Here is a 57,671-nt window from a genome sequence, read left to right as displayed (position 1 = left end):
CTTTGCCCCTGGTTACAGCAACGCTGGTACTGAGCCTATTTGTAACATAGTTCATAACTTAAGGGGAATTTTAAATTAAGAGATCATTAAGCTGGGTAAAGAAATAATGAAGAATGGAACTATTGTCAACAGAACAGTTGATAGGACTACAGCTTATCAGTTACCTTGATGAAGAAGGTAACATTACTCATTTCCATCCAGTATTTCCAGAATAGTTATTTAGTATAGAAAAAGGTAATTTTTACTCCGCAAGTGCTCCTACAAGTGATGCAGGTGGTGAAGCAACAATGATATCAGAGATCGTGATTGAAAAAGTATATCTTGCACAATGGGCAACAGATTTACGTAAATCAATTGATGACTAGCGGCTATTGTAAAAGGAATTTGGATAATTTTATTGAATGGATTTATCTATGAAAACAACATTCGCACATTCAAACCAACCCACAATTGAATCACTTCAAGCTCATTTACAGGTAGGTGGATATAGTGGTTATTATCAAGTACTGGATGTTACTATTGTGGGAAGTTAGGCGCATGCCAGACGTAAACTTGATGAAGCCTTGAAGGCTTTACCGTCTAGATGCAGAATACCGAAAAAAATGAAGCAGACAAATAGTAACTCTAAAATATATGGAAAAAGTTATTTGTTTTGGAATTGTTTTACGTTTACAAAAATACTATACGAGGAGATGTAATACGTGAAAAAGTTAATCGAATTCAAAAAAGTAACGAAAGAATACAAAATAGGAGAAGTGTCAATCAAGGCCCTTGATGGTGTTGATTTTTCCATATTTGAGGGAGAATTCGTCGTTATTTTGGGTGCAAGCGGTGCCGGTAAAAGTACGATTTTGAATATACTTGGCGGAATGGATACGGCTACCTCAGGTCAAGTGTTTGTTGGTGATCAAGAAATAACAAGATTCAACGAAAAAAAGTTAACAGAATATCGTGGTGAGAAAGTTGGCTTTGTATTTCAATTCTATAACTTAATTCCAAATTTAAACGCTCTAGAAAATGTTGAATTTGCCACTGAAGTATGTAAAAACCATCTAGATGCTAAAGATATTTTACATAAAGTCGGATTAAAGAATCGTATCAAGAACTTCCCTTCCCAACTCTCTGGGGGAGAACAACAAAGAGTTGCTATAGCTAGAGCTGTTGCAAAAAATCCTTTACTTTTACTTTGTGATGAACCAACCGGAGCTTTGGATTATGTTACAGGTAAGTCTGTATTAAAACTTCTTCAAGATTTGAACAAGGAAACGAAAAAATGTGTCGTTTTGGTCACACATAATTCTGCAATTGCTCCTATGGCTGATAAAATTATTAAGGTTAAAAGCGGAATGATAGAAAGCGTTACGATTAATGATGAAAAACAAAGTGTTGAAGGGATTGAGTGGTAAACATGAAATTATTTTTAAAATTATTAAGGGATATTAAACAATCTATAGGGCAATTTATAACCTTAGTTTTGGTTATCGCAGTAGGTTCTTTTTTCTATGCGGGTCTAGTAACTTATAGCAATAATTTGAGTGCGTATACTAAGGCTTACTTTAAAGAACATAATTTAAGTGACCTAAATGTGTATTACAGTCAACTTTCCAAATATGATGTAGCTAGTTTAAGCGGAATTGAAGGCATAAATAAAATAGAAGGACGTTATACCTTTGATGCCAAGCAAGCCTTTGAAAATTACAAAACTTCCTTAAAAATTCATTCGATCCCTGTAAAGAATGGAATAAATACGCCTACTATGATTGAGGGGAGTATCCCGTCAAAGAAAGATGAAATCTTATTAGATTCTCGTTATGCAAAAGAACATCATTATCGTGTCGGTGATCAAATCAGTATAAGTACGAATGAAAGAAATTTTGAGTTTACAATTAGCGGATTGGGTGAGAATGTTGAATATACAAAAAAGAACGAAATACAAGATCATAAAACCTATGGAGTAGCTTATATTGCCGAAGAGACAATACCTGAAATTGTAGACGGCTTTTACTATAATGAAATCATTATTGATGCTAAAGAAGGGTACGACATTGACAAATTAGGTAAATCAATTGAAATACAATCCAAACAACTAACTTATTTGGACCAAGTAAGTAAAGAACGGACTTTCAATTATTCTAAAATAAGTCAAACGATATATAATAATGATTTAATGAGTAAAGTTATACCTTTAATTCTTTTTTTGATTGAAGCCACTATATTATTTCTTACAATGTCGAGAATTATAGATTCTCAAAGAAATCAAGTAGGAATTATGAAGGCTTTAGGTATAAAAAACAGAAATATCATGCTTCATTATATGGGGTATCCTGTGCTGGTAGCCATAATAGGCTCAATTATAGGATGTGTTATTGCTGCTGTCGTATTTGTTCCATTAATAACTGAGTCTAGTGCAAGGGCCTATTCTCTTCCTAACATTAAATACCCACTTTCTCTTTATTCCATCATTCCTCCCATTATTTTCTCTAGTGCTTTCGGACTCCTGTCATGTTATTTAAGTGGTAGAACCATATTAAAAGAACGTGCGGCTCAGGCTATGCGCCCTAAACCGCCAAAGAAGATGAAAAAGCTATTTATAGAAAGAGTTCCGGGTCTATGGGGTCGTATTTCCTACAGTTATAAACTTATTTTGAGAAATATATTTTTAAATAAACAAAAAGCTTTGGCGAGCTCAATTGGTGTTGTTGTAAGCACTGTTTTATTGATAACTGCTTTTGGCACTCAAGCAGCCTTGCTAAAAGTAGCTAACCAAATTGAAGATGTTTATACCTATGATTTAAGAGTCGATTATACGATGGGGACATCTTCTGATACGATAAAACTACCCTCCGGTATTAAAAATAGTTATTTTTTATCCACTTTTCCTGTTGAATTCATAAAAGATGATGAAAAAGAAAATGCCACTTTAGTTATTACTGAAAAAGAAAACAATCTCATCCATTTCTTTGACGAACATAACAATAAGATATCTTTAGAAAATAATGGTGTGCTGGTACCAAAATCTTATGCTGACAAATATCATATTTCAGAAGGGGATATAATCAAAATAAAGTTCACAGCACCAGAGCTTAAAAATAAATCTGTAGATATGAAGGTTTTAAATATATCTACACAGTATTCGAATCCGTCGTTTTATAGCACACCAGCTTATTTAAAGAACTTTGGCATAGACTACATCCCAACCTCACTTTTAGTTGAAGCTAATAACTCTACAGATCTTACAAACGTTCGTAACTTCTTTGAACAAGATCATCATGTAAATACAATTGCAGATAAGAATGATCTAAAGAAATCAGCTCAATATATTTTGAAACAAAACAGTTTTGTATTCATATTGTTTATCACTTGTGCCGTCATACTCTCCTTTGGCGCCATATATACAATATCTTCCATAAACATTTATGAAAGGAATCGTGAGCTTGCAACACTTAAAGTATTAGGCTATCAAAAAAATAAAATAAACAGATTAATATTTTTTGAAAACATTATACTAACCACATTTGCGGTAATTGTAGCTTTACCGATAAGTGGCTATGTTTATACAATTGTTGTAAAGGCTCTGTCTAGTACCCATCAACAAATACCAGATAAATTAAATATTTTTATCATGTTAGTTTCTATTATTCTTGCGTTCTTACTTACCATTGTATCTAACTTACTACTTAAGAGAAAAGTTACCAAAATAAATATGATCGAATCATTAAAAAGTATAGAATAAATTCCTTAAGGAAATGGACAAAAATGGGCGGTTTCACCCTAGCGCGAAAATAACCCGCTCCGAAATGATGACCATAATTGTCAAATGGAAAAAGCTTAGTAACACGTTGTAATCAGCTCGTTTCTCTGCTACGGTTGAACATTGAGCAGAAGGAAGAAGCGCAACTGTGAGCGAGAAGGGATACATGAAATGATATGCGGATAGAGCGTTCTGTTCGAATCAGCCGCTGACGCGAGTAGAAGCTGTAATTCTATTCAACTGATTGAGAGGCACAGGCCTAATTGCAGGAACGCTGCAGCAAATTCTGTTTACACATCTAGATGGGGTAGCACCACACATCTATCAACTTAAGCCTTTAGGCTATTTTTAAAGTTAGAAGCACGTTACTATTCTCTTATATTAATAAGAGGGAGTGACGTGCTTTTTATGAATACTAACAAAATAACCGAGCATGAAAAACAGCTAAGTATGGCAAATGACATGAGCTTATGAATAGCTGTAAAAGAAACCGTAAGTATCATGTAGATTTTAGCCGGTTACAAGAGGATAATAGGAAATGAAATACAAGGCACCTTAATTGATGAAATTGCAAATAGGGTTGTTGATACGCGAAATCAAGACAAGGTTCCAGCAAGAAGAAAATGAGACCTGAAGGATTAGCTCCAATAGAGAAAAAGGGGTATGGGAATATGTGGTTAAATTATTATTACGATGAAAAATAAATGATGAGCTTAAGGAGCTTAAGGCTTCACTTGCGGTGCGGAAAGGGAATAGTGGTTCAGGTAAGTGAGATCGCGAGGCTAGTAAGATAATTGAAGCAAAAGGGGGAATTTGATTTTTAATGAATGTATTAGCTAATATGAGCAGCATGTATAGGATTGATGCTAGTAGAGCTCCATCTACAGAAGAAGAAATGAAAGCACTTCAAGAATTTTCAACAATAGATATACCTATGGAATATATAGATATAATCCGTGTAGGTTCAGACATAGAAATTAATATAGGTAATGAAATGTATATTCGTATTTGGGGAGCTTCGGGTTGTGTAGAATTGAATGAAGCTTATTTTATTCAAAAGTATATTCCGAACTCTCTTGCAATTGGTGATGATGAAGGTGGTAGAACGTTAATATATTTTAATGGAAAAAATGAGTTTGGATTATATATAGTTGACTTTAATGATTTAGATGTTGACGAGACTGTATTTGTAGCACCATCAATTAATGATTTATTGACTAAGAATGTAGGAGTAGAGAAGATATTACCTTATTAAGGAGATATGTAAGCTATAAAGAATGATGAAAAATCTTAATGTCAAGCAGAAGAGTTGGAATAATTACAGTTCGAAAGCGTAGTCTCATTGAAAAGGGAGACCCTCTTTGGTAAACTACACAGAAGTGTGCCCGTAAGGTGAAATTTCTCTTTGAGGTATTTAAGAGGGTGGAGGGTTTGTTCAATTAGGAAACAGCTTTTATCATCCTTTTTTGGTGTCTTTAACTGCTCGTTCTCATCCCTCCATTGACATGGATTATTTGACCAGTGACATAACTTGAATCATTACTGGCTAAGTACACATATGCTGGGGCAAGTTCATACGGCTGACCGGCTCGCCTCATTGGTGTCCCATATCCAAAACTCATCATTTGTTCAGCTGGAAAACTGGAAGGTATGATTGGTGTCCAAATTGGCCCTGGTGAAACACCATTTACACGAATTCCATCATTAATTAAGTCAAGGGCTAGTGATCGAGTAAATGTAATAACGGCCCCCTTTGATGTAGCGTAATCAAGATTTCCCTGCTGTCCTTCATATGCGGATGCTGACCCCGTATTTATAATCGAACTCCCTTGTTTTAAATAAGGTAAAGCGGCCTTCGTTAAATAAAAAAAAGAAAAAACATTGGACTGAAAAACTCGTAGAAGTTGCTCACCGGTAATTTCCGTTATTCGTTCTTTCGGGAAAGATTCTGCACAGTTATTTACAATAATATCTACTTTACCAAACGCATATAAGGTTTGCTGGACCACTTGATGACTTGTTTTTTCTTGTCCTAAATCTCCAGCAATAACAAGACAACGTTGTCCTAGTTGCTCAACACGCTGTTTCGTTTCTAATGCATCAATATGCTCATTTAAATATGCAATAACAATATTTGCTCCTTCCTTAGCAAATGCATATGCAACTGCTCTTCCAATCCCACTATCTCCGCCTGAAATAATTGCTACTTTTCCCTGCAATTTGCCTGCTGCTCTATAGGTGCTGCTTTCTGAAATAGGTCTTGGTACCATTAAGTATTCAAACCCTGGATGAAATGGCTGATGTTGAGGAGGGAACTGAACAGGTATCTTTTCTGTTCTTATTACGTATTGTTGTTGTTTCATTTTTCTTCTCCTCTCAAGGTCTTCTTTGTTAACTTATGCCTAGAAAGGGAGTTTAGTTCATCCCTCTTAATTTAATCATTTAGTAATGCGTACAGCCTAATACCTGTTAAAAGTGAAGGATAAATGTACAACATCGTTATTATACTAATTTGTCTTTTAGTTTAAGTACAATTTTTCACAAACTATCTATACTAATGTTAATATCCAATAATGAAACAATTAGATTAACGCTATAACTTTTTATATACCTCTGCGTATGTTATTTTCAATTGCTTCCGTAACTGTTTGTTTTTTCCTTCCAGTTTTTTGTATTATTGATATTATCAAATTCCATTTTATTCAATTTATTAGAGCTACTTCGAGTAAAAGAAATAATAGGGAAGCAAAAAATAAAAACTTTAAAATAAATGAACATAGTGTAACCATAATAAAGAAACTTGGCACCACTTTTGCTAGTTAGGTCAAGTTTGCCATTAGAGATGGTAAATATATTGAGTAAGTGGAGGGAATTATGAATTTAAAACAATTTAATGCTTTAAATGAGAATAAGAAAGTAATATTTTTTCTAGGTTTATCAGAAAAAGTTATTCCAATTTTTTCTCAAAATGAAGACAAAGTTATCAGTAGAAATAGTATTAATATTTGTTGGGAGTGGTTAGTGAATAAACACAGTATTGGAGAAGAATTATATGATGTTTTAGATGATGAAGAAAAAGGAATAACAATTATCCAAGAAATGTCTGGAAATGATAGAGATATAGAAGCGTGGAATTGTATTATTGATGCAGTTGCTTATACTTGCCGTAAAGCTTTTGAAAATCAGAATGTTAAATACTTTCCAGAGCCAATAGAGTTAGTTGATGATAATTTAGTAATTCATTTTCTTAATTGCTTTAAGCAATGTGTTTTAGACGCAGTTAATGAGATTGAACGAGTAGAGAAATTATTACGGAGTGATAACATTATTAGTGTTAATGATTTTAAATGCATAAATAAAGAAGTTTAGAAGTAGTTTATCCCGCATTAACGGGAGATAAAAAAACTCTCCACTGATGGAAGTTTCACTTTATAAATTGGTATTAAGTAAAAAGAAGGTAGAATATGTTTCAAATTCGATATAAAATTTCAAGGAATATCTTGGATATAATTGATGATTTAAAGGGAGACGCAACTATTATAGGTGGGGATAAATCTTCTAGCAAGGACTGTTGCGAATTCTCTTAACACAATTGTTTTATCTATATGCGTAATAGATAGCAACAGTTCTTGGGTTTACGGATTAACAAACACAAATGATCAACTAATTCCAACATAGATGGTACTAAGTTGTTATAATTAATCTTCTAATGTATAAGCAAATTCCTTTTTAAAATTTTAGTACTGAATAGTTATCAACGGTAAGTAGAATGAAGTAAGCATTAAGAGAGTAAGACAATGAGTCAGTGGATGACCCGCCCCCCTGAAAGGTATTTTTGTTGTTTATATAATTTTTATTGGTAATCAGTAAATAGTCTAATCATTTTCCATACAATATGAATATTTTAGTAGTGGAAAAGACAATTAAGAGGTCTCGCCACACATCTATCAACTTAAGAAATTAATTGTTTCTTAAAACGAAAAAATGAGCAGAATTCTCATGAATAGCTGTAAAAAGGTGAAATTTAGTTATAGGGAATGTATCAAAATATTAGCTTGATGGGTATACGGCAGGACCCTATTTTTTCTTGAAACAGAACAAATTTATATAATGAGGAAATCTCCACCATACTATATATATCTAAGTATGGTGGAGATTTGGTTTTAAAGCGTTTTTGATAAATTCATATTAAGTTATTTTACTTGCTAAGCTCTCTTTGAGCTCCCCTATAGCTTCCGATGATATTTTGATAACTAGGAAGATATTTAGCAAGTAAGGCTCCAAAGCCTTCAACGTCATTTCGCCAGTCACGCTGTAATTCTGCTGCAACGCTAAACCAATTCATTAATTGGACCCCTCCATGAGCCATACGCATAAGGGCAGCATCTGCAACTTGTTTACTAAAAGTTCCTGATGCATCGGTTACAACGAACACCTCATACCCCGCGTTTACAGCAGATAGTGCTGGGAACGCAACACAAACATCAGTAACAACTCCTGCAATAATTAGTTGTTTTTTACCTGTTGCTTCAATGGCTTTAACAAATTCTTCATTATCCCATGCGTTAATTTGTCCAGGCCGAGCTATTTTTGGCGCACCAGGAAGGAGTTCAACCAATTCTTGCATTAGTGGGCCATTAGGTCCGTCTTCAAAGCTTGTTGTTAAAATAACTGGTAAATCAAAAAACTTAGCGGTATTAGCAAGAGCCAAAACATTGTTCTTGAATTCATCAACACCATAGTCACGCACTAGGCCGGAAATAAGACCAGTTTGATGATCCACTAGAAGAACGGCGGCATCATTTTTGGAAAGACGAGAATAGAGATCAGACATTTTATAATCCTCCTTTAATTCATGTAATAGAAGAAAGTTCATATAGCGGGAGATTTATGTTAAACTCCTTTGTTTGTTACAATTCGTTTATGATTAAATGGATTGTTGACATTGGTTTATCTATAAAGTGTCAACGGTATTTTTAACAATGAAAAATCATCATAAAAAAATACTTAATGCGGTATTCTTTAGTTAATCTAGAACAGGAGTGTGGTCGATCCAATGAATAAATTGTTGTAAATAACGCTGAAGATATTGTTTTGTTTTTTCGTCAGTAAGCACTTTCTGATCGGAGTCAATCTTTTCATGTACTTGCGAAATCAATACTTTTTGAAATGGGAGGACATGAGCTTGCATGGCTTCTAGTATTTGTCTGATTTGCATTTGAGCAAAGACAGTCCCTAATCCCCCAGGAGTTGCTCCGATTAAGCCAACCGGTTTTCCACTAAGAACGGAGGACTCCCGAGGTCTTGATGCCCAGTCCAGTGCATTTTTTAGTGCGCCTGGAATTCCAGAATTGTACTCTGGACTTACGATAATGATACCGTCAACGCCCTGAATAGCGGATTTAAATGATGTTATTGTTTCTAGAGCACCGCCAATTTCTAAATCTTCGTTAAACAAGGGAAGATTGTTTATTTCGATCCAGCGAAATTGAGCAGTATTACTCATATCTGTCAATGATTGGGCAATGATTCGATTATAAGAATTTTCTCGTAAACTTCCACAAATAAGGCCAATGGTTTTGGGCATACAGATTTCCTCCTTGTTTGCACTCACCTTTCAAGATACTATGTCCTATTTCATCACTCCTATAATAGAATACGTACAAGTCCATTGTACAATTATTTTCCTTTTATTAGTAAGTGATGAATTTATTTCTCAACAAAGATAATTAGTTTCTCCTTTTTTGCGGGAGCAACCTTCAACCTTGCAAAATATACAGTTGGGTATTTTTCACCCTCAACTACAGATAAAGTGCATACGACCTTTTTTTGAAGAAGTGACCTGTCCATTTTCTGAGCTTTTCGCTTGGCAAGCTGTACCAAATGTATGTGTACATTGCCACAATTTTTAACAAAAAATGTGGCAAACTGTTGGTGGATTTTACCTTATACCTTTTATATATTTAAACGTATAAGGAGATGAAAAACATGATTGGTATGAATATTCGTATTTTGCGTAAAAAGAATAAAATGAGTCAGGAACAATTGGCTGAGAAGGTAAATGTATCGCGACAGACCGTAGCAAAGTGGGAAAACGAGGAAGCCTTGCCCGATATTTTTAAATGCAAGATACTCTCTGATATTTTTCAAGTAACCTTAGATCAATTATCCCGTGATATGAGTGAAAAAGAGGCAAATCAGCTCGGTCCCAAGGGGAAGCAGTTCTTTGGTGTTGTGAAGGTAGGAGATCGGGGGCAAATTGTGATTCCAAAAGAAGCACGCAAAATGTATCAGATTCAAGCTGGTGATAAGCTGGTTGTTTTGGGAGAAGATGCGACAAAAGGAATTGCTTTCTTAAAAAGTGAGAATTTCATAGAATTTGTAGAGATGATCCGAAAAGCTGAACCGATGGAAGATGAGGCAGAATGAGAAAAATCATATTTTTTTCGATGCCCGCACATGGTCATACCAATCCGACCATTCCGGTGGTAACTGAGTTAGTAAATAGAGGGCATCAAGTTTGGTATTATTCCTTTCTAGAATTTCAAGAGAAAATAGAAGGCGCTGGTGCTACATTTATTGCTTGTGATGAATTCTTGCCCCAGCTGTCACAAAAAGAATTGGATCGTAAGAGTGGCAAAGATTTTGCGGCATTGATTGAAATGGTTGCTGATACGACCATTTCTTTGGACGAAAAGGTATGTAAGGAATTAAAGGAAATTCAGCCGGATTGCATTGTATTCGATTCTTTATGCTTTTGGGGAAAATTATTTGCCAAGAAACTAGGAATCCCATATATTTGTTCGACTACTTCCTTTGCTTTTAATCAGTATACGGCAAAACTGTTGAAGCGGAGTTTCACGGAACTATGGAGAATGATCGTGGGCTTGCCACGAATAAACAAAAAAATTCAGTTGTTAAGGGAACATGGATATGAAATAGAGAATTTTGTATCGATGGTTCAAAATGATAATGAAACAGACACCATTGTTTACACTTCGAAAGAATTCCAGCCGATGGCGGATACCTTTTCTGAGCGTTATGCTTTTGTCGGACCATCCATCAGGCACTCTTTGCCGGTACAGAATAATAAAAAAGATAGAAAAGTAATCTACATTTCCCTTGGAACTATACTTAATCAAAACCAGGATTTTTACCAAAAACTTATCCAAGCATTTGCAAATACGGACTATAATGTTGTAATGTCAGTTGGTGAAAAAACTGAAATTTCTTCTCTTGGTAACATACCAGGAAATTTCACAGTGAAAAACTTCGTGGATCAGATATCGGTACTACAGACAGCAGATGTATTTATTACCCATTGCGGCATGAATAGTGCGAGTGAAAGCCTGTATTTTGGAGTTCCAATGGTTTTATTTCCGCAACATAGCGAACAAAAATTAGTGGCTGATCGGGTTTCCAAACTGGGTGCAGGATTAAAACTGAAAGGGAAGAAGCCAAAACATTTGGCAACAGCGGTAGCTGAGGTGTTGGCGAATCGGACATATCAGGAAAATGCGCAGAAGCTGTCAGAAATCTTTCGGAATGCTGGTGGTGCAGTAGAAGCATCTAATGTGATTGTGACTAAAATTGGGGAGAAATCTTAATGGCCTGATAATTCTTTATGAAAACAGACTATCGTATTGGAATAAAACAACAACAATCGGGTGCTTTAATTGAATAAGGATTACAGAAATGATAAAACTTTTTTATAATAAAGAAAAGGTACCCCTGCTACAAGGTACCTTTTCCATGAGTTATATACATATTTATGCATAGATGATATCAAAAATATTATCTATGGTAAAACCAAAAGCTATTAATATAATTATAAAAGGGTGGTCTACTTGAATATTTTATGGGATTTTGATGGAACATTGTTTGATACGTATCCTGCATATACAAACATACTCTCTTTGGTGTTGGGAGAAGCAGTAGATAAACTGGAAATCTATGAAAAGCTAAAAATCTCGTATTCGCATGCAATTAATTACTATAACATTTCCAGCAATCAAGAAGAAGAGATAAAAAGATTAAAGAAAACATTATCTCCAAAAGATATGAAACCATTTGATGGTGTAGAAGAAATCTTAAAATTTGCAAATAAAAATGTAATTATGACACACAAGCATAGGGACGGAGTTTTAGCCATCTTAAAATACTATGGATGGGATAAATACTTTGTGGATATGGTTACGATTGACGATGGTTTCCCTCGTAAACCTAATTCATTAGCATACATTCATTTGCACATAAAACACGGAATCGATCTGGTTATTGGAGACAGAGAATTAGATTTATTACCTGCAAAAGAATTAGGAATTGCAACGTGCATGTTTCAAAGTCAATGTGATGTAGCTGATTATCATTTACAAGACTACTCGGAATTTTTTAATACGGATATTCCATTAGTGAAATGAGTGTTCAGTTAATAATAACTACTGTAAAAGGATTGAATCTCGCCTTTCTTATTTTTTGATTATCAACATAATTTTTAAGGATTTTTAAATTAGGGGTCACCTTACATGCCTATCAACTTAAGAGACTTTAATACCCTTAAATACAAAAAACGTTATCCTTTCTAAACAAACTAGATTAGAAAGGATAACGTTTTTTATGAATTTCTCGACTTAAGATCATTTACATCTGTTGTATCAAGTTATACAGCAAAAACCAAAGAAATAACAAGATTCTAATCTGCCTGTTCCACCTCCTACAGAAGAATGGGCGGAAATCTCATCAATATGAGAAAAACCGTATTGAAAAAAGTTTAAACGGAATTACTTATACTTCATTTTTCTTATTGAATCAACGACGCAGATTAGTTAAACATTAATAATCAAAATATCAGAACTTTAGGAAGAAGGGTGGGGGTTATGATGAATAAAGAGATTCAAGAATTGTTTGACGATCTCAATTTATTTGCCAGACAAATTGCAAACGTAAGATTGTCAAATTTATTATTTGATGTGTATGAATTTAAAGATGAATATGCAATGCAAGTAGACTTAATATTCGCTAGAAAAGGTCAATTTAATAATATTCAAGAGGCATTTTCTGCACTATTTAAAAAGGAGTTGTTCGATGGAGAGGAATGGGATATTAGTGATGAGCCAGATCCTTCAGATGAACAATGGATAACAGCACTAAAAGATATCTGGATTAATGCATATTATACAAGAGTATGTGCTTGCATAGAGTTAGTAAACAAAGATGATTTTGTAAGTAGATTTAAAAGGGATCTAGCTGATGTGAATGCACCAGAATCAGTTGTTAAAGAACTTTTAATTAGATTAAATCATATTGAAACAATACAAGTACAAAAAGGGTATATTTATGATTACATATTTGGACAATCTGATAACCATTACTTTTTGTTTGAATGGGGAATATATGATTAGAATTATTACGACTATTAAGATTGTGAAGAAACGTACTTAACGTAACGGGGACGTTAGTGAAATAACGGATAACAAAACAATCGAACTTTTTTATAAAATTTTTATACCAATTAGCAAGAAAAGACTTCATTTTAATCAATCTTTTTTCAAAATGGAGTAAAGAACGGAAGGATTACTAAAAACACCAATTTATGAATGGAGAGAATGTGAACTAAAAAAGTATTTGATTCATAAAACTGGGATTTGATGTAAAAGTGTTGGAACTAAAGTAAAATATAGAGGAATTTATATAGTGTAACAAAGTTAATTTTATACTTAAGGAAGTTAGTTGTTAAGTCATTTGGGGGATATTAAATCCTCAGAAAGTGCAGCGATAATTGGAAAATTGTATGAGAATAAAAGTTGATTCTTATGAATGGGCTTTTTCTTAAGAATTTTGATATATGTGGGAGGATGGTACTAATGAGTAAAGAGGAAGTTATCGAAATAATAAAGAATGCTCCAAAAAAGTTTTTTGTTGGGGCTTTAAAAGATAGTCAAATCAAAAATATTGAGAAGGGGCTTAATGTAGATTTACCAGAAAGTTATAAATGGTTTTTGCGGGAATATGGAACTGGAGGAGTTGCTGGGATGGAGATTTTCGGAGGTGGACTCCATGAGGTTCCAACTTGTGTAAGAGAAACTGAAGAATGGAGGAAATACGGCTTACCAATGGGGTTCGTTGTAATACAGAACTATGGGGCTAATGTGTATTGTCTTGATACTTCACGATTAGAGGAAAATGAGTGTCCGGTTATTGACTGGGAGCAAGATGAAGAAGAGGGAATAAGAGAATATAAAAACTTTTATACATTTTTAGTAGAAAAATTTTCAGAGAGTTTTTAAATAAATTAAGATAGCGAAAATAAAAGGGCTGTGTCACAAGTCGGTATCACTGTGACACATTAGCTGCCAAATTTACTGATTGTTTTAAAGAGTATGTGCTATATGTCAAGGCTTGTATTAAAAATATAGAAACAAATCAGACTTGAATAAGATTAATGGTAAAATTGAGAAGTATGGAAGACTTGATAAAGAGTATAAACTAGTTGGTTATAATTAAAAGGGTCTTAATATTAAGGAAGGAAGTGCAAAACTATGGATTTCGAAACAGTTATGCAGGAGCTTGAAGCCCTCAGTAAGGAACGAACTAAAAAAATGTACATATCCAATGGTGCGCACGAGCCGCTTTTTGGCGTCGCTACAGGTGCTATGAAACCAATCGCAAAGAAAATAAAAATAAATCAACGTTTAGCTGAAGAGCTTTATTCCACAGGTAACTACGATGCAATGTACTTTGCAGGCATTATTGCAAACCCAAAAGCTATGAGTGAGTCGGATTTTGATCGTTGGATGGATGGGGCGTATTTTTATATGCTGTCTGATTTTGTGGTGGCAGTAACTTTATCAGAGTCAGATTTTGCACAAGACGTTGCTGATAAATGGATTGCAAGCGGTGACGAGCTGAGAATGTCAGCGGGCTGGAGTTGCTACTGTTGGCTTTTAGGTAATCGCCTAGACAATGAATTTTCCGAAAGTAAGATTTCCAATATGCTTGAAATTGTGAAAAATACGATTCATGATTCGCCAGAACGAACGAAATCTGCTATGAATAATTTTCTATACACTGTGGGGATTTCATATTTGCCGCTACATGAAAAGGCAGTCGAGACTGCAAAGGAAGTAGGTACAGTAGAAGTAAAACGGGACAAGAAAAAAAGTAGTTTCCTAAATGCTTACGAAAGTATTCATAAAGAAATTGATAGAGGGAGGATTGGTTTCAAACGTAAATATGTAAGGTGTTAAAAATTAGCTACTTTCAAGTACTAAAGTCAATATTACATAAATAAAAGGGGTACAGACGAAATGAACGGTATAGGGAACTTAATTGAAAATCATGTCGAAACTTTGTTTCTTATCTTTGTAAATATAATTGTACTGGTATTTCAAAGTATTGTCTTTGTAAGAATAGCAAGAGACTGGTTTAAAAGTAAAGATATAGAGAAGTTAAAAGAAGATAAACAGTATATTAAGAAGTTAACTATAGTATACATAGGAATTATGGTAATAGGTACTATAACAAACTTACCTTTATTCGGATTTATATTGTTAGGTTTTATGTCTAACACTATTATATTAACGTCTTTAAAGATAGAATTGTCTGATACAAAGTCAAATCAGTTGAAGACTGTAAAGAACTCAAATTTCATGTTATGGTTTGTAATAAACGCTATGCACTTAGTATTATTCTTTATTGAGGAAATAAAACTTATTAAAAGTATTTAGGGGGTGGACTTATGGATAACGATATGACTTCGTATGCTTCACTGATGAACTATATAATAATTGCATTACAACTAGCTATTTTTCTAATGGTGGTTCTTTACTTTATTAAGAAAGACTTATTAATAGCTATAATTAAGAAGATGATAAAGAAAGACATTAAGATAGAAGATATAGGTCTTTTAAATGCAGTAAGATACTTATTATTTAAAGGTATTATTATTCAAGTAACAGTTACATTGATTTTAAGCTTTATGTACGGATTATCTCAAGTAACACCTATGTATGTGAGTTTTGTAACAAACATCGTTCTTTTAGTATTTTTCTCATTTGAGTTAAACTATAAAGTGGATAAGAATACTTTTAATAAAACAAAAAGAAATGTATTCTTAATACTGTCATTCCTTGTCACAGTGGGGTACTTTTCAGTAGTTTTAGACTTCTTTAGTCAACTATATTGACAAATCTATAAAAATATACACTAGTTAAGTAGTATATTTTTAGATTCTATATTACTTAGTTATTTTTTATTCTAACAATCCACTTAGCTGCGCATATATTTTTGTGGTTTCACTCTTTTCATGATTAACAACGGATTACTTCAAGAAGTGCTCCGTTGTTAATCATGTGAGTCGCATAACTATGCCGTAATTGATGTGGATGAATACTCTTTTTAAGTCCTGCGCGACTTGATATACGTTTAATGGTATATCTCATAAGGTCAATACTCATGCGTCTTTTGGGTCTTCTTTCGGTGATAAACAAGCAGCAATCCTCATCGTCCCGTTCGTCTAAGTATCTTTTCGGCCACAAGGAGCAGCGAGTATTGAAGTACACTTCTCTTTCCTTATCGCCTTTTCCATGTGAAGTATGCAATGCATTCGGTATAAGAGATATTAAACTAAGAGTCTTATAAATAAGAAAAGATGTAGAATAATCTACATCTTTTTTCGTCTTACATATTCAAAAATTTTTGTATAAGCTCGACGATGATGGGAATGGACTTTACTTATTAGGAGCATCCGGTGCAATGTATACGAATGAAGGCTGGGTTCAGTATGAGGGAGAATGGTATTACGTTTACGATTCAAACGCATAGGTTGCGTTTTTATTATGATTAAGCTCAACTATAGTTGAGTTGTTATGACTCTGATGAATTGTAGCCCTGAAATAAATAGAAAACTAGCAAAATGAAATGTGCTAGTTTTCTGTTTGCCCTTATAAATGTGAAGAACAAATCTTGTGTAACTTCTCAGCAAATTCTTTATAATGACTTGTATTATAGCCTCCATGATGTCCGGGAAACTCCACGATCTCTGTTCCAATTTGTTCTGTTAATGCGACTGCGCAGTGATAAGCGAAAAAATCCCGTGAGGCACTTCCACCAGCTGGAAGTACCTGCATTGATGAAGATTTTAATGCAGTCTTCAAAGCATTGATATCAAGCGAATGATTAAGAATTCCTGGGATTTCATACTCGACGAAATACATTGAATTACTGAAAATACGCTTTGTTTGCACATCCTTTGAGTACTCGGGATTATTAGTGTCCACTCCTAAATTTGATAATAACTTTACGACCTCACTTCGATGATTCTTCTTAAGGTCTTCCATAAATTTTCTAGCCTGCATCTGCTCCTCGCCGAATAAAAGTTGCAATAAGACTGGTTCATGAGGGATCAGTAGCTTTACTTGCTCCGGATGGTGTATACATAGATTAAGTCCGATGACAGCACCGGAACTGCTTCCGAATACGTACGCCGGTTCATCGGTCAATTTGGCTATGAGGCGATGAGCGTCGTCACTGTGTGTTTCCACGGAGTAATCTTCAGTTCGATTGGCGAGATTACTGCGGGAATGGCCCCGGCGATCGTAAGTAACAACGGTATACCGATCAGCAAGATGGTCAGCAACACTAAGGAATTTGTCAGCGTCACCACCACCGCCATGAATGAAAAGAAGTACAGGGCCATTTCCACGTACTTCATAGTAGATGCTTGCTCCAGGTACTTGCAATGTTCCATTCTTTACTACAATCATTGATAAACTTACTCCTTTCTTCTTATTCATTGTGAAATTTTTAATAAGGTTTTCCAATTTTTATTACTTTTAACTATGGCTATATTCATAAATCGCTAGACTTCTTTACTTTATATGATTGACGAATTATATAAAATGCAGAAATTAACTAAGAAACAAACTCACCATATCTCAATGCAACAATGAAATTGCTACTGTGGGATTCATTATAATTTTTGAATGATATAGGCGATACATATTATATGAGAAAAGATTGTACTTAAACTAAAGGGGGCGTTAGTGAAATAAAGCTTATTCTCCCTTTTCGGAAGGATGGGTAAAAACACCCAAATTATAGTTTCAATTCTTTTTATTATTCATATATACTAATTATATGCAAAAAGGGAAAGATGATTTATCTCTCCATAATATCCATTACTATATCAAGTTAACGAGTAACTCCACCGCCAAGTTGTTGTTCAGCTAATGATACTAGACGTTTTGTAATTTCTCCACCAACAGATCCATTTGCACGAGCTGTTGCGTCTGCACCAAGTTGCACACCAAATTCTTGTGCGATTTCATATTTCATTTGATCAAGAGTTTGTTCAGCCCCACGTACTAACAATTGATTGCTGCTTCCACTGTTATTGTTTAACATGTTATGTCACCTCCTTCACTCTTTAATATGTAAAAAAGCATTCGGAAATATATAGTCCTTTTTGGGTATTGATTTTTATTGTTTTAACACATAATTCATACTTATATTTCACAAAATAGTATTGTGTAGGAGAGCAAAAATTTTTTTGCCATATGGGTATCATGTAGTGAGTAAACCTCCTGAACATGATGAAACGGGTTGTGCTTTATGAAAGTGCAACCTGTTTTTATTGAAAAGTACTATTTCTACATGAAAATTAAAAGATAGGAGAATCATTTATGAAACATATTGTGGCATTATTAATTAAATATACCGCTATCAGTGCCGTATTATTGATGATATTAGGTATATTCCAGAACATCTCGATCCCTAGAATATTACTGATTTCATTACTAATTACAGGATCGGCCTACTTAATAGGAGATTTATTTGTTCTACCTAAGTATGGGAATATGGTTGCTACAATTGCAGATTTTGGGTTAAGTTTCTTAGGAATTTGGGTGTTAACTTATCTTCTTACAGACAACAATTTCGCTCGTAATATTGTTGCATCTTCATTTTGGTCGGCGCTTCTTATCGGTGTGATAGAAGTATTTTTTCACATTTATATGAAAAAAGCGGTTTTATATGAAAACAATGATTCACGAGAATCAACTAACATACATCATGATAGATATGCTATGGAGATCTCACATGAATATTTAAACCGTTCTGAAATAGAAAAAGTAAGATCCATGCAAAAGGAAAACGAGATAAAGAATAAAACGAAATAAAAAAGTGGCTTTTAGCCACTTTTTTATTAAGCTTGTTCAGTATTTTTAACATGTAATGGCGGAGGAACTACCCAGCCTTTTTTCTTACTTAGACGTAGTAAAGTTACCCCAGCTTGTGCTTTTTTCATATGGAATTGTCCAAAAAGCATTCCTACATCTTCTCGAAGACATTTTCCCATTACTTGACTACAAGTTACTAATCCTGCCGCTAGACCTGCAGAAACTGCTGCTGCAATTTCAGCATCATTGATGCGTGCCCCAGGAGGAATATCTTCAATAGACGCAACTGGTCTTTCTGGAGGTGCTGGCGGTAAAGCCACTCCATTTACCTTTAAAAGAGTTTTTAGTTCCTCTATTTCAGAAGTCATATCATTCTCAATTAGGTTTTCTAAGAACTTTTTTAAATCTTCATCACCCGTGTGATTCATAAATACTTGATGTCCAGCAACAGCCCCTTGTGTTGCAAGAAGATAACTCCAAATATCAAATACTTCTCCATAATGCAAAGGCTCATTTTGAGGATTTCCACTTAATACACCCATTTTAAGATGCCTCCCTTTTGTAAATATCATAGTTAGTATGCTTTTCAATATTGAAAATAAATTTTTAAGTATATTTGTTCCTGTAAAAGACTTTTTAATATTCATGGGAAACACCTTCCCCACAAGATATGTGTTTGTAATCTAGAAAGGAAATTTTTTGATAAAATACTCAAAGATTATTATTTAAAATAATCAACAATCTGTGAATACAAATGTATTCATTATGAGAGATTATTTTAAACCACATGGGAAAAATAGATATGTTAACTACTGTAACTTGCTATGTTTCCAATAATCAACCATATCGCTCACCCTAAGCTTTTCCACTTTTAGGTGAAGTTAACGAGTAAATCCACCACCAAGTTGTTGTTCAGCCATTGCTACTAAACGTTTAGTGATTTCACCACCAACAGAACCGTTTGCACGAGCTGTTGTATCTGCACCAAGTTGTACACCAAACTCTTGCGCGATTTCATATTTCATTTGATCAAGTGCACTTTCAGCTCCTTGAACCAATAATTCATTACGATTTCCGCTTTTATTGTTTGCCATATTGTATCACCTCCTATGTTTTTAATATGCTACGAACCACAGAAAAACAAGTATTCCTTTTTATGGTATTTTGTTGCATCTGAATTTGAGTATAAGTTTTATTGTTCTACTTAAAATATGGATGGAGGAGCCAAAAAGGGGAACTGTTTTAACATCTTTTCATAACAAGGTTTGTTTGAAATGATTGTGTTATTCTTCCTTTTCTCTTGCTTGAATTCATATGGAAAAGGAGTGATAAGTAAATAGGATCTAATACAAAAGGTGTTCATGAAGTGAGTTGCATGAAATGTTAACCTTTAAAAATGTATGTATGACAAAATCAGCTGTTATGGCTGGCGTAGCACAAGATCCAGCTCTACAAAGTTTATTACAACAAGATGTGAACATGTCTATGAAACATTGCCAAGACTTAAAGAATTTACTATCTCAAAAACTAATATACAAGAACAGTTACAAGTAGATTTAATGACTACACAAACAAATCAACAACGCCCTCTTTAAGAACTAAAAAATATACGGAGTACATAAGAACATCCCCTGCTTGCTACAGAAAGCAGGGGATGTTCTTTGTTAATTATCTTTTTTAAATACAGTACTAGAATATAAAAAATATACGGGCATAAATCCCCCTAAATTTGGGGAATTTAAAAATTGTTGCTTATCTAAAAAAGAGAGGTATGTTCTATGTATTATTACAAAGAGGAATTGATTAATATTATTAAGCCAGACAAACCAGATCCCGCCGCTGCGAAGGTTTTACAAGAAATACTTGGCGGACATTTTGGTGAAATGCGTACGATGATGCAATATTTCTTTCAAAGTTCAAATTTTAGAGGAAAAGCGAAGCAATATCGGGATTTACTTCGAGGTGTTTTTCTTGAGGAAATTAGTCATGTAGAGCTCGTTCAGAATACAATTAATCAATTATTAAATGGATCTGGTGAACCTACGCCAGGTAATGCTGGTATAGATAAAGCACCGCTTGATGAGGCGGTTAAACATGCAAATCCTCACCATTTTATTGTGGGTGCTCAAAGCTCATTACCAGTAGATGCAGCCGGTAACCCATGGAACGGATCTTGGGTATACAGTCATGGAAATCTAATTAGTGATTTAATGGATAACCTAGTTCTTGAATCAACGGGTGTGCTTCAAAAGACAAGGATTTATGAAATGAGCTCAAATCAAACTTTTCGTGAAACACTTGCCTTTTTAATTGTTCGTGATAATGCACATCAAAATGCATTTGCGAAAGCATTAGAAACTTTAGGCGTTGAATGGGGAAAACTTTTTCCAATACCAAACTATGATATCAATAAGTATCCCGAGTGTAGAAAGTACGTAGAAATGGGATTTCATAATGCTCAATTTAATTTTAGGTTAGATGAAACAAGAATCGGAGAGATTTTTCAAGGTGAATCACCAAGTAGAAACAAAGAGATGTTAAGCGTAACGGAGCCGCCAAAAGGTTTTCCTGTGCCAGAACTTCCTGAAATGCCAAATGAACATAGTCCGGGATTAAAAGATATGGAGCTTTGAGATTATTATGACCAACCTTTTACAAATGGTTGGTCATAAATCTAAATTAGAAAATCTCTATATGGATTCAAATAAGCTTGGATGTTTTCAAAAAGGAGGATATTCATTTTGAGTACAGTAAAAAATACACTATCCATTTTTGCTTTAGGTGGAGTTAATGAAATAGAAAAAAATATGTATGCAATACAATACTCAGATGATATTGTGATTATTGATTGCGGTTCTAAGTTTCCAGATGAAAGTATCGCAAGAGCTTTCTTGTATCGCAACATTTTTTAGTCCAGCGTTAATTCTACAAACGGATTCAGTTTTAGGTATTTATTGTACTCTTGTTTTGATGAGGATAGATACAAAATACTTACCACTTGGTTACGTCGAGTCGTTGCATGCAAGATACGTCCTTTTACTTCACGACTTTTGGAAAAGCGAACCAGGACAAGTTTAGGTACTTTCACTTTGTTGTCTACAATAGCAATATTTCCGTTCGCTTTCTTGGTTGTTTAGGATTAAACTTTATTCTTTTTAGACTTGAATCGTGGAATAGCATCTGCGAGATTTTTCAATGTTGATTGAAGAACAATACTATCGACTTCTTTTAACCAAATTGTATCCGGTGGATTCTTTAATTAGGTTAGCGCAGCAGGACATGTATGAATGATTTAAACTATATATATTTATATTCAAAATTCATTCAGTATTTATTTTTCAAAGTAAAAAAGATAAGATCTTGGAATCTTATCTTTAGTATAAAGAATAATTAAAAAGGATTAATGAGAAAGAAGAGATTTTTAAGGTTTCAGAATAACTTTTATACAATTATCTTCACGATTATTAAAAATTTGATAACCATAACTTGCTTCTTCAAGGGGGAGTTTGTGTGTAATGATCTCCTTTGGATCAAATTCACTTTTTGTTATTTTTTCAAACAATTCGGGCATAAAATGAATGACCGGGGCTTGTCCCATTCTAAGATTAATATTCCTACTCCAAAATGCACCTAGTGGAAATGCATTATAGTTGCCACCATAAACACCTGTCATTTGGACCGTTCCATATTTTCGTACGGCTTTTGTAGCAATTTGTATAGGACCAAGTGTTCCCCCTTGTAATTTTAATTTTTGTTCAATAAACTCCAAAGGCGATTTCTTTCCATCCATACCCACACAATCGATGACGACATCCGCGCCACCATGCGTAATTTCTTTTAAATGTTCTCCCATATCCGGGTATTTTGTAAACTCAAATACCTCAACATTGTTAATCTTTTTTGCATATTTTATTCGATAATCCAAATAATCAACTGCAATTACACGCTTGGCACCTTTCATCCAAGCAAATTTTTGTGTCATTAATCCAACAGGTCCACAGCCAAGCACGATAACAGTATCACCTGATTTTACACCTGCATTTATTACACTCCAATAAGCTGTTGGTAAAACATCGGATAAAAAAAGTAGTGACTCATCCTCAAGCTCGCATGATTCTGGTATAAGAAAGGGAGTGAAGTTACCAAAAGGAACTTTTAAATATTCAGCTTGACCACCTGGGTGGTTACCAAATTTCTCTGTATAACCAAAGTATCCACCAGAATCATAATGAGGATTTGAGTTATCACATTGACTTTCCATTTCATGTTGGCAATAAAAACAATGTCCGCAGGCAACATTGAAGGGGATAACAACACGATCTCCTTTTTTTACTTTAGTGACATCAGGACCCACCTCTTCAACAATCCCCATTGGTTCATGACCGATAATGTATCCTGGGGGTAAAGGCATATTACCTTGGTATAAATGTAAATCGGATCCGCAAATAGCAGTTGAAGTAATCTTTACAATAATATCATCTTTTTTTTCTAATCTCGCATCATCAACTTGTTTAACCTGTACTTGATTCGGTCCTTGATAAGTTACAGCTTTCATATTCACATGCCTCCTTTTTTAACATTTTCTCAAATATATTTTTAATCCCGCTACTTTAGGGCAGTAAGACCCCCACTTCAAGATTCAGAGAAAGCGAAGAAGATAGGTGGGGGATAACTGCCCGTAAGAGCCCGGTTGGTTTAACTAACCATCAGTGGGGATGAAGAAACCCCCCACTGATGGAAGTTTCACTTTATATTTATTTATAATACAGAAATCATTTTCCTAGTTAGTAAAGAGAGACCAGAATTGAATCAGGGGGAATACATAACTTTGTTATGAAGTGTTTTCATATTGCCTTCTCTTCTCTATGTCTTCTAGCTATATTTTAAGAAGAAAATCAATATTTATACATGTTAAAACAGATTAAATTTCCATAAAAAGGAGGAGCGCATCGTCCCTCCTTTTATAAAACTTTAATTTAGTAATGAATAAAATATTTCTATTGTAAATTAAGTAAGAACTTTAGGCTTTTAATGTTTCATAATAAGGATTATTGTTAAATATATCTTCCGTAATCAGGAATAGCTACTTTATCAAAATTCTTTACTAAACGATGCAATTCATTTCTTAATTCTTCCCCAAACATAGGTAGACCGTGCCCTGTCACTACAGATTTAGGATTTAACTTCTCAAGTATTTTTATAGACTCCCAGGCGTTCTCCCAATCGGTAGTAAGATATCTTGGTGGACCATTTAATTCTTTTTGTTGAATCAATACTTTATACAATGAATCTTGTCTTACGGTAACAAAAGCATCTCCAGCGATTAAAAAACCGTCCATATTTCGAAATAAAGATATATGTCCAGGAGTATGCCCTGGAGTATGTATCCAACTCCATCCAGGCATATGGGGAACACTACCATCCGGAGGCAACTCATGTATACAGTTACCTAAATCAATGCCCTCATTTGGAAACAAAGGAGAAATTTTCGCTACAAATCCACCCTCCACAGATCCATCTGGATCTGGATAGTCTTTTTCACCATTTAAATAGGGGATTTCTAGCTTATGTGCATAAACTGGAACATCCCATTTTTTTATCAATTCAATTGCAGAACCAACATGATCAAAATGACCATGAGTCAATATAATTGCTTTGGGTTTACTATGTTTACCAAATTTTTCTTCTGCAAAATCTATGATGAGATTCATCGATTTTGGCATTCCCGTATCAATTAGAACCCATTCGTTTGGATTTGTAGAATCACCAACAAAACATACATTAACAATTTTTATACATAAACAATAGATGTTGGATGTAACTTCGATGCTATTTCCATTGCCAAGAGAAGTTAAAGGTAAAATTGTTTCATCTAAATTACTTTTCAATTCTTGATTCAATTTTTCATTCATAAGAGCAAACTCCTTTTTACATTATGCTCTTTAGTATGTAGAATTACTAAAATAATATTACCATTGGGTTCAGCCGCATGCCCATCAACTTAAGGAATTCATTCTTCCCCAAAACGAAAAAATGAACTGAATTCTTAAAAATAACTAACTTTAGAGAAGGAAAAACTTTGTTTAGGCGGTACTTCAAAAAACTAGCTTGATAGCGGTGTGGCGATCCCCCTAAAAGGGATTTAGTTAAATAAAAAATAAGTGATTGTGTTTTTAGGTCTCGTTCATAATTTGAGTTATTCCATTTAAAGGGCGCGATTGTGGAGCAAAATAGATAGGAAATGATCAAACTTTTTTATAAAAAAATAAACCAACTGAAAGTATTAAGAGCGTGTTTTGATCAATTTGTTTTTTTAACACGCTCTTTTTTATGATTGTTTATCAGGGTTATTAGTATTAATTTGATCAAACTTTATTTTAAAGCAACAGCTTTATCAAGTTACTTTTAAGATTCATCTATATATGAAAAATGATTTTTAGTCATCTTGAACGATTTGAATTGGATATAAAATGTTATGAGTTCTATAATTATTTTCGTTGTGTTTGAATTAAAACTTATTTTACATAAAAATTCGTTGAGCAACTTCTATAATTGCAGCAACACCGGATAATAATACGAAACCACCTAGGCAGGACATAACAACAACTTGATTGAATAATAAATCTTGATTTTTTTTCATGAGAATTCGCTCCTTTAGCATATTTTTTAGGTTTGATTGGTTATCTACTATTAGTTTATATGGAACCTGATAGTAGAACCATCGATCAAGAGGATAAACTGAGTGAACCCGAACTGCTCTCTACCGTCCATAGACGCTTCCCAGATTTAAAATTGGCGATTGATCCAGATGAGTTGATTTATAACCATAATGGAGTGGTACGTTTCATTGCTAGTATCCCAATGATTTTCTAACCTTTTGTGATATGTTGTTTTTAAATTAGATACAAAGCCTAGTTGAAAAAATAGGGAATCGATGATGCCCTCATTCAGCCTTGTTCTGGACATACAAGTAGGCAATCGCTTGAAGTGTATTCGAAATTAGCTATAACAGAAGCGCAAGAAGAATATAACTAAGTGATTTCTTCCTTTCCTGTGTGAAAAACTTCTGTGTTTCTTTATGATTCATATATTTATTGGGAAATACTTTGAACTTTCAGGCACAGATACTCTTTCTACCCTATTATAGAAGCTATTTTGAACGTAAGGAATTTGTAAGGAATAGGTAAGGAAAAAGAAATTTTCATTGTGTATGATCAAAATATAAATAAGCATGAAAGGTGGAACAGATATATGATTTTTACTGCTGACGATTTAAACAAATTCTTCTCTTACTTACTCAGTGGTAAATGACTAAAGGAACAGCAACTAAAACAAATGCTTACTACAGTTCCTACAGGAAGAAAAGGAATCGATGGATATGGTCTTGCAATCTATGAAATTAAGCTTCCAAACGGTGTCTCGGTATGAGGACACACGGGTGGTGTTCCAGGGTTTTCTACTCTTACCGGAGGTACACTTGGAGCCAATCATACGTTGGCCATCAATTTGAACAGTTCGGGTGGAGCTAACATTACTAATCCTTTTAAATATATTTTACTTGCTGAATTTAGCAAGTAGGCAAAGAGGAAAAACGGATAAATTTTGTCATATTTTTTATAGCTAAACAAATAAGTGATGAAATCGATTACTTATCTAAGGAGGCAATTCTCTCATGAAAAATAAACTCTCTGGGGTATTAGCTGCTACATTGGCACTAACGATGACCCTACCAACAGGGGCGATAGCGTCTTCTAGCAGTAAGACTCCGGTTGTAGCTAACCAAGAAGTTGCTAGCCAAGAACTGGAGAAGATTGCGGCAGAGAAGGCTGCGCTACTCACGAAGTCCCATGGTACGACTAGCGTGCAGTATGCGCTAATTGATAATGGAAAACTTATTTTGTCGGGTCAGACAGGCAAGAACGATATGGAAGGGGAACAGCGGCTGACTAAAGATACTATATACGGGGTTGGTTCAGTCAGTAAAGTGTATGCAGCAGCGGCTGTAATGAAATTGGTTGACGAAGAAAAAGTCGATTTGGATGCTCCTGTCGTCCACTATGTTCCTGATTTCAAGATGAAAGATGAGCGGTACAAACGCATTACGCCGCGTATGCTGTTGAACCACTCCTCCGGCTTGCAAGGTTCCACGTTTAGTAATGCATTTTTATTTAACGATAATGATCCCTATGCCCATGATGTCTTGTTGCGGCAATTGTCCAACCAGAGCTTGAAGGCGGATCCTGGTGCGTTCTCGGTATACTGCAACGACGGCTTTACGCTGGCCGAGATTTTGGTGGAAAAAGTCAGCGGTATGAGCTTTACCGAATTTCTACATCAACGGTTTACAGAACCCTTAAAGCTGAATCATACGAAAACGCCGCAGGACAAATGGGAAGACGAAAAGCGGGCTGGACTTTATTTTCCGGCGTACCAAGGGCAGCTTCCCATTGAATCGGTGAATGTGATTGGTTCGGGAGGGATCTCTTCCACGGCAGAAGATATGGTACGATTCTCACAATTATTTATGGGACAGGGAAAAGGGATTCTCTCTGATAAGGCAGTCAAGGCGATGGAGCAAGAGGAATATAAAAAAGGAATGTGGCCGGGGGATGGAGATAATATTTTCAACTATGGTCTTGGCTGGGATAGTGTGAAACTATACCCATTCAGTGAATATGGGGTAAAAGGCTTGGCTAAGGGCGGCGACACGGCACTGCAACATGCTATACTGGTCGTGCTTCCGGAACAGAAGATGGCAGCGGCTGTGTTGTCATCCGGTGGCCAAAGCTCTACAAATCAACTGATGGCAACTGAATTGCTGCTCGCCGCGCTCAAAGAGAAGGGCACAATTAAGGACATCAAGCCGAACAAATCCTTTGGCAAGCCGATCAAGGCCAAGATGCCTCAAGACGTGGCGAAGAAAGCGGGTTTTTACGGCAATAGTGAAAGTCATTTCAAAATAGAAATTACAAAGAATGGAGAACTGTTCTTACCATCTAATCGAGAAGAAAAATATGTATATACTGCGAATGGAAGCTTTATTAATGAGAAGGGTACTTCCAAGCTCAACTTCGTCACCGAGAAGAATGGAAGAACTTATTTGAGGGAGAGCACATATAAATCGACGCCAGGCTTAGGGCAAGATGTGATGACTCACTATTTAGCCGAGAAACTAGAAGACAACGTGCTACCGAAGAAAACCGCTGCCACATGGGCGAAGCGGGAAGGCGTCAAGTTCTATCTCGTAAACGAGAAATTTAGTTCTATTGAATATCTCGTTCAACCGAAACTTCTTACCACACAAATTACTCGCAAGAAAGGCCTGGCGGGCTATTGGGACGGCAGAAAAATTACAGGCCCGAACACCGCGGCGCATCAGCTCCAGATTCCTGTGATGAACGGCCGTGATACGACGGAAACTCATTTCTATACAGAAGGCGGCAATGAATATATGGAGATGACCGGATTGTTATACGTAAGTGAATCCAACGTAAAACCGCTTGATGCAGGCCAATCATCCAAAGTTACGCTGCAAGCAAATGGGCATGCGAAATGGTTTACGATCCCGCAAGCGGCAGCAGGGAAAACGATGATCGTGGCGTTGTCATCGAAGAGTTCGTTCGCGGTGTATGATGAGAAGGGAGTATGCGTCAATTTTACCGTTGTGAGCGGCAATAACAAAGTAAAACTGCCGAATAACGGAACGGTTGTATTTGCTGGCGCGCCGAATTCGGAATTTGCAATCACGTTGAACTAGCTACAATTCAAGATAAACTTCAACAAAACCAGTACGACACAGAAAAGGTGTTTTGCTGGTTTTGTTTGTATTTACGCATTATCTTTACGAAGAGGCTTTCCACGAATAATATCACGCTCAAACTATGCAAGAACAGCTAGTATACCAGTTTTCAGGTGAAGTAAATTATTCGATTTATAATTCATTGCAACATTGACAATTATACGAGAAATAGTTGGCGGTATTGGCTTTTTTGGTGATCCCGATTCGGGCGGTATGATTGAAATTGGCTTTGCTACTAATGAAAGCCAACGCCGTAAAGGTTATTGTTTTGAAGCTGCCCAAAATTATTAAACTGGGCCTCGAACCAGGATGAGGTCAAATGTATTACTGCTAGATGTGAACGGGACAACATCAATTCTAACAATGTTTTAGAGAAGTTAGGATTCCAAATTACTCACAGAGATACAGAACTAATTTATTGGAAATATAGCACTGGACAGCTTTAGAAAAATTTGTCCATTATTATATCCTGTTTATATAACCATAAAAATTTATCTTATACCTTTACTAGGAGGCATATAAAATAAAAGTATTAATAACTGGGGCAAATCGAGGTCTTGGTTTTGAGTTAGCCAACATATTTTATAACAATGGGCATATTATTTTCCCAGTCGTTAGAAAGCAGCAAGAACTTCAGAAGCTTACGCATATGTTTCCAGACCGCTGCTATCCAATTTTAGCAGATTTAAACGATGATAAGAGTGTAGAGAAAATCAAAACTTCTCTTAACAAATATACAGGTTGTATCGATTTAGTCATTAATAATGCTATTCGAAATAATAAATTCAATGTAGACGAACTTTCTGGAATTAGTAAAAATGAGCAGCTAGTAGAAGATAAATTGAAATTAAGGAGGGTTTGTATTGGATAAAAAAAGTATAAACAAAGCAATAAGGAATGCAATTAAACTTGGTGATATTAATGAGGTGAAACAATTAATAGGAAATGATACAGAAACCTTGAATACTATGACTCCGTTTGGTACATGGTTGCATGTAGCAGCAAAGAATGGACACCTTGAAATAGTAAAGTATCTAATTGAAAAAGGTATAGATATTGATGCTAGAGGTGGTACATTTGATGCTTCTGCATTAAATTTGGCAGCAGGAGCGGGGCATTTCGGAATAGTAAAGTATCTAATAGAAGTTGGCACAGAATTAGATGTGAGCTTAGCAAAAAGAAACCCACTATTTGGAGCGATTTATGGCGGGCATAAAGAAATAGTCGAATTTCTAGTTGAAAAAGGTATAGATATTTCAATTAGATATACTGGTGAAAAGATTAACAAGATGGATGCCTATAAATATGCTAGAGAATTTGGACAAACAGAAATTGCTGAATATCTAAAGGGAAAATTAGAAGAAAAGTAGTACTAGTTATTAGTTCTCAGTTGAAACATGGGGACATTCTAAAGTAAAGGGTAAAAATATTTCACGTAATGAAGTACTACAGTTATAAAGATTTATGAATTACAGAGAGAATAACAATAGTTAAATCTTAATAGGGAAATTACAGGTTCTTCTAATCAAAATCCAAAAGGTCAAAGGTGAATATAATGGATTATTCTATAGATATTTTAAAGCAAAGCAAAATAAAATACGACTGGAAAACAATATATGCAGGTTTAGAACTTAGTATTATTAAAAATAACGATATAACTAATTATGCTGTGGAATTTTTATCTACTCATCAAGAATGTAATAATCCGTTCATTATAGAACTTGCTTGGGGAAAAAATGATATTGAATATCGGAGAATACTGAAAAACATATTGAAAGAGCTAAATGATGAACACCTATTAAAGGATTCTAATTTATGGGAATGTGAAAAAAGAAAATGGAGGTTTAGCATTCTTAAATGTTTAAAAGAAATGTATCAAGATGAACCTAAAGAATTATTAAATAAAATTGTTGAAGTATATGCTGACTTTGACTATCCAGAAGATATGGAAAGGTTTATTAATTATATGCCTCCTAAAGACGGCTATAACCCATTGCTATACTCCGAAGAAGAAAATATAGTAAGATTAATCAGTTTTTTTAATGACTTTTTACATAAAGAACAACAATACTTACAAAACAGAAAGGTGAAAAGATGATTTTACCAGAGGAGTTTAATGAGAAATGGGATGTTAGCAAAAATGGTCCGCTAATAAAATTTAATTATGAGCATTTAGTGGACACAGATTTTTCTGATGAAGTAAAGAGATTTTTGTCTATAGGAGGATTACCTGAAACTCCTGCACCATATTTAGAATTTATTTCTTCACAAGCGTTATTAAAATCTATTACAAGTATACTCAATATACCAGAAGAATTTCAAAAATATTGGTTTTTGGGATCGACAGGTTCTGGAGATCCAATATGTATAATTGAGAAAAAAGAAAATGTAGTGTTTCTTAATAATAGTGATGGTTATAAAGAAGAATTTATAAATTCTTCTTTAAGTCAATTTGCAGAATGTTTATTAGTATATTCAAGAATGATTGACAAGGCAGTACAAACAAATGGTGAGGATGCCTTTATTAATAATGATATACCACAATCTGTGATTAATTGGTTAAGAGAAGAGTTAGAAAGAATTGACCCTAAGTGTATGGAAAAGAGATGTTTTTGGTTTACTGAGATTGGAAATTTATATGAATAATTGATAAGTACATTATCTTAGGGATTTGTATCATTTTGCAATCTTCTATGAAAATAGCAAAATGTATGCATTTATAGCTGAATAAGTAGAGGTTTTGGTAGGAGGGAAAATGTATGAATTACCAAAAAATGAGCAAAGAAATTTCTTATGCGCTTCGTCATGCTCCATGGAAGTATGAATTAGAATTAGATGACGAAGGATGGGTGCCAGTTAATCAGTTATTAACTGCATTGCATCAATCAAAAGAATGGAGAAATATTACGCAAGAAGACATAGAACAAATGATTTTAATATCGGAAAAAAAGCGGCACGAATTATCAAATGGAAAAATTAGAGCTTTATATGGTCATTCTGTTCCAATGAAGATTACTAAAAAGAAAGCTATACCGCCTAGAAAACTATATCATGGGACTTCACCAAAATTTATGGAGTCCATTAACGAATCTGGTTTGTTACCAATGTCCAGGCAATATGTTCATCTTTCAGAAGATATAGAGACAGCTAAACTAGTCGGTAAACGAAAAACCTCTGCTCCTGTTATCTTAATAATTGATACAGAAGAAGCTCAAAAAAAGGGAATTAAATTTTATCTAGGAAATGAAAAGGTATGGCTTTCAGATTCTATTCCAATAGAATTCATATCAATTAAAAAATGAATGGTTTTTGAAATGTTATTTTGCTGGATTCTGAGAATGAAGAAAGAAAATTTAAAAAGAACAAGCTAAAAAGCGAATACAAACAGTGGGCATGTTAAGTAAAGTAACTAAGGAACGCTAATGTAGATTACTATTTTGTGAGTTCCTCGGGTACTGATAAAAAACATGCCCAATAAGGAGAGGAATTATGAATTTAGAAAATATGGTGAAAGATATTTGGTATGGAGAAATTCCTAATGATACAATTCAAACTCTTAAATCTCAGCTTAAGAATGCTACAACTGAGGAAGAATGCTTTCGCCTTATTAATGAATTGTTAAAATTAGGTGATTTTTCTGTAAAGGAATTGCTAGTACAACTAATGAATAGTACCCAAAATGAGGTTATTCTCAATTTATGTATAAGCCTTTTTTGCTCGATAGCTACTCACGATGACCTATTAGACACCAGTAAATTGAAATTTCTTTCAAATGCTTCTGAAGATAGTGTTCATACTTTTGTAGCAAGTGCAGGAGACACTCTTTCATATAATGTGATTCCATACCTTCTCGCTTTATTAGAAGAATGGGAAGAGACTTTTATTGAGAAGGCAATCAGAAATACACTGACATTAATGCTTGGAGTTAGTGATGACTATTATGAGTTATCAATGGAAGAATTTAGAGAAATATATTCGGAGTCCATTAAAAATAATGATATCACTAAATATTACTATCATAATAATTTGTCATTTCCAGGGAATTTGGTGAAGGAATTAATTCCGAGGGTAATGATTTCTTTAAGAGAAAAAAACACGTTTAATGTGATTACAATCCCGTCTATTTTATCCATTTGGAGTGGGATTAAATGCCCTGTTCAGTATGGAATCGTAATAGATGATCAAAAATACAGAGAATGGATGTCATATATTGATGCATTAACAAAAAGAGAATGGAAAGTTGGAGAAAAGTATTTTTACGGTCATTTAGTAGTGTAAAGTTGACATGCAAAAATAAATACTAATCGAAACTAGAATTGACTAGAAATTTGATTAAAAATCTGTTTTGACAACAAATTAAAGTCGAACTTTATGATTATTCATTTTAATTTTATATAAATGGATTTGAATTAATGGAATCGGTTTTACATAGATGGACAGGTATGATAGATGTGTGAAGCATATCCTTTCTTTCTAAGTATTGTTAGATTTGTGCAGTAACTTATCTACTTCAGAGAAGGATGAATATGTATCTTTGAAAGATGAATTAACTGCAAAGCACAAAACTTGGTTTAAACAGTTAGTCGAACATGAACTTGAGGGAGCTAGATTGATGCAGAGTGATTTGCCTTAAAGATGTAAAGGCGATTGAAGATGGGGTCCCCCCTGAAGCATACAATTTAGCTCCAGAGCCTTCAGGAGATCTTCCAGATTTTATTTTAGATATAGGATAGTGATTTTGTGACACAATTTGAAAATGCAATTCAAAGAATAAAACACATAAATTGGGATAATGTAAAGGAGAACCAACCATCATTTGAATTATTGGTTTCAGAATTTATTAGAAGGGGTAACATTTTCAGGGATATATATAGTCCAGAAAATAAGTATCGTTTAGCAATTTTTAGTGCAGCTGAGACTATAAACACTGAGATTCAAGTGGATATTGAAGGTATTGTTAATGACCTGAATTTACTAAGGTATGGTTGGACCGCTAGATATCTATGTAAGAGTTTTTTAGAATGGTCATATCTGATTAGTTCAAATAATAAAATTGCTATGCAATTTGAGGATCTGTATGAACCAATAATCATGCTATATGAAAGGGGTGGTAGGATAAACTATCATCAAAATGAACTACTTTGCGGAAAATATGCTTGGCTACGTAATTGTTACGGTTTTCCGGAAAAGGGTAGTGTTAAAGAACTTAAGCATGAAGAATTAGATAAAATAGATAATAAAGGTAATGTTAATACTTGAATTTAGAAGAAATCATCCTAACATACAACTAAATATTTATGTTACTTCCACTCCTTTTCTTTCTTCTTCTACCAATAGCTTTACTGCATAAAGTTTGAACTCTTTATCATATGTTTTTACCATTGCAGACACCTCGTTCTTTTTAGTACGTGTATTATACTAAAAACCCCAGTTTGGCGTGTCCATTTTTTAGACTAGCATTAAAGTCTATATGTTAAAATATAGTAAGGGTGAAGTGTGAATATAAAAAAAACTGCTATAATTGCGATTGCTATTATAGCATTATTTATGCTTATTTTCTTTCAAACCACAGAGGAGGAAATGGGGGACACACTTGGCACACGGTTCAAGTGAAAGATAATCATAACATTCAGTTTCAGGTGGAAGTGAATGGTTTGTTTAACTCCACCATTATAGGGAATGATTATGAAAATGGTTTAAAAGTATATGAAGAGTATAAAAAATTCAAACCATTATTGAAAGAAATTGAAAAGTTAGGATACATTCCAGCACCTGATGAAAATGTAATTCAATATATAATTGATGATATGGAAGAAAGCCATAGAACGCCTCTTTCCGAGTTATTTGTAATGTTAAAATCTGTCCAAAATCTAGATTATAGTCAATTTGAAACGAAAGAACTCGATCGTTTATTTGCTCTATTGCAACTTGTTCAAAACAATAATAAACAAATAACAAAAATTGAAATACTAGATAATAAGGATAAGTTACCTCATTTAAATTTGGAAAACATACAAGAAATCAAATCAAAAGATCAGTTGCTATTCGCAATGAAAAATGCTTCAAGAGAATATTGGGCCAATTTAATTCTAACGCAGATTCAAGACAAAATGAAAGGAATTGAAAATGACTATGTAACGTTCAAAGGCACTTCTTGTAATCATATAGAAAACGGAGAGTGCAAAACTTATAAGGTGATTTTACAATTTAAAGATGACATGTTGAATTATAAGAAAAATCCACAACTCATTGACGATATTTACAAAATGTCTTCTTTATTGCAAGCAGAAAAACCTAACAATAATTTTGAAATGGAATTTGTTAATACTGGGAAATCATCTTATACAAGAAGTCTTTTACTTAATCAATTGCAAACAAGAGAACAAATTGAAACTGCTGTAAAAAAATTCTTAGTGGAAGAATAAAACACAAAAGTTGATTCATTAGTATATAAGAACTTCCTCATAATACGAACGGAAATCTGGCGAGTTTACTATCGAGAATATAGAGATTTCTGGGGAAGTATATATTCCTTCTGGTGGGAGTGGGATGCTTTTTTTGATGCTACGGGATTCAAATATAGATAGGATAAATATGCAAATTAAATAAAATAGATTCATTGTATATGAGATTTTTATAATAGTTGCATAGTTTGATTTTCAATAGTATGTAAAATAAATGGGATATGAAAAGGAGCTGGTCATCGTGATTTATGATAAAGCAAAGTACCACTATAATGGTGATTTTCCAGAGGATTTGCCAATTGAACAAGCATATGTACATACTGGTATGTTTCTTGGGTGGATCATTGAAAATAATTTATTTAGTAAGGAATTTGAAGAAAGGTCTCGAGATGACATTAATAAGTTTAAACTTAGACAAATTACTGGTACGCAAATCTATATGAAGTGGGGTGGTGTGTTTGCAGACGACATGTTAAATGATGAGGGTAATCAATTTGCAATGTATTACTTTAATAATGATAATGATTGGAAGTATCTATATGATTATAGAGATGTTTTTATAGATGCAGGCGAAACACTTTATCATGTACAAGATACTTGGGAAAACTATTTTGAATTAAAAGAAGAGGTTGATTATAGCTATCTGAACTGGAAAAACAACATACAGAAACTGTAACAGATCTCAATAATTGTGCTTTTAGCCGTGCTATCAATGGGAAAAATAACAATTTTTTTGAAACTATGTTTGAAATCTATAAAGCAGGTGGCTTTCCTTGTGGCTGGAATGGTGAGTATCCTGGTGATGGAAGAATCATTGCTTATTTTGAAAAGAGATAGTTAATACAAGCGAGTTATAAAGAAAGAGGATTCAATACATGAATCTTGTAAAATAAAGTAATCCCAAGCTCTCCTAAATACGTGAATGTATTTAGGGGAGTTTTTATTATGTAAAGTGGGAGAATTTTATTAGGTGTTGAAGCTACAATGAAGTCTCAAAATCAAAATATATCCATGATTTCTCTCTTCAATGATTTACAACTTTAAATGTTAACAAAATTTGAAATATGTGCACAGAATAAAAATAGATAATTAATAATATATTGACCTCTTTATAGTTAGTACTATAAAATTGAAAGCGATAACAAACGGTTTCCTAAAAAGGTTTTCTATGATCTTTTGATATTTAGAGATATAACAAGGAATAAGTAATTCTTTTTTTTGATATTTAATGCAAACGTTTTCGTAAACCCCTTTGTTATTTCTTTATATGTTTGATTTTCCTATTAAAAGATCATTGAAATAAATATGAATACATTCAATATGGAGGTGTTATAAAAGAGATTTTCAGATGAACTTAAGCAGTGTTACTTAGTTAGTAACATATAGTTTTGAAATAAACATAATCAATTGTTCGTAATATTTTAAGAAAGGGTGAATGAAGTGAAATTTACAAAAAAATTAATAAACAAGACGATGTTATTACTTACTGTAATTGTTATGCTATTATCTGGTTTTTCTTTTCAAAATGTAAAGGCAGATTCAAATACAAAAACAACTGAAATTATTATTCATTATAAGGAGAAGTCTGGAAATACAAAAGATTGGAATCTTTGGATGTGGGCTGGGAATGGAGATGGTAAATCCCATGAATTCACTGGGAAAGATGAGTTTGGTAAGTATGCTAAGGTGAAAATGGATGGAGATTATAATCGTGTAGGATTTATAGTTCGTACGAATGAATGGGAAAAAGATGGTGGTGATCGTTGGATTGAAAATATTAAAGATGGCCGTGCTGAAGTATGGGTCCTTTCGGGCGATGATAAAGTATACTATGCTAAGCCTTCTTCTGAACTTTCTATTCAGAAGGCCACCATTGATGGCCTCAATGAAATCACTATAACTACGAATGCTCCATTCAATATTAAGGAGCAAAAAATTGAAATTGAGGGCGTTAACATTGAGAAAGTTAGTCCTTATGACACAAATGATGGAGATATTACCAATAAGGTTAAAATAATTACAGAAAAGAATCTTGATTTAAAGAAAACATACAAAATCAAAATGGAAAATTACGTTGAAGCTAATACTGAGATTGGTAAAGTAATTCGTAGCGAGGAATTTGATAATTTATTTTATTATGATGGTAATGACTTAGGGAATATATATACGCCATGGGAAACAAAGTTCCGTTTGTGGGCTCCTACTGCAAGTGAGGCAAAGTTAGTTACTTATAAAAAATGGAATGATGAAAAAGGTACTGAAATAAACATGGAACAAGGTGAAAAAGGAACTTGGATGGCAAAGCTTAAAGGAGATCAAAAAGGCCTTTTTTATACATATAAGGTGAAGATTGGTGATACATGGACTGAGGCCGTTGATCCATATGTACGTGCTGCTTCTGTGAATGGTGATAAAGGAGCAGTCGTTGATTTAAAAGAAACAAATCCAAAAAATTGGAAGGGTAATAAAAAACCGAAATTAAAAAATCCAGAAGATGCAATTATTTATGAGTTGCAAGTACGTGATCTTTCTATTCAATCTGAAAGTGGTATTAAACATAAAGGAAAATATCTTGGTGTAGCAGAAAAAGGGACAAGAGGACCTGAAGGTGTAAAAACAGGTCTTGATCATATTAAGGATCTTGGTGTTACTCATGTTCAGTTTTTACCGATATTTGATTATGCTTCAGTAAATGAAGAAAATTTAAATGAACCACAATATAACTGGGGATATGATCCGAAAAATTACAATGTACCAGAAGGCTCGTATTCTACAAATCCTTATGATCCGACTGTTCGAATTACTGAATTAAAGCAGATGATTCAAACACTTCATGATAATAATCTTCGTGTTGTGATGGACGTGGTATATAATCATATGTACAATGCGGCTGAATCCAATTTCCACAAGTTAGTTCCAGGCTATTATTATCGTTACAACGAGGATGGTTCACTTGCAAATGGAACTGGTGTAGGAAATGATACGGCTTCTGAACGAAAGATGATGAGGAAATTTATGGTGGATTCCGTCGCGTATTGGGCAAAAGAGTATAATTTAGATGGATTCCGTTTCGATTTGATGGGTATTCATGATTTCGAAACAATGAATGCGGTACGTAAAACCGTTAATAAAATTGATCCTTCTATTATTCTTCATGGAGAAGGATGGGATTTAAATACCCCTCTTGCACCTGAGTTGAAGGCAAATCAAAAAAATGCGGAGAAAATGAAAGGAATCGCTCATTTTAATGACGATATTCGTGATGGATTGAAAGGCAGCGTATTTGGGGATACGGATAATGGTTTTGTGAACGGAAAACAAAACATGGAAGAACGCATTAAAAAAGGAATTACGGCTGGTATTGATTATGATAAAAAAATGGCTACTTATCAGGATCCTGAGCAGGTTCTGACATATGTTGAAGCACATGACAACCATACATTATGGGATAAGCTTGCGTTGACGAATCCTGGCGACAGCGAAGAAGTACGTAAACAAATGCACAAGTTGTCTTCTTCCATCATATTAACATCGCAAGGGGTTCCATTCTTGCACGCAGGCCAAGAGTTCATGCGTACAAAATATGGTGATCATAATAGCTACAAATCTCCTGATTCTATTAATCAGATGGATTGGGTGCGCCGCGTGGCATTCGATAAAGAAGTAGATTATATGAAAGGTTTAATAGAGTTGCGTAACAACCATCCAGCTTTTCGTATGACATCTGCTGAACAAATAAAAAAACATATAACGTTCATTGATGCTCCAAAAAATGTTGTAGCTTATACAATAGATGGCAAAGCAAATGGTAATAAAAACGAATACTTTGTTGTAGCTCACAATGCGAATAGAGAATCCGTGGAAATTACTCTTCCATCAAAAGGTCCTTGGAAAGTGCTAGTAGATGGTGAACATGCAGGAAATAAAGTGCTTTATGTTTTCCATGATAATAAGATTAAGGTTCCTGCATTAAGTTCATTTGTTTTAAAAACAGAGAAACCGATTAAATAAGAATAGACTATATAAAAGGAAATCTTGCTTGACAAATCCACTAACCATACCGGAAGAGTAACAGGCTTCTTATTATAGACTATCAAGTAAAAGATAGAAACGTTCATATAACTATCAATAAATTAACTCTAAATATAATAATATGTATATTGTGGAAAAAAGATGAAGAATTGTAGGGAATCGATGGTGTATTCAATCAAAAATTGGTTCAAGTTAGAAGTTAAATAATAGAAAACAGCAGAGATTGTAAAGAACTCTGCTGTTTTTTTACATAATAATTGTTTAAATCATGTTGAGGATTAAGTAGAACAAGATTGAATAGTTGAAAATAACGCTGCGGATAAAATCGGGAGGTACATTATGAATTATAAAGAACAACTTGCTATTTTATATAAGATGCGCTTTATGGAAAATGAAGGAGATGATATTGAAAAATTTGAAGAAATATTAAATGAATTATCAGTTCATGCAGAAAATGAGGTAATTTCAGAACTTTGTAAAATATTTGAAGACGATGTAGCGGAACCTTCTGCAGACGATTATGTAATTGAAACGATTTTTTCTATTGCAAGCCGGAATGGATTAGAAGATGGACTTGTACAGTTAGCGAGTGGAATACCAAATATGTTACCTCAGGCAGAATTTTGGGCTGATAGAATTCATCGAACGCTTTTACATTCAGAAGAACTAATTTTCCCCTATATTAAAGCATTACAACAGATTGATAAACATACAAAACAAATAGTGAGAGATATTTTATGTAATATAAAGAGTGAAATGCCAGAGTTATATGCGGTAAAGGTTGATTTTATATTAAATCATTTCGCCATCAATGAAGTAAATTGAAACTTTAGAAAAGAAATTGAGTGACAGTGCTACAATCATTTTTCTAGATTCCACATGATTTAGGAAGGGAATCAAAGAAAACAGTTTTACTAAAAAACATTCGATGTCGTAAAAGTGCACTCAAATTTGCTAATACGAATATCACTTTAGGAGTTATAGATATGAAAGAAATGAGTAAACTTATTGCACAAATAGAGTCTTTATCTGATTGTCGTGTCTTTGAGCCTGCAGGAATACCGATAATTGACGAGAAGAAGCATATCCTACCCGAGGAGGTAAAGGAATTTTACAGTCTTTGCGGAGGAATGGTTTTGTTTGAGAATGAGAAGTATCCGGTTTATATTGTCTCTCCACAAGAATTTGTTTTAGCAAATCCGGTAATAATAGGTGAGCTGTGTGAAGATGATATGACTTCAAATTGGTATATTATATGTAATGATGGACAAGAAGAATACGTAACAATTGATTTGCATCAAAATAGATTAGGGAAATGTTATGACAGCTTCTTTGATCGTCATGGAATTGTAGGAGAATCACAAATCATTGCAACATCGTTTACAGATTTACTTGGAAGACTTATACATAATAAGGGGAAGTATTGGTATTGGCTGCAGAGTGATTTTGTATCACTCGGAGATGCTTATGATGGACTTATATAATCATTCGTAAAAGGGAAATCTTTATTATTTGTAAACGATGTGTAAATAATTTATAAATACTCATAAGTTTATATTCAAAATCAACTATATTTTTAAGTAATGTTCAGCAAACCATATGAGAGGTTCTCTCTCATACGGTTTGCTATTTTACTATTTTTCATTATCTATTTGCATTCAAACTCATGTATCAGAACTTATATTTTCGTTTCTACTTTTTTGAAATATTTCATTACTTGTAACTGTACTTTCACTTGAAGAGTTTGTAATAACAAAAATCCCCGCTATGACCAATAGCATACCGAAAATATGATACCAGAAAAGAGGTTCATGTAAGATAAGGGCTGATAAAACGACGGTACTTATCGGCATTAAAGCAGTAAATACTGCTGCAGTTCCCGCTGATACTACTTCTAATCCTTGATTCATCAATAGAACTGCTAGCACAGTAATTACAACGCCTGTATATAGTACTAGCAACCATATTAATGGAGAGACAGTAAAAAAGTTAAAATGTAAGGATTGATAAATTGCCAAAGGCAAAAATAATACGGCACCTGTCAAGCTCATAATTGTCGTCATTGTTAAAGGTCTTAAAGGTGTGGAAATTAATTTTCCAAAGGAAAAGAAAACTGCTTCTCCAATAACAGCACAAAAGATTAGTATATTTCCTATTAATGAATGTGAGTTCTCATTAAAATTTAAAAGTTGACCAAAAACATTAATAGATAATGTACCTAAAATGGTTAAAAAAATTCCTCCTATTTTATGAATCCTTAGTTTTTCTTTTAGAAAAAAATAAGAGATTAAAGCCATTATTGCAGGTGTACAACTCATAATAATGCCGCTGTCTAAAGCTGTTGTTTTTTTTAGTCCGTATAATGTGCATATGCTAAATAGGAACACACCTATAAAACTTTGAAGAAAAAATATGATGTAATCCTTTTTTACGAGTTTCGGCATTTTTTCCCCTTTATATAAAAATAAAGGAAGTAGTATTAGGCAAGCAATTAATAATCTAAGCTCAGAAGCAATAAATACAGGAAGCTCTTTAATAATGAATTTATTAACAACCACAAAGCTTCCAATTGCAATCATTGCAAATGAAATTTGAATATAAGCAAGTGTTTGTTTAGACATAAGGAGTTCCTTTCTTAATAAATTTTCCCTATTAAGTAGTTTTATTTGTAATTATAGTGTTGGGTGATTTTGGAAAACCAAAAATTTCTAAAAATAACCATAACATAATAGAGCTTATATTTGCAAAATAAAAAATCGATTATTATTTGAGAAATTTATCCAGAGTAATTACTCATAAAACAGAAAAAAATGTTATATGGTTATGTTTTTTTAAAAATCACTATTTTGAAATGATATGTATATCCCTTTGTTTTATTTGAATGCTTATATTTTCAATAGATTTTCTAGGTATTTACTTTAATATTGAGAAAAATAATTATATTCTAAATATTATTGACACTTCTTTTTGCTAATAATACCATTAACAACGTAATAAGTAATCTTCAAATTGGCAGCTAAACTTTATGTAATGGCAGTGTAGCCAAGTGGTAAGGCATAGGTCTGCAAAACCTAATTCCTTGGTTCAAATCCAAGCACTGCCTCTATTCATTTTAAGGGGGATAACATATGTCGAATTCAATCAATGTAAAAAAGAAAGGAATTCATCAATTAGTTGCATCAGAAGAAGAAATGATCAAATTAATTAGTGAAGAGTTAAAAAATACTACTCAAGAAAAATTAGCAATTATGTCAGGACATTTTATGCTTTTTTTTAATGAAGAAACGAATAACTTAACTCCTGGAATTATCGAAGAGCAGAAAACAGGCATAATGAAAGAGCGGATTTCACGTAGAGTAGGTATATTCCCTATGTATACTTGGGATATTGGAATTCAGTTAGGTGAGCAATTTTATGAACAATTTAAAGATATTAAATTCCTGTTATTAATTAATGATTGGCAATATGTCCCTTCTACAAATGCAAGTGTTAGCGACCTTCGTAAAGAATTTTACGAAAGATATACAGAAATTCCAGAAGCTTACGTTACAAGTTTAGAAAAGAGTAAGTACTTTAATCAACAAAGTATTTTGTCTAGCCGAAAAAATCCAATCTTTTTTCCGGAAACTTGGCTTAAATATAGATTTCAAAAAAGCGCTAGTAAGCTAGTGAAAGATGGAAAATTAGAAAAAAGAATGTTAAATGATCGAGACAATCAATCTGAAGTATCGTTTTTAGATGAAGATGGAAATTATAAAACATTAATTAGTTGCGGTATAACTGGATGTGCAGGAGAAATTACAGAAATGATTGCTGAGGTATATAAGGCGGGTTATAGAGCATTATTATTATTTGCGCCTGGGGAGTGTTACCAGCCAGTACGTACAGGGATTGAAATTGCTCTTAATCTATATAATCTAACAGGCATGAAAGTTATCGTTGCAGATCCAGGAGGAAGCGGTGAAATGTCCAAGGAAGAAATCTATGAAAAGCCTATTAATTTCTCTGTGTTTTCTTCTTAACAAAGGAGGACAATGTTTATGAGACAAGTGTACTTAGATTATGCTGCTACCACTCCGTGTCATAATAAAGTGGTCGAAGTGGTGGAGAAGTACATGAAAACAGAATTTGCAAACCCATCGTCTCAGCATGTGATGGGAAAAAAAGCACAGTATGCAGTTGAGCAAGCAAAAAGTAAAATTGGTATTTCTATTGGTGCCGATAAAGAAGAAATAATATTTACTTCAGGTGCAACAGAAAGTAATAACTTGGCATTATTGGGAGCCGTTGATTATTATGAAAAAGAACCGGTAAATGTAATTCTCTCTCCTATAGATCATAAATCGATTCTAGGGGTCGGCAAAGAGTTACAAAGAAGAGGGATTATCGTAAAATATGTGGATATTAATCGTGATGGAACTATTTGTTTAGATTCATTGCGATACTTGTTAGATGATAATACAAGGGTTGTTAGTTTTGCATATGTTAATTCTGAAGTTGGGACAATTCAGCCTATCAATGAAATCTCTGCTCTATGCAGAAAGTATCAAACATTGATACATGTAGATGCTGTTCAAGCTTTTGGAAAAATACCAATTGATGTAAAAAAATTAGATATCGATGCTTTATCATTATCGGGACATAAAATTTATGGACCAAAAGGCATAGGCGTTTTATATGTAAATCAACACAAACAGAAAGATTTCCGGCCTTTACTATTTGGTGGTGAACAAACATATTTACGCAGTGGGACATTACCGACTTCACTAATAGCTGGTATGGGAGTAGCAAGTGATATTGCTGTATTAGAACTAGAAGAAAATTATGAAAAGGTAAAGAGATTAAGAACAATTGTTGTAAAACGAATTCAACAAGAAATACCTCATTCTTGCGTAAATGTATGCATGGAAAATAGTATACCTCATATTATAAATATAATGGTTCCAAACATTAGTTCAGAAACACTTATAGCAGGTATGAGAACTGTTTCTATCTCTTCAGGATCTGCTTGTAACTCAAGTAGTTTAGAACCGTCATATGTTTTACAAGAGATTGGATTAACAAAAGAAGAAGCAAATAGTTCTATTCGTATATCAATTAGTCCATATTTAAGTGAAGAAGAAGTTTTGTATGCTGTTGATGAGATTGTAGCGAAAATTAAAGATATTTATTGTGTACAACAAGGATTTTAATAATACTATCAATCATGTTGTACAAACAATCTTTTGTCTTTCCAAATGGGCATGTTTATGCCCATTTTTTCACATATCCTGACTAAAGCCAAGTATACATGAAATTGGTGTTCCATTTGAAAAGATTGTAAAAACAAATAAGCAGAGTATGAAAGAAGTAGAATATATTTTGGAACAAAAAATATCCAATTGTATTTAGTATGTCTTTCTGTATACCTAATTACCATATTAAGGGTTATAAGTATTAAATTTACAAACTTTACTTTAAAGTCGTTCCTATACCAACATATATCTTTATCTCCTGATTATTATCTAATAATTGCTTTACACTATTCAATGCTTTTTCAATTCATTTATTTTTGGAAATATGATATATCCCTCCTAAAAAATTCTTGATTGTGTAGGTGTTTCGTTAAAAAATATTTTAGGCTATAGAAAAAAGTATTAAACTGTTAAAAAATAGTTGTAGACTGAAATGGTGTTTTCTGTACATGAGAGCACCTTATGTTAACAGAAAACCAATGTATCACAAAAAATGAAAAGTCCCTTCAGAAGTTATTCTCTTCAGGTTTACTTGAGACATAAGTGGTAACCTCCAGTTTTTACACTTAATTTTTGAATAGCTTAGTATTATTTAAACCTTATGAAAACAATGTAGATTTACATAATGTGTCATTATACGTAGTAAACAAACAGGCTGATCCCTCATTCAATTAAGCCTTTTTTAAGTATATTTTCTTGGGATTTTCCTTATTTCCTGTATAAAAATTTCATATCTACTATTTAGTCTCATATTTTATCCCGCTATTTTTTGGGCAGTAAGACCCCCACCTCAAAATTCAGAGAGAAGCAGAGAAGATAGGTGGGGGATAACTGCCCGTAAAAGCCCGATTGGTCGGGCTAACCGTCAGCGGGGGATGAAGAAAACCCCCACTGACGGAAGTTTCACTTTATTTTAATAAAAATTCTTCACACAAAATGAAACTAAGTCATCAGTCTAAACCCTAATTTTATTAAACTAAAGAAATAAGAAGAGAAAAATCTAATTATATATACAAGTTAAAAAAACGACCTAAAAGCCCCTTTCTTTTTAGGGGAGGACGAGAGCATCTGGCTGTGCATAGAAGCGACTTATATGTTGAAAAATGAAAATGGATTTATATAGGTCAACAGCATTCAGTCTAAAATATTTTTTAAGTCGGACAGTAGGTTAAATGAAATAAAATATTAATATTATACAAGTTATTTTATTTATTAGAGGAAATATAGAGTGTATATGGAAATTTATAGAAAGGTTATATGGAGAGGAGTGGTAAAAATGGTACAGAAAAGATTAGCAACTGTTGATACTAATATCGAACTACATCTTCATAGGACAGCGACAGAGCATAGGGATTTAAAGGTTATTTATAAAATAAATTCTTTTGTTTCAGTCATAGTAAAAAATATTGTTGGATTTGGTATATTTGTAGTAACTGATGATGAATACAAAACTGAAGGACTTTTACACATTAATAAGTTTCAGGATAAATTCATTAAAAATATAGAAGAATATATTTCAATAGGGGACAGAATTGATAATGTTAAAGTTGTAGGGATTAATCAGGAAAGTAAACTGGAATTTTCTAGTATGCATTTGACGTTTGAGAAAAAGGAGAATTATACAGACAAAAACACAAATGATTTAGCAGTGCAAGAGCTTTCTAAAGAAGTAATGGAAATAAAGAAAGTATTAATGAATAAAGTAGGAGTGATATCAAAAGAAGCAGAAAATAGGATACTTAGAAATATAGAAGAAAATGGTTTGATAACATTTTCGATGGCAATGGGGAGAGTTTTAGAAAATTATCAGGTTGATTTAGGTATGCTCTTAATTAAAGAAATTGAGAATAAAATGAGTGACTATCTTTAGCGAACTAAATTTTATAGTTTCAGATCATGCAAATATACAATTTTTAGCACGCAGCCGTGAAAGGTTAGGATTAAGAAGTAATAAAGACATTGTGGAACATTTACTTAAAGCTTATGTAGCCTTAGAGACAGAATCACATATATATTTCATTACTGAAAATTTTAGATTTCCCTGTAAAAAGGAAGATAATTCATATATCGTTAAATCAGCACTAACAAAACAGCAACTAATGAAACCATACAATTAATCATTTACTATTAGTAGGATAAGAGTGAGCGAAAAAGGAAAACATGTAGTGAAATTATTAAGATTAATTCATAATAAAGAAAACTGTAAACAAAATTAGCTGTAAAGATGCGAATACAACAAGGAGAAATTGATGTATGTTTAATAGCCTTGAAGATTTTAATAATATATTGTTAACCAAAAGAAATTCAGGTAGCATTACTTGCAGTTTCAAAAGTATAAATAATTTGAGAAATGAAATAACAAAGGAAGAATTTTTGGAAGAGATAGGTCATCAATCCAATGAAATAAAAGGAAGATGGGAAGTAATTGACAAAAGAATGGCTAAGAAAATTCTTGAGTACATTTTATCAATGGATATGGCTTATGATATTGATTTAGAAACAAAGCCTTTAGCAGAAAAATTAAGTAATTATTTTTTAAACGAATTTCTACCAGATGCAAAATACTATACTAATGGAAACTTTGATGAAATTGATGGATTCTTTAGGCTAAGTGGGTGGACATCAATTACAAACTCGACATTTGACACAGGAGTTTTAGCAATAGATAAAAACAAGATAGGCATACTGTGGGCAGAAGATAATGATTAATAATTCGTGTATTAGTTTAATAGAAATAAAAAATAGCCTGTAACAATGATTACTTGGTAATCATTGTTACAGGTTATATAGGCAACTAATTACCCTTATCTATATTTAACTTAGCTAAGAGGGCAATAGGGAACATAATATACACACTTGTTTCAGTTTTTATGAAGCTTTCTTTTCTTTTAATTGTAATCCATATTGCACAGCTTTACTTGCATTTACTCTACCATTTTTCCAATATGTTCCTGTTCCGCTAATTTTGTCTGCTGTTGCTTCAATAATTTGACGGATTTCAACGTTACTGTATCCTTGACTTGCTAATAATCCTGCAACTCCTGCAACGTGTGGAGTTGCCATAGATGTACCGCTTAATGATCGATACGTACTGCCTTTATACGTAGAGTAAATACTTGAGCCTGGCGCCGCCACATCTACCCAGCTTCCATAATTTGAGAAATAGGACTTTTGATCGGATTGATTTGTAGATGCGACTGCAATTACTTCATTGTAATAAGCAGGATAATTGGGTTGTGTATTGCCAGAATTTCCTGCAGCGGCAACAATTACAGCACCTTTATTCCAAGCATATTGAATAGCTTGTTGCAAGGCAGTTCCTCCACTAGAAGCTCCTAAGCTTAAGCTAATTACTTTTGCCCCAGCATCTGCAGATTCTCGAATACCTCGTGCTACAGCGTCAAGAGTACCACTTCCTTGACTATCTAGTACGCGAACAGCATATATAGAGGACTGCGGAGCAACCCCTGCAATTCCAATATTATTATTTGTAAGAGCTCCTGCAATACCAGCGCAGTGTGTACCATGCCCGTTTCCGTCATCGGATTGGCTATCACTATCTACATAATCATGTCCATAGATTACCTTAGATGATAAATCTGGATGCGAACCTTGTACGCCGGTATCAACAATAGCAATTTTCACATTCGGGTCACTTCGTTGGGTATCCCAAGCTTGAGGAGCCTGGATTTTTTGTAATCCATATTGATTACTAAAGTAAGAATCATTAGGAGTCCAAAATGCATGGAAATAATAATTTGGTTCTGCATATTCTACATCCGGGTTATCCTTATAAATTTTCATCTTATCTTTGACAGTACCTGAAGTAAATTGAACGACTTCGAACCCTAAAGCGTCATCTTTTGAGACAATTTCAGCTCCTGCTGATTTATGAAATTCTTGTTTTTTAGTAACTGAAGTAGTGTTTTTAAATTTCACAATAATTTGGTTAGGAACGTATTTGTTAGACGTTGCTGCTTGCGAGGTATCGGTGTTATAAAAGAAGAACCCGCCAAAAATAATTGATAAAACAGATAATAAAGAAATCAACTTGTTTTTCAATCAAAATTCCCCCTTCGTATTTCCCTGTTTTTGATGCAATTTCTTTTCCACTATATAATTTAGAACATGCCATTTATGACTTTTTTTTGAATTTTTTTGAAGATATAAATCTATATAAGTTGAATTAAGTATTTTTTTGTAGTGCTTTCTCATTGCTAAGGTATTATTCTGTAAAAATTAAGCTCATCTAATAATGCACATATGGAAATAAAATAACACGATGAATAAACTTAAAGCCACTTCTCTATTAGCTGATTACAAACTTACAAATTGGTACAAAAGATTCACAGCGCATTTTAGAAGAATCGTATACGTATGATGCAACCAGCAACCGCACCGCAATTGAACGTAAGAACGGTGACAAAACAGAAAAAACAACATACGCATATGATGCTATTAATCAATTAACAAAAGAAATATTGCCAAATGGTACAATGAAAGAATACAGCTATGACGGCTTTGGAAACCGCACAAACGTACAAGTAACAGAAGCAGGAAAAGCAGCCGTATCGACAACAGCCGTATTTAACGACGGTAACCAGCTGACGAAGTTTGGCAACGAACTCCTAACATATGACGCAAATGGAAACCGTACATCCGATGGCAAATACACATACACATGGAACGAAGTAGATCAACTTGTAGCCATCACAAAGCAAGGGGAAAGCACACCATTTGCGACATATAAATACGATGACGATGGACGTCGCATTGAAAAAACAGTAGATGGTACAACGACGCGTTATCACTACGACGGCGACAGTATCAACCCACTATACGAAACAGACGGAAGTGGAAACGTCCTTCGTCAATATGTATACTCAGTAGATGGCATCCGTCTTGCGATGAAGTCCCAAGGCCAAACGGTATATTACCACTACAACCCACGCGGTGACGTCATTGCGATGACTGATGAAAATGGACAAGTCGTAGCAAGATATGAATATGATGCATGGGGCAATGCCTTAAAGAGTGATGCAAAAGGCATCGCAGCAGAGAATCCATTTGGATATGCAGGATACATGTATGATAAAGAGATTGGGATGTATTATCTGATAGCAAGATATTACAATCCAACTCATGGCGTGTTCTTGTCTGTGGATCCGGATCCGGGTGATGAAGATGATCCGTTGACGCAGAATGGGTATAATTATGCTAATAATAATCCGGTGATGATGGTAGATCCAGATGGAAATCATCCAGTTATTGTAGGTGGGATACTTCTTTATAGAGGATATAAGGCTTATACCACGTATAAGAAAGTTAAAAAAGTAGTCAAAACTGCAAAGAAGATACATGGCAATAGTAAAGAAAGTCAAAAGAGGCAGCATGGTTATGAAATTTACTCTTATAATAAAAATGGTAAAAAAGTAGTCCAAAAGGTTGGTGTGAGCGGAGGAAAGTTAAATAAAAATGGGACATCTCGTCGTGCAAATAAACAGGTGAGAGATTGGAATAGGGAAGCAGGATATCAAAAATATTATGCAAGAGTAGTTGTTAAAAATGTTAAAAACCGACAAATGGTTTTAAATTGGGAACGTAATTATGCAAGTAAGATGAGAAAAGCTAAACAACCGATGAAGCGACATGTAAGACCATAAATTATTTAGATTGGAAGGTTATGTGAAGTGTTATGTTATTAAAAGAATTTGATTTAAGAATCTCTGACTATGAGGATGAAGAAAAGGCATATGCTTTTTCACTGGAAACTAGGTGTGTATGTGCTTTTTATGAAAGAGTATTTAATAAGTTTAATGCAGGGAAAGTATGGAAATTATTAGTTGAGGGAACAAGTGAAATTACTGAAAATAGGATTCTTACTATAGGGGGAGTGGAAGAAGTACAAGTTTTATTCGATATTGATAAGTATTTTATGGAAACTAGCGAACAAAAAAAAGTAATGATATTAGAAGCCTTACAGGCCGGTATCTTAAGGATAGCTAAAAAAGAAAATTGGAATGAGGAGATTTTTGAATATCCTTATAAAAAAATAATAGAATGCGGGTATCAAAATAATTATATTTTTGGAAAACCAAAAGTTAGTCCGTGTAAAAAATATACTGCCGAAATATATTGTGAGCACAAGTTGCACAGCTTCGATATTTTTATTGTAGTTAGATTACGTAATGGTATTCAAGTAAAATCACAATTAGTAAAATCAGAATTACCGGATGAATTTTTCTTTACAAAACATTTAGGGAAAATCAAATGGATAAGTGATAGTAAAATAGAAATGTTAAATAAACGTGAGACAAAAAAATGGATAATAGATATTAATGAATAATATTAATTGTGTACTAAGACTAAAAATGGAGAGGTAAATGATGTATGTTTAATAGAAAAAATCGATTTAAACAGGTGCTAAATGATGTGGAAGAAGTAGAAGAGGAAGCGTAGATTAAGAATTATTTTGGAGAAAGAAGAGTTGTTTTCGGCTCTTCTTTCTTTTATGTTCATAACTTAAAGGTTAGGGTACTTAGAAGAATCGTATACGTATGATGCAACAAGCAACCGCACCGCAGTTGAACGCAAAAACGGTGATAAAACTGAAAAAACAACGTATGCATATGATTCTATCAATCAACTTACAAAAGAAACATTACCAAATGGTACAGTGAAAGAATACAGCTATGACGGTTTTGGAAACCGCATAGGCGTACAAGTAACAGAAGCGGGAAAATCAGCCGTATTTAACGATGGCAATCAGTTGACGAAATTTGGAAACGAATCCCTAACGTATGACGCAAATGGAAACCGTACATCCGATGGCAAATACACATGGAACGAAGCAGACCAACTTATCGCCATCATAAAACAAGGCGAAAGCACACCGTTTGCGACATATAAATACGATGACGACGGTCGCCGCATTGAAAAGATAGTAAACGGAACAACGACACGTTACCACTACGATGGTGACAGCATCAACCCACTATACGAAACAGATGGAAGTGGAAACGTTCTCCGTCAATATGTATACTCTATAGACGGCATCCGCCTTGCGATGAAGTCCCAAGACCAAACGGTATATTACCATTACAACCGACGTGGTGACGTCATGCGATGACAGATGAAAATGGACAAGTCGTAGCAACCTATGAATACGACGCATGGGGGAATGTTTTAAAGAGTGACGCAAAAGGTATTGCAGCAGAGAATCCATTTGGCTATGCGGGATATATGTATGATAAAGAGATTGGGATGTATTATCTGATTGCTCGTTACTATCAACCAGAGCATGGTGTGTTCTTGTCAGTGGATCCAGATCCGGGTGATGAGGATGATCCGTTGACGCAGAATGGATATACTTATGGTGATAATAATCCGGTGATGATGGTGGATCCAGATGGACATTATGCACAGTTATTAATTCCAGTTGCAGTAGGTGGATATAGAGCGTATAAAGTATACAAAGGATATAAATAAATTAAAAAAGTTAATAACTATAATAAAAAAATAAAACAAACAAATAAACAACAGAATAGACATTCTAATAGTAAAAAGAACCCTCAAACATATCATGGCTATGAAATTTATAATACGAAAAGTAAACAAGTTGTTAAAGTTGGAATTAGCGGTGATAGAATTAAGAAGAATGGTAAATCAGCAAGAGCTGAGAAACAAGTAAGGAACTTTAATAGAAATTACGGTAATAATTATGCATCAAGAATTGTTAGAGTGGATTTAAGAGGTCGAGCTAAAGCAGAGCGTTGGGAAAAATACCATGTAAAGTATATTAATAGAATACAAGGAAAACCATTAGCGAAACCCTTCCATAGTCGACCGTAGGGTTAGTAAGGAGAGAGTAGATGCCGGTTGTAAAAGATATTCAATTAACATTCCTAAAAAGAAAAGAACGTATAAGTAACATAGAAACATTAAAATTAACATCTTCAAGTAACTACGATGAAGATACATCTTTTTTTAAAGAAACAAGATGTATCACTTCTTTATATTGGAGATATATACCAAAATTAAGAACCGACTATGAAAAAGGTATTTTGATTCACTGTGTAGATGATATTTCATTATTAAATCAGTGGGTGAAGGAATATCGAAATTTCCCTGAATATATTAATGTTTTTGTGGAATTTGGAAATGAACAGAATTTTTCAGATTTGCCTGATAGAAAGAAAAAAGAACTGGCCCTCCAGATTATACATTCAGAAATGAAGAATCTAGCTGTGAAATATGATTGGGATGTAGAAGAGTTAGAAAAAGTATACAATAAGATAATGGAATTGGATTATAAAAATGAACTTGTATATATAAAAAAAAATAGTCCGAACAAAAAATATGTATGTAATATAGTTTGTCAACATGAAGTTTCTTATATGGATATTTACCTTGAAATAAGAGAATTTAGAACTAAAAGGTTAATTAAACAAGAAAAGCTTATTAGAGAACAGGAGACATACGAAACAGAAATATTTAGTCATGTTAGTGATTTAGTTTGGAAGTTAAACCATAAAGTGGTTTTGACGAATGATAGAGGGAAAGAGACATGGGTACTAACTTTTTTAGAAAAGGAGCATCCATATAATTTAGTTTGGAAAATTGAAAAGCTATAAAAAGAATGTGTGTAGTTGATATAATAAATTTAGGTAAAGGGAGAGTATGGGGAAATATAGATTATACTATCCATGATAATCTTAAAGCGCATCTTGTAGTTTCTCATAAATATTATTGAAATTGGAAAATGAATATTTGTTATATGGTGCAGAAGAAGTGAAAGAGGGAAGAGCTGATGTAGGCTCTTCCTTCTTTTGGTATACATTAATATTTGTTGATTATAAAATCAAAAGGACAAACATTATACTATCACTATAATCCTCGTGGTGATGTATTTGCGATGATAGATCAAAATAGAGAAGTTGTAGCAAACTACGAATACGATGCATGGGGCAATGTCTTAAAGAGTGACACAAAAGGCATCGCAGCAGAGAATCCATTTGGCTATGCGGGATATATGTATGATAAAGAGATTGGGATGTATTATCTGATAGCGAGATATTACAATCCAACTCATGGTGTGTTCTTGTCAGTGGATCCAGACTCGGGTGATGAGGATGATCCGATTACGCAGAATGGGTATACGTATGCGGATAATAATCCGGTGATGATGGTGGATCCGGATAGGAAATGGGCAAAAGCGATAGTTGTAGTGGTTGGATATAAAGGATATAAACTTTACAAAAAATTCAAAAGGTACAGACTTAGAAAGGGAAAATTTCTAAGTCTCCATATGGGCATCTAAAAGTAAAGGTGGAAGTAACAGCTATAAAAATGCACAAGTGTTATCCCGCGCAGAGAATAGAAAAAAAATCTAATAAATATTAAATATAGAGGAGATATCATATGCTAAAAAAAAGACTAGATATAAATAGAATGGATTTATGGAAAGGGAGTATTTTAAAATCTATTGCACATGCAATTAATGTAGCGCATTATCCTGAATTATCGTATGAAAATTCGTGGGATGGTTTTAATTATAATTTGCAGGATGGAGAAGGAGCGCGAGGTACGATAACTTTTCATCCAGATTTTTGTATTGCTGCATTCCAAGATTTAAATAGTGAAAGAAGCGAGCTGGTAAAAGAAGCATCGACCTATTTTGAAGAAGCATCGGACAAACTGAAAGAGATAGCTAAAGCGGAAACATTTCAATATCTATTAGAAGATGTTGAAGGAGAAACAATACCATTAATTACTTCATCATTTTGGATTGAAAATAATAATGCATATTCAATGGACACATTTGAAGATTTACAAGAACATGGCGGCTTTTTATTGAATCTACAATTGGAGGATATTACATCTGCAATAGAAACCTTAGAAGAAGAATACGAAATGACTGAACAACAATTAGAATTATTACAATTAATCTTTGCTAAGAAAATAAAAAATCCCGAAGAGAGAATAATTCTTTCTGAACATGAGGTAGGTATGATGGGTGTAATTGATGATGAAGGGCTTAAAGAAAGCAAAGAGTCTTTTGAAGAAATAAATGTTACTTGGAATTTCTAATATCGGAACTGTTTTTTGAACTTATTTCTGTCAGTTTTATTAGAAAATAAGGTTCTGTTGCAAAGTTTCTCAAAAGATAAACAGGGATATAAAAGTATGAGGAAATATTATGTAGTAGCTAGTGGTTTCTGTAATTCATGATACACCGAAAAGGCGGAGTCTGCTTGAAGACTTCGCCTTTGTTTGTATAGGGCATGAACAATTTCGATTTCTTTTATGGTATGTGAGGCATAACGAAGAATTTGAAATCCTGCAGATTTGGCAAATATAGTTTATACAATAACACAACAAACTATGAATATAATGCTTTAAATCAAAATACGAAAGTAACGGTATACCATCACTACAACCCACGCGGTGACGTCATTGCGATGACAGATGAAAATGGACAAGTGGTGGCAAACTACGAATACGATGCATGGGGAAATGTCTTAAAGAGTGAGGCAAAAGGTATCGTAGCAGAGAATTCATTTGGTTATGCGGGATATATGTATGATAAAGAGATTGGGATGTATTATCTAATTGCGAGATATTACAATCCAACTCATGGTGTGTTCTTGTCGGTGGATCCAGGTGATGAAGACGATCCAATTACTCAAAATGCTTACACATATGCTCATAACAATCCAGTTATGAAAATAGATGCGCTGATGGGCAGCATCCGCTAATTGTGGCTTGTGTATATGGATATCAAGCGTATAAGGTTTATAAATATTATAATAAGGCCAAAAAAGTTAAAAAGCTTACAGGAGTTAAAAAAATAAAGATGCTGTAATCTATTTAAGGAAAAACCTAGATACTGGAAAATATTATGTTGGATGTACAAAATCTTGGTCGAGGTTTGAAAGAAGAAAAAAAGAACATTCGAATAAAAACGGACAGAATTATCACTTTACGGTGATTGCTCGAGCTAAGAATAAACGTAAAGCTAAACGTTATGAACAAAAATGGAGTGTTGGGGATATATTCTCTATTCCTTTACAAAATAATATGTATGCATTTGGCCAAGTATTAGAAAAAATGGGTAATTATGAAGTTTTTTGTGTTTTATTTGATGGAATGCATGAGGAAGAAGCTAGTGTTAATGAAGCTGTATGTCCAAAAAATATTAAAGTGATATTAACAATTGAATCTTATGAATTGGATAAACACGTATATCCAGTGGTAGAGCATAGAGTACCTGTTATCCCATTTCCAGACACTGAAAAGTATGACGAATTAAGGTACCCATCTCATTATAGTTCCATTCTCAGAGATTTAGCAGAGGCGTTTCATAATATAAGGAATTGGAAACATTATTATGATGAAGCGTTAGAATATCAATATTTATTTTCTAAGTATTATAGTGAAAGTTCCAATGGTTAGGAGAAGATATGAAAGTGTTTGAATCAAATTTAGAGAGAAGCGCTCGAGAAGAACAAGATATTGAAACGATATTTGTATTACTTTATGGAGAGCTAAGAATAGGCGGTAATCTTCTAATATGAATAAATATATAAAAAAAGAAAAACATAGCTTAATAATTAGTAATAATAATACTTATAATAGTGAAGAAGGGGTATATGAGATTATCAATGACGCAATTAGAGAAGTTATAACCCTTTTAAATTCAAAGTATTGTTTATATATTTACTACCTAGATACTTTTAAGTCTAAAGATGAAGTAAAAAGTTACGTTAAATTAAGAGGATTTCTTAATCGAAATGTGATTGTGTTCGAACCATTGGATTTATCATTTTTAAATGATGAATATATCTCTGAAAGATTTATTATTGGTGGTCAAGAAATAGAACAGATGATAAATAGTATTAAAACAAACGTATTTAATTCTATGGATGAACTTGAAACGTATCTTCGAGATAGATGTGAAATTTTCTGCAAAATTTTTGATTCATCATATATTGAAGTTCAAGCACAAGATGCTTCAATTATTACTGAGATAAACAATATGATTTGAATTAGAACTATATTACGGATGACATGAATCTTGGTTAATATCAGTAGTTAAATGGTAGAGTTCGAAAGGTAATCCATGGAATTCTGGCGAGATGTATATGAACGTTTTGCGATACCGTGGTCTTAAGTACTTTGTATCGATATTGCAAATAGTCCAATATATGTTGTGAATGAAGATTTATTATATGATACAGAAGAAATAGAAGATAAAGAATAATCCGATTGCTGTTGAGTAACTTCTGTATTCTTTTAAAGGAAGAACCTAAACGGGTTCTTCTTTTTCTATCTTGCCCAGTACCAGCGTTCTTGTAACCAGAGGCAAAGTAGCAAATGGTTATAAAAAATTCATGGCTTGATGGTATGTATCAATACCCCTATTACGAAAACGTAAAATTCTTGCTTTTTTTATTTGGTTTATTCTCAAAGACATATAGATTCTCTGCATATACTGCATTTGATGTTTTTAGAGCTTCTTTGATAAAACTCACAAACATAAAACGATACGAGAGAGGAATTACTTTGCAAGTAAAGCTTACTTTCAATCTCATCATTTTCCTCCTTAATCTTCCGTATAGAATTATTATAATATATTCAAAAATTAAGATTCAATACATAATTAGAAAAAATAGGAAAATCTATTCTGTGCGTGTCTGCAAATAAATTATATCAATCAGAAGTTGTCTACAAAGAAATATGTGATTCTAAAATTGTTGCGGAACTAGCCGTTGTATACCGAAAGACGAATATAAACCCAGAGTTACAAGAGTTTTTGAAAATAGCGAAAGGCAAGGCGATGAACACATTTACAAAATGACGAGAAAAATGACAAAACTGTAAGAATACACGAATGTATGTAAGAAAGTTCGATGTTTTCCTTTTTCTTTTTTTATTATAGTGAAAAAGAAGAAAGAAGAAGGAGATGTCATACTCATGGTGATACCTATTTTTATGAAAGTAAAAAAGGCGTGGGAGGGGAAGGAAGATGACGTTTTCTCAGCTCGCGTTTAAAAACGTTAGTCGAAATATACGTACGTATGGAAAACGTCATGTTAGAGGAAGAAACAGTACATTCACATAGTTAAGTCCCATTTAAACCTTTTTTCCCATAATAAAATTATAAGCGTACAAGAAGGTTGGTATTTTTAGATGAGTACAATAATCAAAACTATG

Annotated in this window: 51 protein-coding genes, 1 tRNA gene and 10 pseudogenes; 48 read left to right on the top strand and 14 right to left on the bottom strand. The window is 33.6% G+C overall.

All coding sequences use genetic code 11. The features are described 5' to 3' along the window. Window positions 1–701 precede the first annotated feature (701 nt). The 3 genes from ACIGHG_RS20975 to ACIGHG_RS20965 all read left to right on the top strand — a co-directional run bounded on the left by ACIGHG_RS20975 (window position 702) and on the right by ACIGHG_RS20965 (window position 5,006). Window positions 702–1,406, top strand: a complete 705-nt coding sequence (locus ACIGHG_RS20975; protein ID WP_396550368.1) for an ABC transporter ATP-binding protein — start codon at window positions 702–704, stop codon at window positions 1,404–1,406. A 2-nt stretch (window positions 1,407–1,408) separates the two neighbouring features. Beyond that, entirely contained in the window at window positions 1,409–3,733 is a 2,325-nt protein-coding gene (locus ACIGHG_RS20970; protein ID WP_396550366.1) for an ABC transporter permease, read from the top strand. An 841-nt stretch (window positions 3,734–4,574) separates the two neighbouring features. Then, window positions 4,575–5,006, top strand: coding sequence for an SMI1/KNR4 family protein (locus tag ACIGHG_RS20965; RefSeq protein ID WP_336474334.1), 432 nt, complete (start codon window positions 4,575–4,577; stop codon window positions 5,004–5,006). Window positions 5,007–5,226: 220 nt separating this feature from the next. Here ACIGHG_RS20965 and ACIGHG_RS20960 read toward each other — a convergent pair whose 3' ends face one another. After that, a complete protein-coding gene (locus tag ACIGHG_RS20960; protein ID WP_396550364.1) occupies window positions 5,227–6,114 on the bottom strand; it encodes an SDR family oxidoreductase in 888 nt (295 codons plus the stop codon). 511 nt (window positions 6,115–6,625) lie between these two features. Here ACIGHG_RS20960 and ACIGHG_RS20955 point away from each other — a divergent pair. Continuing rightward, window positions 6,626–7,120: an Imm6 family immunity protein gene (locus ACIGHG_RS20955; protein WP_336474336.1), complete on the top strand. Its 495-nt coding sequence runs from the start codon at window positions 6,626–6,628 to the stop codon at window positions 7,118–7,120. A gap of 829 nt (window positions 7,121–7,949) precedes the next feature. Here the strand turns inward: ACIGHG_RS20955 and ycaC are convergent. After that, window positions 7,950–8,585: an isochorismate family cysteine hydrolase YcaC gene (gene ycaC, locus ACIGHG_RS20950; protein WP_396550361.1), complete on the bottom strand. Its 636-nt coding sequence runs from the start codon at window positions 8,583–8,585 to the stop codon at window positions 7,950–7,952. 192 nt (window positions 8,586–8,777) lie between these two features. After that, complete coding sequence (locus tag ACIGHG_RS20945) at window positions 8,778–9,338, bottom strand: NADPH-dependent FMN reductase (protein ID WP_396550359.1); 561 nt, start codon at window positions 9,336–9,338, stop codon at window positions 8,778–8,780. 401 nt (window positions 9,339–9,739) lie between these two features. Between ACIGHG_RS20945 and ACIGHG_RS20940 the strand changes: the two genes are divergently transcribed. The 9 genes and pseudogenes from ACIGHG_RS20940 (at window position 9,740) to ACIGHG_RS20900 (ending at window position 15,935) form a co-directional block, all read left to right on the top strand. Then, window positions 9,740–10,180 carry a helix-turn-helix domain-containing protein gene (locus tag ACIGHG_RS20940; protein ID WP_336474339.1) on the top strand — a complete coding sequence of 147 codons (441 nt, stop codon included), beginning with the start codon at window positions 9,740–9,742 and terminating at the stop codon, window positions 10,178–10,180. Window positions 10,181–10,200: 20 nt separating this feature from the next. Beyond that, the gene (locus ACIGHG_RS20935) at window positions 10,201–11,358 is read left to right on the top strand and encodes a macrolide family glycosyltransferase (protein ID WP_396550357.1); all 1,158 of its coding nucleotides are present in this window, start codon (window positions 10,201–10,203) and stop codon (window positions 11,356–11,358) included. Window positions 11,359–11,598: 240 nt separating this feature from the next. Beyond that, window positions 11,599–12,171 carry an HAD-IA family hydrolase gene (locus ACIGHG_RS20930; RefSeq protein ID WP_396550355.1) on the top strand — a complete coding sequence of 191 codons (573 nt, stop codon included), beginning with the start codon at window positions 11,599–11,601 and terminating at the stop codon, window positions 12,169–12,171. Window positions 12,172–12,385: 214 nt separating this feature from the next. Beyond that, a pseudogene (locus tag ACIGHG_RS20925) lies at window positions 12,386–12,587 on the top strand (IS4 family transposase); the annotation flags it as partial. Window positions 12,588–12,627: 40 nt separating this feature from the next. Continuing rightward, on the top strand, window positions 12,628–13,152 hold the full coding sequence (locus tag ACIGHG_RS20920; protein ID WP_396550353.1) for a hypothetical protein: 525 nt from the start codon (window positions 12,628–12,630) through the stop codon (window positions 13,150–13,152). A gap of 411 nt (window positions 13,153–13,563) precedes the next feature. Next, window positions 13,564–14,037: an SMI1/KNR4 family protein gene (locus tag ACIGHG_RS20915; RefSeq protein WP_396550383.1), complete on the top strand. Its 474-nt coding sequence runs from the start codon at window positions 13,564–13,566 to the stop codon at window positions 14,035–14,037. A 252-nt stretch (window positions 14,038–14,289) separates the two neighbouring features. Further along, window positions 14,290–14,997 (top strand): DNA alkylation repair protein, encoded by a 708-nt coding sequence (locus tag ACIGHG_RS20910; RefSeq protein WP_336474343.1) that lies wholly within the window; start codon window positions 14,290–14,292, stop codon window positions 14,995–14,997. Window positions 14,998–15,057: 60 nt separating this feature from the next. After that, on the top strand, window positions 15,058–15,477 hold the full coding sequence (locus tag ACIGHG_RS20905) for a hypothetical protein (RefSeq protein ID WP_090911342.1): 420 nt from the start codon (window positions 15,058–15,060) through the stop codon (window positions 15,475–15,477). Between the two features lie 11 nt (window positions 15,478–15,488). After that, the gene (locus tag ACIGHG_RS20900; protein WP_336474345.1) at window positions 15,489–15,935 is read left to right on the top strand and encodes a hypothetical protein; all 447 of its coding nucleotides are present in this window, start codon (window positions 15,489–15,491) and stop codon (window positions 15,933–15,935) included. 66 nt (window positions 15,936–16,001) lie between these two features. Here the strand turns inward: ACIGHG_RS20900 and ACIGHG_RS20895 are convergent. Further along, window positions 16,002–16,338: pseudogene (locus ACIGHG_RS20895) on the bottom strand (tyrosine-type recombinase/integrase); the annotation flags it as partial. A gap of 109 nt (window positions 16,339–16,447) precedes the next feature. Here ACIGHG_RS20895 and ACIGHG_RS20890 point away from each other — a divergent pair. Then, the gene (locus ACIGHG_RS20890) at window positions 16,448–16,573 is read left to right on the top strand and encodes a hypothetical protein (protein WP_396550386.1); all 126 of its coding nucleotides are present in this window, start codon (window positions 16,448–16,450) and stop codon (window positions 16,571–16,573) included. Window positions 16,574–16,692: 119 nt separating this feature from the next. On the opposite strand, the gene ACIGHG_RS20885 is transcribed toward ACIGHG_RS20890, so the two are convergent. Then, complete coding sequence (locus ACIGHG_RS20885; protein ID WP_396550350.1) at window positions 16,693–17,514, bottom strand: alpha/beta fold hydrolase; 822 nt, start codon at window positions 17,512–17,514, stop codon at window positions 16,693–16,695. Between the two features lie 427 nt (window positions 17,515–17,941). Beyond that, the gene (locus tag ACIGHG_RS20880; RefSeq protein ID WP_336474347.1) at window positions 17,942–18,154 is read right to left on the bottom strand and encodes an alpha/beta-type small acid-soluble spore protein; all 213 of its coding nucleotides are present in this window, start codon (window positions 18,152–18,154) and stop codon (window positions 17,942–17,944) included. A gap of 278 nt (window positions 18,155–18,432) precedes the next feature. Here ACIGHG_RS20880 and ACIGHG_RS20875 point away from each other — a divergent pair, with 278 nt between their 5' ends. Further along, window positions 18,433–18,927, top strand: a complete 495-nt coding sequence (locus tag ACIGHG_RS20875) for a YndM family protein (RefSeq protein ID WP_090911333.1) — start codon at window positions 18,433–18,435, stop codon at window positions 18,925–18,927. Window positions 18,928–18,953: 26 nt separating this feature from the next. On the opposite strand, the gene ACIGHG_RS20870 is transcribed toward ACIGHG_RS20875, so the two are convergent. Continuing rightward, window positions 18,954–19,469 carry a DUF3231 family protein gene (locus ACIGHG_RS20870; RefSeq protein WP_336474382.1) on the bottom strand — a complete coding sequence of 172 codons (516 nt, stop codon included), beginning with the start codon at window positions 19,467–19,469 and terminating at the stop codon, window positions 18,954–18,956. 339 nt (window positions 19,470–19,808) lie between these two features. Next, window positions 19,809–20,021 (bottom strand): alpha/beta-type small acid-soluble spore protein, encoded by a 213-nt coding sequence (locus tag ACIGHG_RS20865; protein ID WP_026591505.1) that lies wholly within the window; start codon window positions 20,019–20,021, stop codon window positions 19,809–19,811. 684 nt (window positions 20,022–20,705) lie between these two features. Between ACIGHG_RS20865 and ACIGHG_RS20860 the strand changes: the two genes are divergently transcribed. Together ACIGHG_RS20860 and ACIGHG_RS20855 are read left to right on the top strand one after the other, a co-directional pair. After that, a complete protein-coding gene (locus tag ACIGHG_RS20860) occupies window positions 20,706–21,560 on the top strand; it encodes a manganese catalase family protein (RefSeq protein ID WP_396550347.1) in 855 nt (284 codons plus the stop codon). Between the two features lie 108 nt (window positions 21,561–21,668). Further along, window positions 21,669–21,839 (top strand): hypothetical protein, encoded by a 171-nt coding sequence (locus ACIGHG_RS20855; RefSeq protein WP_396550385.1) that lies wholly within the window; start codon window positions 21,669–21,671, stop codon window positions 21,837–21,839. 42 nt (window positions 21,840–21,881) lie between these two features. Here the strand turns inward: ACIGHG_RS20855 and ACIGHG_RS20850 are convergent. The 3 genes and pseudogenes from ACIGHG_RS20850 to ACIGHG_RS20840 form a co-directional block, all read right to left on the bottom strand. After that, a pseudogene (locus tag ACIGHG_RS20850) lies at window positions 21,882–22,186 on the bottom strand (RNA-guided endonuclease TnpB family protein); the annotation flags it as partial. A gap of 162 nt (window positions 22,187–22,348) precedes the next feature. Then, window positions 22,349–23,482, bottom strand: a complete 1,134-nt coding sequence (locus tag ACIGHG_RS20845) for a zinc-dependent alcohol dehydrogenase (RefSeq protein WP_336474349.1) — start codon at window positions 23,480–23,482, stop codon at window positions 22,349–22,351. 499 nt (window positions 23,483–23,981) lie between these two features. After that, on the bottom strand, window positions 23,982–24,827 hold the full coding sequence (locus ACIGHG_RS20840; protein ID WP_396550381.1) for an MBL fold metallo-hydrolase: 846 nt from the start codon (window positions 24,825–24,827) through the stop codon (window positions 23,982–23,984). A gap of 1,351 nt (window positions 24,828–26,178) precedes the next feature. On the opposite strand from ACIGHG_RS20840, the pseudogene ACIGHG_RS20835 reads away from it, so the two are divergent. The 15 genes and pseudogenes from ACIGHG_RS20835 to ACIGHG_RS20765 all read left to right on the top strand — a co-directional run. Next, window positions 26,179–26,505: pseudogene (locus ACIGHG_RS20835) on the top strand (serine hydrolase); the annotation flags it as partial. Between the two features lie 94 nt (window positions 26,506–26,599). Next, window positions 26,600–28,684 (top strand): serine hydrolase domain-containing protein, encoded by a 2,085-nt coding sequence (locus ACIGHG_RS20830; RefSeq protein ID WP_396550344.1) that lies wholly within the window; start codon window positions 26,600–26,602, stop codon window positions 28,682–28,684. 207 nt (window positions 28,685–28,891) lie between these two features. Beyond that, window positions 28,892–29,172 (top strand): annotated as a pseudogene (locus ACIGHG_RS20825) (GNAT family N-acetyltransferase); the annotation flags it as partial. 77 nt (window positions 29,173–29,249) lie between these two features. Beyond that, complete coding sequence (locus ACIGHG_RS20820) at window positions 29,250–29,597, top strand: SDR family NAD(P)-dependent oxidoreductase (RefSeq protein ID WP_396550379.1); 348 nt, start codon at window positions 29,250–29,252, stop codon at window positions 29,595–29,597. After that, window positions 29,590–30,096 (top strand): ankyrin repeat domain-containing protein, encoded by a 507-nt coding sequence (locus ACIGHG_RS20815; protein ID WP_396550342.1) that lies wholly within the window; start codon window positions 29,590–29,592, stop codon window positions 30,094–30,096. The genes ACIGHG_RS20820 and ACIGHG_RS20815 overlap by 8 nt, the downstream gene beginning before the upstream one ends. A gap of 185 nt (window positions 30,097–30,281) precedes the next feature. After that, window positions 30,282–30,824 carry a DUF2247 family protein gene (locus ACIGHG_RS20810; protein WP_396550340.1) on the top strand — a complete coding sequence of 181 codons (543 nt, stop codon included), beginning with the start codon at window positions 30,282–30,284 and terminating at the stop codon, window positions 30,822–30,824. Further along, window positions 30,821–31,372, top strand: a complete 552-nt coding sequence (locus tag ACIGHG_RS20805) for an SUKH-4 family immunity protein (RefSeq protein ID WP_396550338.1) — start codon at window positions 30,821–30,823, stop codon at window positions 31,370–31,372. Before ACIGHG_RS20810 ends, ACIGHG_RS20805 begins: the two co-directional genes overlap by 4 nt. Before the next feature lie 113 nt (window positions 31,373–31,485). Then, complete coding sequence (locus ACIGHG_RS20800; protein ID WP_396550336.1) at window positions 31,486–32,028, top strand: RNA 2'-phosphotransferase; 543 nt, start codon at window positions 31,486–31,488, stop codon at window positions 32,026–32,028. A 187-nt stretch (window positions 32,029–32,215) separates the two neighbouring features. Continuing rightward, window positions 32,216–33,004, top strand: a complete 789-nt coding sequence (imm47, locus tag ACIGHG_RS20795; protein ID WP_396550334.1) for an Imm47 family immunity protein — start codon at window positions 32,216–32,218, stop codon at window positions 33,002–33,004. A gap of 462 nt (window positions 33,005–33,466) precedes the next feature. After that, entirely contained in the window at window positions 33,467–33,985 is a 519-nt protein-coding gene (locus tag ACIGHG_RS20790; RefSeq protein ID WP_336474357.1) for a hypothetical protein, read from the top strand. 350 nt (window positions 33,986–34,335) lie between these two features. Next, window positions 34,336–35,151: a hypothetical protein gene (locus ACIGHG_RS20785; protein WP_396550332.1), complete on the top strand. Its 816-nt coding sequence runs from the start codon at window positions 34,336–34,338 to the stop codon at window positions 35,149–35,151. A 280-nt stretch (window positions 35,152–35,431) separates the two neighbouring features. Next, window positions 35,432–35,866, top strand: coding sequence for a DUF7832 domain-containing protein (locus tag ACIGHG_RS20780; protein ID WP_396550330.1), 435 nt, complete (start codon window positions 35,432–35,434; stop codon window positions 35,864–35,866). 764 nt (window positions 35,867–36,630) lie between these two features. Further along, window positions 36,631–39,201 carry a type I pullulanase gene (gene pulA / locus ACIGHG_RS20775; RefSeq protein ID WP_396550328.1) on the top strand — a complete coding sequence of 857 codons (2,571 nt, stop codon included), beginning with the start codon at window positions 36,631–36,633 and terminating at the stop codon, window positions 39,199–39,201. A gap of 360 nt (window positions 39,202–39,561) precedes the next feature. Next, window positions 39,562–40,047 carry an Imm30 family immunity protein gene (locus tag ACIGHG_RS20770; protein WP_396550326.1) on the top strand — a complete coding sequence of 162 codons (486 nt, stop codon included), beginning with the start codon at window positions 39,562–39,564 and terminating at the stop codon, window positions 40,045–40,047. A 161-nt stretch (window positions 40,048–40,208) separates the two neighbouring features. Continuing rightward, a complete protein-coding gene (locus tag ACIGHG_RS20765; protein WP_396550324.1) occupies window positions 40,209–40,706 on the top strand; it encodes an SMI1/KNR4 family protein in 498 nt (165 codons plus the stop codon). Between the two features lie 180 nt (window positions 40,707–40,886). Here the strand turns inward: ACIGHG_RS20765 and ACIGHG_RS20760 are convergent, their stop codons facing one another. Beyond that, window positions 40,887–41,843 carry a DMT family transporter gene (locus tag ACIGHG_RS20760; protein ID WP_396550322.1) on the bottom strand — a complete coding sequence of 319 codons (957 nt, stop codon included), beginning with the start codon at window positions 41,841–41,843 and terminating at the stop codon, window positions 40,887–40,889. A 411-nt stretch (window positions 41,844–42,254) separates the two neighbouring features. On the opposite strand from ACIGHG_RS20760, the gene ACIGHG_RS20755 reads away from it, so the two are divergent. From ACIGHG_RS20755 to ACIGHG_RS20735, 5 genes are all read left to right on the top strand, one after another. Beyond that, window positions 42,255–42,325 (top strand) — tRNA-Cys (locus ACIGHG_RS20755). 25 nt (window positions 42,326–42,350) lie between these two features. Next, window positions 42,351–43,244, top strand: coding sequence for an LPD16 domain-containing protein (locus ACIGHG_RS20750; protein WP_090911298.1), 894 nt, complete (start codon window positions 42,351–42,353; stop codon window positions 43,242–43,244). Between the two features lie 18 nt (window positions 43,245–43,262). Then, window positions 43,263–44,414: a cysteine desulfurase family protein gene (locus ACIGHG_RS20745; RefSeq protein WP_336474366.1), complete on the top strand. Its 1,152-nt coding sequence runs from the start codon at window positions 43,263–43,265 to the stop codon at window positions 44,412–44,414. 1,318 nt (window positions 44,415–45,732) lie between these two features. Further along, window positions 45,733–46,326, top strand: coding sequence for a S1 RNA-binding domain-containing protein (locus ACIGHG_RS20740; RefSeq protein WP_336474367.1), 594 nt, complete (start codon window positions 45,733–45,735; stop codon window positions 46,324–46,326). Between the two features lie 383 nt (window positions 46,327–46,709). Further along, a complete protein-coding gene (locus ACIGHG_RS20735) occupies window positions 46,710–47,165 on the top strand; it encodes a hypothetical protein (protein ID WP_336474368.1) in 456 nt (151 codons plus the stop codon). 159 nt (window positions 47,166–47,324) lie between these two features. On the opposite strand, the gene ACIGHG_RS20730 is transcribed toward ACIGHG_RS20735, so the two are convergent. Next, window positions 47,325–48,518 carry a S8 family peptidase gene (locus ACIGHG_RS20730; protein ID WP_396550319.1) on the bottom strand — a complete coding sequence of 398 codons (1,194 nt, stop codon included), beginning with the start codon at window positions 48,516–48,518 and terminating at the stop codon, window positions 47,325–47,327. A 254-nt stretch (window positions 48,519–48,772) separates the two neighbouring features. Between ACIGHG_RS20730 and ACIGHG_RS20725 the strand changes: the two are divergent. The 7 genes and pseudogenes from ACIGHG_RS20725 to ACIGHG_RS20695 all read left to right on the top strand — a co-directional run. Beyond that, window positions 48,773–50,119 (top strand): annotated as a pseudogene (locus tag ACIGHG_RS20725) (RHS repeat-associated core domain-containing protein); the annotation flags it as partial. A gap of 32 nt (window positions 50,120–50,151) precedes the next feature. Beyond that, window positions 50,152–50,802 carry a hypothetical protein gene (locus tag ACIGHG_RS20720; RefSeq protein ID WP_396550317.1) on the top strand — a complete coding sequence of 217 codons (651 nt, stop codon included), beginning with the start codon at window positions 50,152–50,154 and terminating at the stop codon, window positions 50,800–50,802. A 192-nt stretch (window positions 50,803–50,994) separates the two neighbouring features. Next, window positions 50,995–51,914: pseudogene (locus ACIGHG_RS20715) on the top strand (RHS repeat domain-containing protein); the annotation flags it as partial. Window positions 51,915–51,944: 30 nt separating this feature from the next. Then, complete coding sequence (locus ACIGHG_RS20710; RefSeq protein ID WP_396550377.1) at window positions 51,945–52,307, top strand: hypothetical protein; 363 nt, start codon at window positions 51,945–51,947, stop codon at window positions 52,305–52,307. A 20-nt stretch (window positions 52,308–52,327) separates the two neighbouring features. Beyond that, complete coding sequence (locus ACIGHG_RS20705) at window positions 52,328–53,089, top strand: hypothetical protein (protein ID WP_396550315.1); 762 nt, start codon at window positions 52,328–52,330, stop codon at window positions 53,087–53,089. Window positions 53,090–53,304: 215 nt separating this feature from the next. Next, window positions 53,305–53,673: pseudogene (locus ACIGHG_RS20700) on the top strand (RHS repeat-associated core domain-containing protein); the annotation flags it as partial. 203 nt (window positions 53,674–53,876) lie between these two features. Further along, window positions 53,877–54,545, top strand: a complete 669-nt coding sequence (locus ACIGHG_RS20695; protein WP_336474370.1) for a hypothetical protein — start codon at window positions 53,877–53,879, stop codon at window positions 54,543–54,545. A 107-nt stretch (window positions 54,546–54,652) separates the two neighbouring features. On the opposite strand, the pseudogene ACIGHG_RS20690 reads toward ACIGHG_RS20695, so the two are convergent. Beyond that, window positions 54,653–54,811 (bottom strand): annotated as a pseudogene (locus ACIGHG_RS20690) (IS6 family transposase); the annotation flags it as partial. A gap of 63 nt (window positions 54,812–54,874) precedes the next feature. On the opposite strand from ACIGHG_RS20690, the pseudogene ACIGHG_RS20685 reads away from it, so the two are divergent. From ACIGHG_RS20685 to ACIGHG_RS20670, 4 genes and pseudogenes are all read left to right on the top strand, one after another. After that, window positions 54,875–55,189: pseudogene (locus ACIGHG_RS20685) on the top strand (RHS repeat-associated core domain-containing protein); the annotation flags it as partial. Window positions 55,190–55,442: 253 nt separating this feature from the next. After that, window positions 55,443–55,910: an Imm26 family immunity protein gene (locus tag ACIGHG_RS20680; protein ID WP_396550313.1), complete on the top strand. Its 468-nt coding sequence runs from the start codon at window positions 55,443–55,445 to the stop codon at window positions 55,908–55,910. Window positions 55,911–56,028: 118 nt separating this feature from the next. Continuing rightward, entirely contained in the window at window positions 56,029–56,502 is a 474-nt protein-coding gene (locus ACIGHG_RS20675; RefSeq protein ID WP_396550311.1) for a phosphate transporter, read from the top strand. Window positions 56,503–57,147: 645 nt separating this feature from the next. Further along, on the top strand, window positions 57,148–57,315 hold the full coding sequence (locus ACIGHG_RS20670) for a type 2 periplasmic-binding domain-containing protein (RefSeq protein ID WP_175483351.1): 168 nt from the start codon (window positions 57,148–57,150) through the stop codon (window positions 57,313–57,315). The last annotated feature ends 356 nt before the right edge of the window (window positions 57,316–57,671 follow it).

This window comes from Bacillus sp. NPDC077411, assembly GCF_044543425.1.
GTDB lineage: Bacteria > Bacillota > Bacilli > Bacillales > Bacillaceae_G > Bacillus_A > Bacillus_A bruguierae.
The sequence above is the reverse complement of the archived record's forward strand: the minus strand, read 5'-3'. Positions and strand labels throughout refer to the sequence as shown.

Bases quoted from the DNA above. Each gene is read 5' to 3' on its own strand.
- ACIGHG_RS20920 (WP_396550353.1), top strand. From the start codon at position 12,628: ATGATGAATAAAGAGATTCAAGAATTGTTTGACGATCTCAATTTATTT.
- ACIGHG_RS20800 (WP_396550336.1), top strand. From the start codon at position 31,486: ATGAATTACCAAAAAATGAGCAAAGAAATTTCTTATGCGCTTCGTCAT.
- ACIGHG_RS20765 (WP_396550324.1), top strand. From the start codon at position 40,209: ATGAAAGAAATGAGTAAACTTATTGCACAAATAGAGTCTTTATCTGAT.
- ACIGHG_RS20905 (WP_090911342.1), top strand. From the start codon at position 15,058: ATGAACGGTATAGGGAACTTAATTGAAAATCATGTCGAAACTTTGTTT.
- ACIGHG_RS20880 (WP_336474347.1), bottom strand. From the start codon at position 18,154: ATGTTAAACAATAACAGTGGAAGCAGCAATCAATTGTTAGTACGTGGG.
- ycaC (WP_396550361.1), bottom strand. From the start codon at position 8,585: ATGTCTGATCTCTATTCTCGTCTTTCCAAAAATGATGCCGCCGTTCTT.
- ACIGHG_RS20970 (WP_396550366.1), top strand. From the start codon at position 1,409: ATGAAATTATTTTTAAAATTATTAAGGGATATTAAACAATCTATAGGG.
- ACIGHG_RS20760 (WP_396550322.1), bottom strand. From the start codon at position 41,843: ATGTCTAAACAAACACTTGCTTATATTCAAATTTCATTTGCAATGATT.
- ACIGHG_RS20875 (WP_090911333.1), top strand. From the start codon at position 18,433: ATGAAACATATTGTGGCATTATTAATTAAATATACCGCTATCAGTGCC.
- ACIGHG_RS20940 (WP_336474339.1), top strand. From the start codon at position 9,740: ATGATTGGTATGAATATTCGTATTTTGCGTAAAAAGAATAAAATGAGT.
- ACIGHG_RS20770 (WP_396550326.1), top strand. From the start codon at position 39,562: ATGAATTATAAAGAACAACTTGCTATTTTATATAAGATGCGCTTTATG.
- ACIGHG_RS20945 (WP_396550359.1), bottom strand. From the start codon at position 9,338: ATGCCCAAAACCATTGGCCTTATTTGTGGAAGTTTACGAGAAAATTCT.
- ACIGHG_RS20870 (WP_336474382.1), bottom strand. From the start codon at position 19,469: ATGGGTGTATTAAGTGGAAATCCTCAAAATGAGCCTTTGCATTATGGA.
- ACIGHG_RS20955 (WP_336474336.1), top strand. From the start codon at position 6,626: ATGAATTTAAAACAATTTAATGCTTTAAATGAGAATAAGAAAGTAATA.
- ACIGHG_RS20740 (WP_336474367.1), top strand. From the start codon at position 45,733: ATGGTACAGAAAAGATTAGCAACTGTTGATACTAATATCGAACTACAT.
- ACIGHG_RS20845 (WP_336474349.1), bottom strand. From the start codon at position 23,482: ATGAAAGCTGTAACTTATCAAGGACCGAATCAAGTACAGGTTAAACAA.
- ACIGHG_RS20705 (WP_396550315.1), top strand. From the start codon at position 52,328: ATGCCGGTTGTAAAAGATATTCAATTAACATTCCTAAAAAGAAAAGAA.
- ACIGHG_RS20885 (WP_396550350.1), bottom strand. From the start codon at position 17,514: ATGATTGTAGTAAAGAATGGAACATTGCAAGTACCTGGAGCAAGCATC.
- ACIGHG_RS20750 (WP_090911298.1), top strand. From the start codon at position 42,351: ATGTCGAATTCAATCAATGTAAAAAAGAAAGGAATTCATCAATTAGTT.
- ACIGHG_RS20915 (WP_396550383.1), top strand. From the start codon at position 13,564: ATGAATGGGCTTTTTCTTAAGAATTTTGATATATGTGGGAGGATGGTA.
- ACIGHG_RS20935 (WP_396550357.1), top strand. From the start codon at position 10,201: ATGCCCGCACATGGTCATACCAATCCGACCATTCCGGTGGTAACTGAG.
- ACIGHG_RS20735 (WP_336474368.1), top strand. From the start codon at position 46,710: ATGTTTAATAGCCTTGAAGATTTTAATAATATATTGTTAACCAAAAGA.
- ACIGHG_RS20720 (WP_396550317.1), top strand. From the start codon at position 50,152: ATGTTATTAAAAGAATTTGATTTAAGAATCTCTGACTATGAGGATGAA.
- ACIGHG_RS20805 (WP_396550338.1), top strand. From the start codon at position 30,821: ATGATTTTACCAGAGGAGTTTAATGAGAAATGGGATGTTAGCAAAAAT.
- ACIGHG_RS20745 (WP_336474366.1), top strand. From the start codon at position 43,263: ATGAGACAAGTGTACTTAGATTATGCTGCTACCACTCCGTGTCATAAT.
- imm47 (WP_396550334.1), top strand. From the start codon at position 32,216: ATGAATTTAGAAAATATGGTGAAAGATATTTGGTATGGAGAAATTCCT.
- ACIGHG_RS20830 (WP_396550344.1), top strand. From the start codon at position 26,600: ATGAAAAATAAACTCTCTGGGGTATTAGCTGCTACATTGGCACTAACG.
- ACIGHG_RS20675 (WP_396550311.1), top strand. From the start codon at position 56,029: ATGAATAAATATATAAAAAAAGAAAAACATAGCTTAATAATTAGTAAT.
- ACIGHG_RS20960 (WP_396550364.1), bottom strand. From the start codon at position 6,114: ATGAAACAACAACAATACGTAATAAGAACAGAAAAGATACCTGTTCAG.
- ACIGHG_RS20695 (WP_336474370.1), top strand. From the start codon at position 53,877: ATGCTAAAAAAAAGACTAGATATAAATAGAATGGATTTATGGAAAGGG.
- ACIGHG_RS20865 (WP_026591505.1), bottom strand. From the start codon at position 20,021: ATGGCAAACAATAAAAGCGGAAATCGTAATGAATTATTGGTTCAAGGA.
- ACIGHG_RS20860 (WP_396550347.1), top strand. From the start codon at position 20,706: ATGTATTATTACAAAGAGGAATTGATTAATATTATTAAGCCAGACAAA.
- ACIGHG_RS20965 (WP_336474334.1), top strand. From the start codon at position 4,575: ATGAATGTATTAGCTAATATGAGCAGCATGTATAGGATTGATGCTAGT.
- ACIGHG_RS20810 (WP_396550340.1), top strand. From the start codon at position 30,282: ATGGATTATTCTATAGATATTTTAAAGCAAAGCAAAATAAAATACGAC.
- ACIGHG_RS20910 (WP_336474343.1), top strand. From the start codon at position 14,290: ATGGATTTCGAAACAGTTATGCAGGAGCTTGAAGCCCTCAGTAAGGAA.
- ACIGHG_RS20900 (WP_336474345.1), top strand. From the start codon at position 15,489: ATGGATAACGATATGACTTCGTATGCTTCACTGATGAACTATATAATA.